Here is a 57,671-nt window from a genome sequence, read left to right as displayed (position 1 = left end):
GCAGCAGGGAACCGGTCCGGAAACCTTAGTCGGCATTTGCCTGGATCGTTCGCCGCAGATGTTAATTGCCATGCTGGCGGTGCTTAAGGCCGGCGGTGCTTATGTGCCGTTGGATCCGAGTTATCCCCAGGCCCGCCTGCAGTATATGATTCAGGACAGCGGCGTGAAATGTGTACTGACCAGAGCCGAGTTGATCCGGGAGCTGGATTTTGAGGCAAGCACAAACTTGATTGACTTGGATGATCAAGCACTTATCAGCAGTTATCCCGCCAGCAATCCTGGCAGGAGCGAACAACTTACGCCGGAAAACCTTGCCTATACCATTTATACCTCCGGCTCAACCGGCAAGCCTAAAGGGGTGATTGTCGAACATCATGCCTTTGTCAGCCGTTTATTTGCTTTTGACCGGGCATTTGAGCTGGGCAGCGGAGATGTGGTGCCGAGCATCGCCTCTTTTGCTTTTGATATTTCCCTGCTTGAGTTGATATACCCCTTAAGCTGCGGCGCCGAGGTCAAACTCTTACCGCGGGAGAAAATCATTAATGTCGCCGAGCTCAAGCAAGAGCTGAAAACGTGTACTTTTGTGCATATGGTGCCCAGCCTGGCTCAGCTCTGGCTGGATGAGGTTGTCCGGGACAATGCCACCGGCGATTATCCCGATCTGAAATATATCGCCACCGGCGGCGACGCCGTTCCTGAAAACTTGTTGACCTCATTAAAACAGGCATTGCCCGAGGTGACCCTGTTGCAGTTTTACGGTCCGACCGAAGCCGTGCTTTTCTGTGTCTGTCACCCACAGGCGGCAGAGGCGCCTTCGTCCTTAGGAAGGGGAATCGATAATGTCAGCCTTTATGTACTCGACGATGACTTAAAGCTGCAACCGCAAGGGGCCGTGGGCGAGTTATATGTCGGCGGCAGTGCCCTGGCGAGAGGTTATTTGCACCGCCGAGAGCTGACCCAAGAGCGCTTTATCCCCCATCCGTTTAAAACCGATAGCAAGGAGCGCTTGTATCAAACCGGGGACCTGGTGCGTTACCTGCCTAACGGCGAGCTTGAATTTAAAGGGCGCAAAGACGACCAGGTGAAAATTCGCGGTTTCAGGGTTGAACTGGGGGAAATCGAGCAGCAATTGGCCGCTTGTCCCGAGGTTAGCAGCAACCTGGTATTAGTTCGTGAAGATCAGCCGGGACAAAAACGCCTGGTGGCTTATATCCAGTTAAGGCCTGCTCCTTCTCTGGCCAAAGAGCAAAAACAAGCGCTAGAGCAACAAAGCCTGGATAAGATCAAACAAAGGCTAAAAGGGAACCTGACGGATTATATGGTGCCGTCGGCCTTTGTGGTGATTGAGCAATGGCCGCTTACCGCCAACGATAAAATCGATAAAAAAGCCCTGCCGCTGCCCGGTACGGCCTTATTGTCGGGAGCATATCAGGCACCGGAAACAGAACTGGAACAGGCCCTGACGCAGATCTGGGGGCAACTGCTAAACCTGGAAGCGGGTAAAATCAGCACCCAGGCCGACTTTTTTGCCCTGGGCGGGCATTCGTTGCTCACGGTACGTTTAGTGGCGGAAATCAGAAAGCAGTTGCAGGTAGAAGTTTCGGTAAAATCGGTTTTTGATGCCGCCACCATTCAAGCCTTAGCGGCTATTATCGAGTCAGGCCCGCAAGGCGAACTAAGACGTGAAGTGCAAGCTATGCCGCGGGAAACTGATGTCATGCCGCTCTCTTTTGCCCAGCAAAGGTTATGGTTTATCGACCAGCTGCAGGGAGGCAGTGCGGAATACAATATGCCGGCCGCCTTTGAAGTTAAGGGGAATTTTGACAGCCAGGCTGCCGAGCTGGCGCTGACCTGCATTATCGAACGGCATGAGGTGTTGCGCAGCGTTTATTTCGAAGATGATGAACAGACTTTGCAAAAAATTCTGCCCGGCGCGCCTTTCACGCTTGCCCGACATGACTTATCTGGATTGGCACCGGAACAGCAAAAGCAGCAGCTGATGGCATTAATCGATGCTGATATGCAGCAGTCTTTTGACTTAACAAAAGATTTAATGGTACGGGCCAGTTATGTCACTTTGGATAAAGAAGCTGGCACAGGAGCATTACTCTTTAATATGCACCATATTGCCTCCGACGGCTGGTCGATGGAAGTGCTGATCCGGGAATTTGTCAGCTTGTACCGAGCATTTACCTTGGGTCTGCCAAGTCCTTTGTCTGGGCTTGCTATCCAATATGCCGACTATGCCCACTGGCAGCGGGAATGGCTGCAAGGGGAGGTGCTCGAAGCGCAACTGGGCTATTGGGAAAAGCAATTAGCCGAAGTGCCGCCGGTACATGGTTTACTGCTGGATAAACCCAGACCTGAGGTGAAACAGCATAGGGGCGATATAGTGATCGGCCAGTTACCGGGAGATGTTGCCAAGCAGCTACAGGCCCTGGCTTCACATTATCAATTAACTCCTTTTATGTTGCTGCACAGTGCCCTGGCCCTGGTCTTATCGCGTCACAGCAACAGCTGCGATATTGTGGTCGGCACGCCGATTGCCAACCGGATGCAGGCGGAGCTTGAGCCCCTGATCGGCTTCTTTGTCAATACCTTAGTGCTCAGGCTCGACACCGGGCATGATAAACTTGATGATTATTTAGCCCATGTGCGCCGGGTGCACCTTGATGCCCAGAACAATCAGGATGTACCCTTTGAACAACTGGTAGACAGGTTGAATATTCCCCGCAGCAGCGGCCATACGCCACTATTCCAGATCATGTTATCCACCAATAATGATTTTGGTGTCGGCGGGAGCGGGGATAATAAGCTGGACTTAGCCGACGTCACCCTGTCGCCGCTGTCGAGTGACTATATCAGCTGCAAGTTTGATCTTAATATCGGCATGAATATCAGCGAGCAGGGACTGGATTTAAGCTGGACTTTTGATACCAGTATTTTCACCCGCGAGCATATTGCTCAGTTTAATGAACACCTGAAAACTTTACTGACGGCGATGGCGCAACTTGAGCCGAAGGCAAATACCGCGCTGAATAACCTGGCTATGTTATCGGAAAAGGAAAGTGATTATCTGCTCCATCAGTTTAATGATACTAAGCTGGATTACCCGAAGGATAAACGTGTTCATGAATTGTTTGCCGAACAGGTATTGCAGACCCCGGATGATATCGCCCTGGCCTTTGCTGATAACACCCTGAGTTATCGTGAACTTAACGAAAAGGCTAACCGCTTGGCCCATCATTTGATGGCGCAGGGAGTAGGCACGCAAACTTTGGTCGGCCTTTATTTATCCCGCTCTATCGATACTGTGGTAGCCATTTTAGCTATATTGAAAGCTGGCGGTGCCTATGTACCGATCGATGCCAAATATCCGCAGGCCCGGGTGTCTTATATGCTTGATGATACCGGGGTAGAGTATGTGATCACCGAACAAAATCTTGCCGAGCGCTTTGACTTTAAAGAGAGCACCCAGCTGGTGGTGATCAATGATGCCCGGCTGCAGGCAAGTCTTGCTACTTTGTCGACAGACAATCCTTTACAAGTCGTGGCCGAATCTCAGCTTGCTTATGTGATCTATACCTCAGGTTCAACCGGGCAACCTAAAGGGGTGATGGTGGAGCATAAGAATATGCTGGCTTTTTACCAGGTATTTCGTCAGCAAATGGCGGCGATGGCACAAGCGCAAAACCTTAACTGGCTTTGCGGCGCATCATTTGCCTTTGATGCTTCCATTAAAGGGCTGTTAGTGCTGTTAAGCGGCGGTAAGATGGTGATCCTTTCGGAGGATGAAACCACAGATCCTAGCCTTATCAGCCAGGTTATCGCTAAGCATCAGGTGGATGTTTATAACGCCACCCCGCAAATGGTTGATGAAATCGTTAAACTGGAGTTACCAAACTCACCGGCGCTGATTTCCAGCGGTGATTTGTTAACACCTTCGGTATTTGCCGCTTTAAAAGATTATGGCTTAAAACATGGACGCTCGGTAGCAAATGCCTACGGACCGACGGAAACCACCATCAACAGCAGTTTTACCCTGTTGATGGAAACATCCAACATCGGACGGCCGGTGGCCAATACCCGTTTTTATATTCTTGATCAGCATAAACAGCTTGCGCCTTTTGGCGTCGCAGGTGAGTTATATATCGGCGGTGAAGGTGTTGCCCGGGGTTACTTGAACCAGGCACAGCTGACGCAAGAGTGCTTTATAAGCAATCCCTTTAGCGACAATGCGGATGATCGCCTGTATAAAAGCGGTGATTTGGTGCGTTATCTCGATGACGGTAATCTGGAGTTTATCGGCCGGGTGGATGACCAGGTGAAAATCCGCGGCTTTAGGATCGAATTGGGGGAAATTGAAGAGCAGCTATCCCGCTGTGGTAATGTCGATGCCTGTCTGGTGCTTGCCCGTGAAGGTGCGGATAAAAACAAACAGCTGGTGGCCTATGTTAATCCGCAAGTATTTGCAACGGCCAACTCAGACTTGGGCGGGTTTATTGAATCGTTAAAACAGCAGCTGCAACAGGCGCTGCCGGAGTATATGGTGCCGTCGGCTTTTGTGGTGATCGAACAATGGCCGTTGACCGCCAACGGAAAAATCGACAAAAAAGCCCTGCCGTCACCGGATAGCCAGGCCTTGCAAGGAGAATATGTTGCCCCGCAAACACCAATAGAGCAAACCCTGACCCAAATCTGGGGCCGGTTGTTAAAAATGGATGCTGAAGACATCAGTACCCAAGCCAACTTTTTCACCCTGGGGGGGCATTCCTTGCTTACCGTGCGTTTAGTGGCGGAAATTAGAAAACAGCTGCAGGTGGAAGTCTCGGTGAAAGCGGTTTTTGAAGCTGCACATATCCAGGCATTAGCCGAGATGATTGTTTCGGGTTCACAGGCGGCATTAAGGCCTGATATTGCTCCCGTGGCAAGAGAAAATGGCGCTATGGCATTATCCTTTGCCCAGCAAAGGTTAAGTTTTATCGATCAGCTCCAGGGGGGCAGTCCCGAATACAATATGCCGACCGCCTTTGAAGTGAAGGGGAATTTTGATGCCGATGCCGCAGAACAGGCACTGGCCCGTATTATCGAGCGCCATGAAATCCTGCGCACGGTATACCGCGAGCAGACGATGGCACAAGGTGGTGAGACCTTGCAGCATATTCTGCCCAAGGCCGACTTTACCCTGGCTAGATTTGATTTAAGCGCTCTGGATGAAGCGGCGCGTAGGTCTGAGTTAATGACGTTAGTTGATGCGGATATGCAGCAGCCGTTTGATTTAACCAAAGATCTGATGGTGCGGGCCAGCTATGTCGCTTTGGATAAAGCACAGGGCACGGGAGCGCTGTTATTTAACATGCATCATATTGCCTCCGACGGCTGGTCAATGCAGGTGTTGATCCGGGAATTTGTCAGCCAATATAAGGCGATCACTTCGGATCAGGCTGCTGCGTTGGCACCGCTGGAAATTCAATATGCGGATTATGCCCACTGGCAGCGGCAATGGCTGCAAGGGGAAGTGCTGGAAACACAGCTGAGTTACTGGGATAAGCAGTTGAGTGATGTGCCGCCGGTACATTCACTAGTACTGGATAAACCCAGACCGGAGGAAAAACAGCATATCGGCGACATAGTCTCCGGCAGTTTACCGGCGCAGGTGGCACAGCAGCTACAGGCGCTGGCCAAGCAATATCAGCTGACACCGTTTATGTTGCTGCACGCCGCGCTGGCGCTGGTGCTGTCCCGTCACAGCAACAGCTCGGATATCGTCATAGGTACGCCGATCGCGAACCGGATGCAGGCGGAGCTTGAGCCGTTAATCGGCTTCTTCGTCAATACCTTAGTACTGCGCCTGGACACCGGGCATGGCAAACTTGAGGATTATTTCAATCATGTGCGTCAAGTACATCTTGATGCCCAAAACAACCAGGATGTGCCGTTTGAGCAGCTGGTGGAGCGGTTGAATATCAGCCGCAGCACCGCCCATACGCCGTTGTTCCAGATCATGTTAACTACCAACAGCGATTATGGCCTGGCCGGTGACGATGACAATGCGCTGGATCTCGACGGGGTAACGCTGTCGCCGCTGGCAAGTGAGCATATTACGGCAAAATTTGACCTGGATATCGGCATTTCGATAAATCAGCACGGGGTGGATTTACACTGGACCTTTGATACCAGCATCTTTAGCCGGGAGCATGTCGGTCAGTTTAATGACCACCTGCAAACCTTGCTGACGGCGATGGCCCAGCTGACACCGACGGCAAGTACCGAGATAAATGCTTTAGCCATGCTTACGCCTCAGGAAAGTCAGTACCTGCTTGAGGCGATTAACAACAGTGCGGTTGATTATCCAAGCGATAAGGGCATTCATGAATTATTTGCCGAGCAAGTGTTAAAGACCCCGGATAATATTGCCCTGGTGTCGGAGAACGGTCAGCTGAGCTACCGCGAACTGGATGAAAGCGCCAACCGCCTGGCCCGTTATTTATCGGCGCAAGGTGTTAAAAAAGAAAGCTTTGTCGGTGTGTGTTTAAACCGCTCCCCTGAAATGGTGGTGGCGATCTTAGCCATACTCAAAGCCGGTGGTGCCTATGTGCCGTTAGATCCGGGTTATCCCGAGGCCCGCTTGCAGCATATCTTAACCGATACCGGGGTCGGGCATGTGCTGACCGCCAGTCATCTGACGGATGTGCTTGATTTTGCTAAAACCAAAGGCAAAGACGATGCCGGTGTTGAGCTGCTTTGTCTTGATGATGCCGAGTTGGCGGCCAAGGTGCTGGCACAGGAGAGCAGTGAGCCGGCAAAAATCAGTGCAGGCAACGAACTGGCTTATGTGATTTACACTTCTGGATCTACCGGCTTGCCCAAAGGGGTGATGGTGGAGCACCACAACGTGACCCGTTTGGTGACTAAGTGCAATTTTGTGCCCCTGGATGAAGATACCCGCTTCTTGCAGTCGGCGCCGATCGCCTTTGATGCCGCCACACTTGAGCTTTGGGGACCGTTACTCAACGGCGGCCAGTGTATTATTTATGGCGAGCAAAAAATCGATTTACAGCAGCTGACAAACTTTATTGTCGAGCATGAGGTCAACACCTTATGGTTGACGGCTGGCTTGTTTGAGCAGTGGAGCGAAATGTCGGCTCAGGCAAGCGGTATCAAGTATCTGCTGGCAGGGGGCGACGTCCTCAATGTCGATGCGGTAAAACGGGTGCAGGATAATATTCCTGGCATAACCGTGATTAACGGTTACGGCCCGACAGAGAATACCACCTTTACCACTTGTTATCAGGTTAACAATAGTGATAGCCATGGCTTGAATATACCAATAGGTAAAGCGATCCAAAACACCAGTACTTATGTGTTAAATAGCTCCCTCGCCCTGACGCCGTTAGGTGCGATAGGGGAATTATATACAGGTGGTGCAGGGGTTGCCCGCGGTTACCTCAACCGGGAGCAGGCAACACAGGAGAGTTTTATTGCCAATCCATTCAGTGATAAGGCCGGAGACCGCTTGTATAAAACCGGCGATCTGGTGCGTTATCTTGGCGATGGTAATTTAGAGTTTATCGGCCGGGCGGATAACCAGGTAAAAGTACGCGGTTTCCGGATTGAGCTGGCAGAAATAGAACATCAGCTTAATTTATGTCAGGGAGTGCATTCGTCCGTGGTCCTGGCCAAGGGAGAGGGCAGCAGTGATAAACAGCTGGTTGCTTATATCAAAGGGGAGGAGACCTATGAAGATGTTGACAGTAAATCATTGTTTATCAATGGTTTGAGAGATTCTCTAACAAGCGCCTTGCCTGAATACATGGTGCCGGATGTTTTTGTTGTTGTTGATGAATGGTCGTTAACGGCCAATGGCAAGATAGATAAAAAAGCGTTATTGTCGCTTGATGGTTTATTGCTGCAAAGCGAATATGTAGCACCACAGAGCGAACATGAACAAGCCCTGGTGCAGATCTGGTCTTCGTTATTGAAGCTGGACGCGGATAAAATCAGTGTGACGGCCAACTTTTTTGAACTTGGCGGACATTCACTGTTGATTAATCGCCTGGTGCAATGGATGCGTGCTCATTATAGCAACAGCAAGCAGATATCGATTAAAGATTTATTCTTGCTGCAAACTATCAGGGAGCAGGCGGACTGGTTAACGGCGCCTGAGGCTAAGTTGGCGGCATTGCCGAAATGTGAAGTGTTAGGACAATATAACGCCACTTTACCGGATGTTTATTTTGTCCCCGGGGTGGCCGGGCTGGCGAAGATGTTTATGGATATTGCCAGAGGTGCGGCGGGCAGGTTTAATGTCAAAGCCTTTAATCATCAGGGATTGTTGGATAACAACATGCCTTTTGCAACGATTGAAAGCAATGCTGAAGACTTTGCCGGTTATATTTTGTCAGAGCAGGCACAGGGACCTTATCTGATTGCCGGACATTCTTATGGCGGTGTGCTGGCACTGGAAATTGTCAGAAGGTTACGTGCCAAAGGCCATGAGGCAGAACTGGTGCTGATTGACAGCTACTTTGAACAGCCAACCCTGATGCTCAAGGACAGTGAACAGCAAGCGGCAGAGCAACCCCTTGCCGGGGAGATGATGCCTGAGCTTGATAATGAGCTGGATGTCGAAGAGAAAGAAAAAGTGGCGCTGTTATACCAGACCCAGGTTGATTTATTTGCCTCTTACCGGCCACAGGCCCTGGAGGGATTAACCCCGCTGGTGTTACTGGCAAGGAAGTCAAAATTTAACATGGGCTTCTATCAGCACAAACTGGGCAGTGTCTTTGGCCAGGGGCTGGTTTGTCATTCGGTTGAGGGAGGACATTTCTCAATGCTTTCAGGAAAAGGGGGGCAGGAGGTCTGTCACTATATCCATAGGCTGATCTCTTGAGCAGGCGTTAACTTTGTCGGAAGCGACAACCTCCCGGCTTAGCCGGAAGGTTGTCCGCAGAGGCGCATTGCCGGACATCGTTATCGGCTTGTTTGTTTTTTAGGCGTGCTTTATCAAAAGAAAGCATGCCGGTGGCCGGCATTTTCAAATCTCTGCTGGCGGTTGGCTACGCGTTCAATACAGCTGAAATCAAGCTGGCGCTAAAGAAAACCGCCGGGATTTATATAGTTAACGGTCATGGTTCGAAAAAATACTACTTGTTACTATGTTAATTATGATGTTACACTCAGGCCGAATATACCAATAGGTAAAATGATCCAAAACACCAGCACATCTGTGTGAGACAAATCTCTGGTCCTATATCTTAGGCAATAGGGAGCTTTCACCCGTGGTGCAGGGTTGTCTGCGGCTGTTTTCATCAGGAGCAGGCAATACAGGCAAGTTTTATTGCCTGTATTTTTAGTGATAACGACAATGACCGCCGGTATTAAACTTGTGATCAGGTTTGTTATTTCAGCGATGGTAATCTAGCGTCTGCCGGCCGGATAGCCAGGTCAAAGTGCGCCGTTTTAGCATTAAGCGACAGAAATCCAATATCCGTTTGTTTTCTGTCAAATGGTGTATTTTGCCGTGGCTCTTGCCAGGGGAGAAGGCTGCGATGATAAAATTTATCGTTGATGTTAAAGGGGATCTCACGCATGAGAACAAAAATGAAAGCAAACGCGTTTGCCGTGTGGTTAACCGTTTCTTTTGCGTGAGTCTTGTTTGAACACTTAGTATCGGGTGTTTTTGGATTGTCGATGAATGGTCGTTAACGGCAAATGGCAAGATGGAGCAAATGGCATTATCCGGTCTTTAAGCAGTATTACTGAAACCGGGTATGCCGTACCAGGGACAGATATGGATAAACCCCTGGCAGCTCTGAGCTTCGCTATTAAAGCCGGATGCGGATAAAAATAAGCATAACCGCCAATTTCTTTGAATTTGGGGGGCATTCACTTTTAGTTACCAGATTGAAAGCGTTAATTTAAACCCGGTTCGGGGTGGAAGTTAATGTTAAAAAACGGTTTGAATTTTCAGATATAAAGCGCGGCATCAATCAATAGCAAAAGTTTGCTTAAGCGCGCTCTGGATTCAGTTAAAAGTGAACTTCTTGATGAGGTTGAGTTTTAAATGAATGAAACAAAGATCCTGGTTCAGCAATTGGCTGAACAAGGCATTGAAGTCTATTTGCAGAAAGGAAAGTTAAAGGCAAGAGCATTAAAGGGAGGTTTAACGCCCGAATATACTCAGTTGATTAAAAATAATCTCGATAAGATTATTGAATATCTGCACCAAACCCAGGAAAAAGATGTTTTAAAATCTGCAAAAACTAAAATCGTTCCCGCCGGAAATGATAAAAAAGCCCTCTCCTTTGCCCAGCAGAGGTTATGGTTTATCGACCAACTCCAGGGAAGCAGCGAAGAATATAATATGCCGCTGGCATTTGAAGTGAAGGGGGAGTTTGACCCTAAAACTGCCGAGCAGGCGCTGTCGGCGATCATTGAACGACATGAAGTTTTACGTACGGTTTATATTGAAGATGATGACCAGCCCGGTTTGCACTTGATAACAGATCATAACTTTACCCTTACTCTGCATGATCTGTCGGCGCTTGAACCTGTCGCGCAACAGCAAAAGTTAACGGCACTCATCGATGCTGATACGCAGCAATCATTTGTTTTAAAAGAAGATTTAATGATTCGTGCCAGTTTTGTTGTTTTGGATAAAGGCGATAAGAAACAGCAGCGCCAGCCCAGGGGGGCGTTATTATTTAATATGCATCATATCGCTTCCGACGGTTGGTCGATGGAAGTATTAATTCGTGAATTTTTGACCTTATATCAGTCGATTAGTCAAGGCAAGACAGCATCGCTGCCACCTCTGGAAATTCAGTATGCCGATTATGCCCACTGGCAAAGAGCATGGTTGCAGGGAGAGGTGCTGGAAAAGCAACTGGGTTATTGGGATAAGCAGCTGGCGGATGCGCCGCCGGCGCATTCCCTGCTTCTGGATAAGCCCAGACCCGAAATCAAGCAATACAGCGGCGGCAGTGTCTCCGGACAGTTGTCTGCCGGGGTGGCAAGGCAGCTTAAGATGCTGGCTTCCCACTATCAGTTAACCCCCTTTATGTTGCTGCACGGCGCCCTGGCGCTGGTGTTGTCACGTCACAGCAACAGCAAGGACATTATTATCGGCACCCCGGTGGCGAACCGGATGCAGGCGGAGCTTGAGCCGTTAATCGGCTTCTTCGTTAATACCCTGGTGCTGCGGCTGGATACCGGGCATCAGCGCCTTAAAGATTATCTTGCCCATGTACGCCAGGTACATTTAGACGGACAAGATAATCAGGATGTGCCCTTTGAACAGTTAATCGAACGCTTAAAAATTCCCCGTAACAACAGCCACTCCCCGCTGTTCCAGATCATGTTGTCCACCAATAATGATTTTGGCCTGGGGGATAAATCCGGCGGTAACAGCCTGGATTTAGCCGGGGTGTCGCTTGCGCCATTAGCCAGTGATAAAATTGCTGCTAAGTTTGATTTGGAGATCGGCATTAATATCAGCGATCAGGGCGTGGGGCTAGACTGGACTTACGATAACAGTATTTTCACCGGCGAGCATATCGGCCAGCTTAATGAGCACCTGTTGATGGTGTTAACGTCACTGGCAGGCATACCCACATCTGCCGATCCCGAACTCAGGGAGTTAAGCGGCGTATTGCCGCAACAAGAACTTGATACCCTACAGACCTTTGCCCGGGGCCCTAAAGTCATCCGGACTCAGGAAGCGCTGGCACATGAATTATTTGAACGCCAGGTTGAGCAGACCCCGGATAAAGCCGCTTTATTTTTTAAAGAGCAACAACTGAGCTACCGGGAAGTGAATACCCGCGCCAACCGGTTAGCCCGTTACCTGCAGGCGCAAGGGGTGAATACGGAAACCCTGGTGGGAGTCAGTGTTGACCGCTCGGCGGAGATGGTGATCAGCATACTGGCTATTCTCAAAGCCGGGGCGGCTTATGTACCGCTTGATCCCAGCTATCCCAAGGCCCGGTTGCAATATATTCTCCGGGATACCGGCATTAAACACTTGGTCACACAATCACATTTAGCCATAGAAAGCATTACTGAAGAAATAAGCACTGAAGAAGCCATCCAGACCATTAAACTTGATCATATCCAGGCGCTGTGCAGCGAGTTTTCAGGTGAAAACCTCTTAAATTCCCCGGGAGAACGTCGCCTGGCTTATGTGATTTATACCTCTGGCTCTACCGGCAACCCTAAAGGGGTATTGGTGGAGCATGCCAATCTGGTCAACTTCCTGTTTGCCATGAAGGAAAAGCCGGGATTAAGTGCGGATGACAGCTTACTGGCGATCACCTCGACTTCATTTGATATTCACTGTCTGGAGCTGTTCTTGCCTTTAGTATGCGGCGCCCGCTTAGTGGTGGCTTCTAAAGACGCCACTTCGGATGCGGACCAGCTGATGGCGTTAATCAAAAAGCACAACATCAATATTATTCAGGGGACACCGGCCACCTGGCGTATGCTGGTTGACAGCAACTGGCAGCCGGATTCGCACATCAAGATATTATGTGGCGGTGAAGCCCTGAGCCTGAGCCTGGCCAAACAATTACTCAGTAATGCCAATATCGAACTCTGGAATATGTACGGCCCGACCGAAACCACCGTCTGGTCCAGTGTCCATAAAGTAGAAGCCGATGAAAACAGTATTTTAGTCGGAAAACCCATTGATAATACTAAGTTTTATGTAGTCTCTAAAGAAGGCGACCTGGCGCCTCTCGGTGCAACCGGCGAGTTGTTGATCACCGGCGCCGGTGTCACCCTGGGTTATTTAAATCGCCCGGACCTCACCAGCAGGCAGTTTATTGCCAACACCTTTGAGCTTGGCGAGCGCAGCAGTGAATACGCCTACCGCACCGGCGATCTGGTGCGTTGGTTACCCGACGGCAACCTGGTGTGCCTGGGCCGTATCGATGATCAGATCAAGATCCGCGGCTTCCGGGTCGAGCTGGGGGAAATTGAAAACCAGTTAGCCCTTGATCAGCAAGTCGACAGCTGCCAGGTGGTTGCCCGGGAAGGGGCAACGGGTCAAAAACAGTTAGTGGCCTATGTCAAAGCACAAAACAGCGAGCTCAGCGCAGATGAACAACTTGCACTGAGCGAAACATTAAAGCAGGGCTTAAAAAGCGCTTTGCCCGATTATATGGTGCCGTCGGCCTTTGTCTTTATGGCAGAGTGGCCGCTGACCGCCAATGGCAAAATCGATAAAAAAGCCCTGCCTTCTCCCGATGCCAGTGTCTTGCAGGGAGAATATATTGCCCCGCAAACGGAAACCGAAACCGTCCTGAGCCGGATTTGGGGCCAGTTATTAAAACTGGAAGCGGAAGAAATCAGCACCAATGCCGACTTCTTTACCCTCGGGGGACACTCACTGCTGACGGTACGTTTAGTGGCGGAGATCCGCAAACAGCTGCAGGTGGAAATACCGGTGAAAGCCGTGTTTGATAGCGCCACCATTAAAGGCCTGGCAAAGATCATCGAACAGGGCTCACAAGGCGTGCTGCGCCGTGAGGTACAGGCGGTGCCGCGGGAAAGCGATGTGATGCCGTTATCTTTTGCCCAGCAAAGGTTATGGTTTATCGATCAGCTTCAAGGTGGCAGCGCCGAGTATAATATGCCACTGGCCTTTGAGGTCAGCGGCGATTTTGACAGTCATGCCGCCGAACAGGCGATGACCACTATTATCGAACGTCATGAGGTACTGCGCACTGTCTATCTGGAAGATGATGAACAAACGCTGCAAAAAATCCTGCCCGGGACGGCTTTTGCCCTCACCCGACATGATTTATCCGCTTTTGATGATGAGGAGCGCCGATCGCAGTTAATGGCATTAATTGATGCCGATATGCAGCAGCCTTTTGATTTAACACAAGATTTAATGGTACGGGCCAGTTTTGTCACCTTAGACAAAGATCTTGGCACCGGCGCCTTGCTCTTTAATATGCACCATATCGCCTCCGACGGCTGGTCGATGGAAGTCCTGATCCGGGAATTTGTTACCCTGTATCGGGCATTCACATCCAACCAGGCCAGTCCTTTGGCTCCTTTGAGTATCCAATACGCGGATTATGCCCATTGGCAGCAGGAATGGTTGCAGGATGAAGTGCTCGAAGCGCAACTCAACTATTGGGACAAGCAATTGGCGGATGTGCCGCCGGTACATGCCTTAACGCTGGATAAACCCAGACCCGAGGTCAAACAATACCGGGGAGATATTATCAGCGGCCGGTTATCTCCGGAAATTGCCGGGCAGTTGCAGGCCCTGGCTTCGCAGTATCAGTTAACCCCCTTTATGCTGCTGCACAGTGCGCTGGCCTTAGTGCTATCGCGCCACAGCAACAGCTCGGATATTGTGATCGGTACGCCGGTTGCCAACCGGATGCAGGCAGAACTTGAGGGGCTTATCGGCTTCTTCGTCAACAGCCTGGTGTTACGTGTCGATACCGGCCATGACACCCTTGAGGATTATTTACATCATGTGCGCCAGGTACACCTTGATGCCCAAAACAACCAGGATGTACCGTTCGAGCAATTGGTAGACAGGTTAAATATCCCACGCAGCACCGCCCATACGCCACTGTTCCAGATCATGTTATCCACCAATGACGATTTCGGTTTAGGAGATGCGGACAATTCACTGGATTTAGCCGGAGTAACGCTCACGCCGCTTTCCAGTGATGCCATCACTGCCAAGTTTGATCTTAATATCGGCATGAATATCACGGAACAAGGGCTGGATTTAAACTGGACCTTTGATACCGGCATCTTTAGTGCCGAGCATATCAATCAGTTTAACGAACACCTGCAAACCTTGTTAACGGCCATGGCGCAGCTGGCAGGGAAAAAGTCACCGGCAGCAAACACAGCGCTTACCAGCCTGGTCATGTTATCACCGCAGGAGAGCGAGCACCTGCTTTATGGCCTCAATAACACTGAATTAGCATATCCGCAAGATAAGCGCATTCATGAATTGTTTGCCGCACAGGCCGCCAAAATCCCGGATAATACTGCGCTGGTTTTTGGTGATGACAAACTTAGCTACCGTGAACTGAATGAAAAAGCCAACCGTTTGGCCCACCATTTGATGGCGCAGGGGGTAGGCGCGGAAACTTTAGTGGGTCTATATCTTAACCGCTCTATGGAGATGGTGGTGGCTATCCTGGCGATACTCAAAGCCGGCGGCGCTTATGTGCCGCTTGACAGCAATTACCCAGAGGGGCGGATCCGCTACATGCTGGACGATACCCAAGTGCAGGTGTTGATCACAGAGCAAAGCCTTGCTGATCGTTTCAGTGATGAAGATAATACGGCGTTAATGGTCATTGATGATGCCAATACCCGGGATTCTCTTGCCACAGCACCGGCAGAAAACCCTCAACAAACAGTGAGTGCGTCACAACTGGCTTATGTGATCTATACCTCGGGCTCGACCGGCCAGCCTAAAGGGGTGATGGTGGAGCACAGTAACATCCTGGCCTTTCATCAGGTCTTATTTGAGCAAATGGAAGCCATGGCACAGGCACAAGATCTTACCTGGCTTTCCGGCGCTTCTTTTGCGTTTGATGCTTCGATAAAAGGCCTGCTGGTACTGCTTAACGGCGGCAAGATGGTGATTTTGTCGGAGGAGGAAACCACAGATCCACAGCTTATCAGCCAGGTTATCGCTAAGCATCAGGTGGATGTCTATAATGCGACCCCGCAAATGGTCGATGAAATCGTCAAACTGGAATTGCCAAACCCGCCGGCGCTGATTTCCAGCGGTGATTTGTTAACGCCTTCGGTGTTTGCCGCTTTAAAAGATTATGGCTTAAAACATGGGCGCGCCGTGGCAAATGCCTACGGACCGACGGAAACCACCATCAACAGCAGTTTTACCCTGTTGAAGGAGACGTCAAACATCGGGCGTCCGGTGGCCAATACCCGTTTTTATATTCTTGATAACAATAAGCAGCTTGCACCTTTTGGCGTTGCAGGCGAACTTTATATCGGCGGCGAAGGCGTTGCCCGGGGATATTTAAACCAGCAGCAGCTGACACAGGACTGCTTTATCACCAACCCCTTTAGCGATGACGCTAATGACCGCCTGTACAAAAGTGGCGACCTGGTACGCTACCTTGTAGACGGGAATATAGAGTTTATCGGCCGGGTGGATGATCAGGTGAAAATCCGGGGCTTCAGGATCGAGCTCGGAGAAATTGAAAGTCAGTTGTCCAGGTGTGGGCAGGTGGTCAGCAGCCTGGTAGTGGCCCGCGAAGATGACGGCAGACACAAACAGCTGGTGGCTTATGTTAATCCGGCAGAAGATAGTACCGCCCTGTCCGAGCCGGGACCCTTTATCGAGGGCTTAAAACAAGCACTGCAACAGGCATTACCTGAATACATGGTGCCATCGGCTTTTGTGATGATTGAACAATGGCCGCTGACCGCCAACGGTAAAATTGATAAAAAAGCGCTGCCATCACCGGATAATACCGCCCTGCAGGGGGAATATGTTGCGCCGCAAACACAAGTTGAGCAAACCCTGACCCAAATCTGGGGCCGGTTGTTAAAAATGGATGCTGGCGATATCAGCACCCGGGCCAACTTTTTCACCCTTGGAGGGCATTCGCTGCTGACCGTACGTTTAGTGGCGGAAATTAGAAAACAGCTGCAGGTGGAAGTGTCGGTGAAAGCGGTTTTTGAAGCGGCCCATATCCAGGCATTAGCGGAAACGATTGCTTCGGCCTCACAGGCGGCGTTAAGGCCTGCCATTGTTCCCGTGGCGCGTGAAAACGAGACCATGGCGTTATCTTTTGCCCAGCAAAGGTTAAGTTTTATCGACCAGCTCCAGGGGGGCAGTCCCGAATATAATATGCCGGTAGCCTTTGAAGTGAGCGGGAACTTCGATGCCGATGCCGCCGAGCAGGCGCTGGCACGTATCGTTAGGCGCCATGAAATCTTGCGCAGTGTCTATCACAGTGCTGAGCAAGGCGGTGAAACCTTACAATACATTCTGGCCGAAGCGAACTTTACCCTGAGCCGTTTCGATTTAACCGCTTTGGATGAAGCGGCGCGCCGCCGCCAGTTAATGGCCTTGGTCGATGCGGATACGCAGCAGCCGTTTGATTTAACCAAAGATCTGATGGTACGGGCCAGCTATATCGCCCTGGATAACAACCAGGGCACGGGCGCTTTGTTGTTTAATATGCACCATATCGCCTCCGACGGCTGGTCGATGCAGGTATTGATACGGGAATTTGTCAGCCAATATAAGGCAATCACTGCCGAAGAAGCAGATCCTTTTGCGCCGTTGGAAATTCAATACGCGGATTATGCCCATTGGCAGCGCCAGTGGTTGCAGGGAGAAATACTGGAAACACAGCTTAGTTACTGGGATAAACAACTCGATGATGTGCCGCCGGTGCATTCACTGATGTTGGATAAGCCCAGACCTAAGGAAAAACAACATGTCGGCGATACCGTTTTTGGCCGCTTGCCGGACGAGGTAGCACAGCAGTTACAGGCATTAGCCAAGCATTATCAGCTAACGCCGTTTATGCTGCTGCACAGTGCCCTGGCCCTGGTGTTGTCCCGCCACAGTAACAGCTCGGATATTGTCATCGGTACCCCGATCGCCAACCGGATGCAGGCAGAGCTTGAACCCTTAATCGGTTTCTTCGTCAATACTTTAGTGCTGCGTCTGGACACAGGTCATGGCAAGCTGGAAGATTATTTCAATCATGTACGGCAAGTGCACCTTGATGCCCAAAACAACCAGGATGTGCCGTTTGAGCAACTGGTGGAGCGGCTGAATATAAGCCGCAATACCGCCCATACGCCGCTGTTCCAGATCATGTTATCGACCAACAGTGACTATGGCCTGGCCGGCAGCAACGGTGGTGAGAATACCCTGGATCTGGACGGGGTGAGTTTATCGCCGCTGGCAAGTGACAGGATCACCGCCAAATTTGATCTCGATATCAGTATCGATATCACCAGGGACGGCGTGGACTTACACTGGACCTTTGATACCAGCATCTTCAGCCATGAACATGTCAGCCAATTTAATGCTCATCTGGAAACCTTACTCACGGCGATGACGCAGCTCACTTTGGCAGATAGCGCTAATACCGAGATCAATACCTTAGCCATGTTAACGCCTCAGGAAAGCGAATATCTGCTGGAGGTCATTAACAGCAGTAGCGTCGATTATCCAAGCGATAGGGGCATTCATGAATTGTTTGCCGAGCAGGTACGCAAAACCCCGGATAATATTGCCCTGGTCTCTCAAAACAGCCAGCTCAGCTACCGTGAACTGGACGAAAGCGCCAACCGCCTGGCCCGCTATTTATTGGCACAGGGGGTTGAACAGGAAAGCTTTATTGGCGTGTGTTTAAACCGCTCCACTGAAATGGTGGTGGCGATCTTAGCCATACTGAAAGCCGGCGGCGCCTATGTGCCGTTAGATCCCGCTTATCCCGAAGCCAGATTACAGCATATTTTAACCGATACCAGGGTAGGGTATGTACTGACTGCCAGTCACCTGGCGGATGTGCTGGCGTTTGCCAAAGATGAGGCCGGTGCTGAGCTGCTTTGTCTTGACGATTCTGCGCTGGCGGCCAAGGTGTCGGCACAAGAAAGTTGTGAACCGCAAAATAATAAAACACACCGGCAAATAAATGCCGGTGACAGCCTGGCTTATGTTGTTTATACCTCAGGCTCTACCGGCCTGCCTAAAGGGGTGATGGTAGAGCATCACAGCGTAACCCGATTGGTGACGCACAGTAACTTTGTGCCTTTGGATGAAAACAGCCGTTTTTTACAGGTTGCGCCGATTGCCTTTGACGCCGCGACACTTGAGCTTTGGGGGCCGTTACTCAACGGCGGCCAGTGCCTTATTTTTGGCGATCAACATATAGATTTACACTTGCTGACCGACTTTATCGTTAAATATGAGGTCAACACCTTATTTTTAACCACAGGTTTATTTGACCAGTGGAGTGAAATAGCGTCACAGGCGCCGAGTGTTAAATATCTGCTGTCGGGGGGAGATATCCTCAATGCCGATTCGGTCAGGCGGGTACATGAAAACTTACCTGATGTTCAGGTGATCAACTGTTACGGCCCGACCGAGAACACCACGTTCACCACCTGTCACTGGATCGACAGAGATGATGACCTTGATGCGGGAACGCCGATAGGTAAGGCGATTCAAAATACCAGCACTTATGTGTTAAACAGCGCGCGGGCCCTGGTGCCTTTGGGTGTCGTCGGGGAATTATATACCGGCGGTGAAGGGGTCGCCCGCGGTTATCTCAACCGGGAGCAGGCAACACAGGAGAGTTTTATTACCAATCCGTTTAGCGATAAAGCCGGCGAGCGGCTGTATAAAACCGGCGATCTGGTCCGTTACCTCAGTGACGGCAACATTGAGTTTATCGGCCGGGTCGATAACCAGGTGAAAGTACGCGGTTTCAGAATTGAACTGGCGGAAATCGAGCATGAGCTCCATTTGTGCCAAGGAGTGCATTCTGCCGTGGTACTGGCCAGGGGAGAGGGCAGCAGCAAGCAGCTGGCGGCTTATGTTAAAGGCAATCGGGCGTATGAAAGCCAGGAAGATAAAACCGGCTTTATCACTGAGCTGAAAGCTGCGCTTGGTGTTGCTTTGCCTGAGTATATGGTGCCGGATATTTTTGTGATAGTGGATGAATGGTCGTTAACACCAAACGGCAAGGTCGATAAGAAGGTTTTACTGTCGCTTGAAGGAGTGTTGCTGCAAAGTGAATATGTCGCACCGCAGACAGAAGTGGAACAGGCCCTGACACAGATTTGGTCTTCGCTGCTTAAGCTGGAGGCGGACAAAATCAGCGCCAGCGCCAACTTCTTTGAGTTGGGGGGGCATTCGCTGCTCACGGTAAGATTAGTGGCGGAGATCCGCAAACAGCTGCAGGTGGAAATACCGGTAAAAGCCGTATTTGATGCCGCCACCATTCAAGGCCTGGCAGAGGTTATCGAACTGGGCTCGCAATCCGTGCTGCGCCGTGAGGTACACCCTGTGCCGCGGCAAAGCGATGTCATGCCGCTCTCTTTTGCCCAGCAAAGATTATGGTTTATCGACCAGCTGCAGGGGGCAAGTCCCGAGTACAATATGCCGACCGCTTTTGAAGTCAGCGGCGATTTTGACAGTCATGCCGCCGAGCAGGCGCTGAGCGCTATTGTCGAGCGCCATGAGGTGCTGCGCACCGTTTATCTGGAACAGGACGAACAGACGCTGCAGAAAATCTTGTCTGCGGCGGACTTTACCCTGACCCGACATGATTTGTCGGCGCTTGATGAGGACACGCGCCAGTCGCAGTTAATGGCACTGATCGATGCCGATATGCAAAAACCTTTTGATCTGACAAAAGATTTAATGGTACGGGCCAGTTATGTCACTTTAGATCAAAACCTTGGCAGCGGCGCATTACTCTTTAATATGCACCATATCGCTTCCGACGGCTGGTCGATGGAAGTCTTGATCCGGGAATTTGTTACCTTGTACAGGGCATTTACCTCGGGCCAGGCCAGTCCTTTGGCTCCGCTGAGCATTCAATATGCCGATTATGCCCACTGGCAACGGGAATGGTTACAGGGAGAAGTGCTGGAGGCACAACTGAGCTACTGGGACCAGCAGTTGGCGGATGTACCGCCGGTGCATGCTTTAACGCTGGATAGACCCAGACCTGAGGTCAAACAGCATAAGGGTGATAGCATCACCGGCCAGTTAGCGCCGGCGATTGCCGGGCAATTACAGGCCCTGGCATCACAGTACCAGTTGACCCCTTTTATGTTGCTGCACAGTGCCCTGGCCCTGGTATTGTCGCGCCATAGCAATAGCCCGGATATCGTTGTCGGCACGCCGATTGCCAACCGGATGCAGGCGGAGCTTGAGCCCTTGATCGGCTTCTTCGTCAATACCTTAGTGCTGCGGGTGAATACCGGCCATACGAGTCTTGAAGATTATTTACGCCATGTGCGCCAGGTGCATCTTGATGCCCAAAGCAACCAGGATGTGCCGTTTGAACAATTGGTTGACCGGCTAAATATTCCGCGCAGCACCGCCCATACGCCGCTGTTCCAGATCATGTTATCCACCAATACCGATTTTGGTTTGGATGCAAGTGACGGCGATAATCATGCGCTGGAACTGGACGGAGTCAGCTTAACGCCGCTCTCAAGCGAACATATCAATGCCAAATTTGATTTGAATATCGGCATGAATATCAGCGAGCGAGGCGTGGATTTAAACTGGACCTTTGATACCAGCATCTTTACTGCCGAGCATATCGGGGTGTTTAACCAGCATCTGAAAACCTTGCTAACGGCCATGGCGCAATTGACGCCGGAAGACGGTGCGACAGCAAAAACTAAGCTTACCAGCCTGGCCATGCTGTCGCCGCAGGAAAGCGAACACTTACTTTACGGTCTCAATAAAACCGAACTGGCGTACCCGCAGGATAAGCGTATTCATGAACTGTTTGCCGAACAGGCGGGCAGAACGCCGGATGATATTGCCCTGGTCTTTGCCGATGACGCCCTGAGCTACCGTGAACTTAATGAAAAGGCTAACCGTCTGGCCCATCACTTGATGGCGCAAGGCATAGGTGAGGAAACCTTAGTTGGCCTTTATCTTAAGCGCTCTATGGATATAGTGGTGGCCATTCTGGCAATACTGAAAGCCGGTGGCGCTTATGTGCCGCTCGATAGCAATTATCCAGAGGGACGGATCCGCTACATGCTTGCAGATACCAAAGTTAAAGTGGTGATCACAGAGCAAAGCCTTGTTGATAATCTCGACGGTGAAGAGAAAACTCGGCTGTTGTTGCTCAATGATCCCCAGCTGCAGGAGAGCCTGGCAAAACAGCCTGTGGAAAACCCTCAGCAAGTGGTAACGGCATCACAACTGGCTTATGTGATCTATACCTCGGGCTCCACCGGCCAACCTAAAGGGGTGATGGTAGAGCACAGTAACATCCTGGCCTTTCATCAGGTTTTATCTGAGCAGATGGCGACCATGTCACAGGCGCAAGACCTTACCTGGTTATCCGGTGCGTCCTTTGCCTTTGATGCCTCGATAAAAGGCCTGCTGGTACTGCTTAATGGCGGCAAGATGGTGATTTTGTCAGAGGATGAAACCACAGATCCTAACCTTATCAGCCAGGTTATCGCTAAGCATCAGGTGGATGTTTATAACGCCACTCCGCAAATGGTCGATGAAATTGTTAAACTGGAGTTACCAAACCCACCGGCGCTGATTTCCAGCGGTGATTTGTTAACGCCTTCGGTATTTGCCGCTTTAAAAGATTATGGCTTAAAACATGGACGGGCGGTAGCAAATGCCTACGGACCGACGGAAACCACCATCAACAGTAGCTTTACCCTGTTGAAGGAAACGTCCAGCATCGGACGGCCGGTGGCTAATACCCGTTTTTATATTCTTGATCAGCATAAACAGCTTGCGCCATTTGGCGTCGCAGGTGAGCTTTATATCGGCGGTGAAGGTGTCGCCCGGGGATATTTAAACCAGCAGCAACTGACCCAGGACTGTTTTATAAGTAATCCGTTTAGCGACAATGCGGATGACCGCCTGTATAAAAGTGGTGATTTGGTACGTTACTTAGCCGACGGTAATCTGGAATTTATCGGCCGGGTGGATGACCAGGTAAAAATCCGCGGCTTTAGGATCGAGCTCGGGGAAATTGAAAGCCAGTTAGCCAAGTGTGAACAGCTTGACAGCACTCTGGTACTTGCCCGGGAAAATGAAGCCAAAGAAAAACAGCTGGTGGCTTATATTAACCCGAAAGAATATCAAGCTGTCGCCTCCGACGCGGGAACCTTTATCGGGGTATTAAAACAAGCACTACATCAGACGCTACCTGAATATATGGTGCCATCGGCCTTTGTGATGATCGAACAATGGCCGCTGACCGCCAATGGTAAAATTGACAAAAAAGCCCTGCCGTCGCCGGATAATACCGCCTTACAGGGGGAATATGTCGCGCCGCAGACAGCAATAGAGCAAACCCTGACCCAAATCTGGGGCCGGTTGTTAAAAATGGATGCTGGTGATATCAGCACCCGGGCCAACTTTTTCACCCTGGGGGGGCATTCGCTGCTGACCGTACGTTTAGTGGCGGAAATTAGAAAACAGCTGCAGGTGGAAGTGTCGGTGAAAGCGGTTTTTGAAGCGGCCCATATCCAGGCATTAGCGGAAACGATTGCTTCAGCCTCACAGGCGGCGTTAAGGCCTGCTATTGCCCCAGTGGCACGGGAAAATGGCGCTATGGCATTATCCTTTGCCCAGCAAAGGTTAAGTTTTATCGACCAGCTCCAGGGGGGTAGTCCCGAATACAATATGCCAACCGCCTTTGAAGTGAGCGGTGATTTCGATGCCGATGCCGCAGAACAGGCACTGGCCCGTATTATCGAGCGCCATGAAATCCTGCGCACTGTATACCGTGAGCAGGCGATGGCACAAGGCGGCGAGACCTTGCAGCATATTCTGCCCAAGGCCGACTTTACCCTGAGCCGGTTGGATTTAACCACCCTGGATGAAGCGGCGCGCCGCTCCCGGTTAATGGCCCTGGTTGACGCAGATATGCAGCAGCCATTTGATTTAACAAAAGATCTGATGGTACGGGCCAGCTATGTCGTGTTGGATAAAAACCAGGGCACGGGGGCACTGTTATTTAATATGCACCATATTGCTTCCGACGGCTGGTCAATGCAGGTGTTGATCCGGGAGTTTGTCAGTCAATATAAGGCGATCACCACGGAGCAGGCGGCTCCTCTGGCGTCGTTGGAAATCCAATACGCGGATTATGCCCATTGGCAGCGCCAATGGCTGCAAGGGGAAGTGCTGGAAACACAACTGAGTTACTGGGACAAACAGCTAGCCGATGTGCCGCCGGTGCATGCTTTACTGCTGGATAAGCCCAGACCGGAGGAAAAACAACATGTTGGCGATGTAGTTTCCGGAGAGTTATCAGGTGAGGTTGCACAGCAGTTACAGGCGCTGGCCAAACATTATCAGCTAACGCCGTTTATGTTGCTGCATGCTGCCCTGGCGCTGGTGCTGTCCCGTCACAGCAACAGCTCGGATATCGTCATAGGTACGCCGATCGCGAACCGGATGCAGGCGGAGCTTGAACCGTTAATCGGCTTCTTCGTCAATACTTTAGTGCTGCGCCTGAATACAGACCATGGCAAACTTGAGGATTATTTCAATCATGTACGCCAAGTGCACCTTGATGCCCAAAATAACCAGGATGTGCCGTTTGAGCAACTGGTGGAGCGGTTAAATATTGCCCGCAGCACTGCCCATACGCCGCTGTTCCAGATCATGTTAACCACTAACAGTGATTATGGCCTGGCCGGCAGTAACGGTGAAAGCAATACACTGGACCTGGATGGAGTGACCTTGTCTCCGCTGGCCAGTGACAGGATCACTGCTAAATTTGATCTGGATATCGGTATCAATATCACCCGTGACGGCGTAGACCTGCACTGGACATTTGATACCAGCATCTTTAGCCGGGAGCATGTCGGTCAGTTTAATGAGCATCTGCAAACCTTGCTGACGGCGATGGCGCAAGTCACACCGACCGCCAGTACCGAGATAAATGCTTTAGCCATGCTTACGGCTCAGGAAAGTCAGTACCTGCTTGAGACGATTAATAACAGTGCCGTTGATTATCCAGGCGATAAGGGTATTCATGAATTATTTGCCGAACAAGTGTTAAAGACCCCGGATAATATTGCCCTGGTGTCGGAGAACGGTCAGCTGAGTTACCGTGAACTGGACGAAAGCGCCAACCGCCTGGCCCGTTATTTATCGGCACAAGGTGTTGAAAAAGAAAGCTTTATCGGGGTATGTTTAAACCGCTCGTCAGAGATGGTAGTGGCGATCTTAGCCATACTTAAAGCTGGCGGTGCTTATGTGCCGTTAGACCCGGGTTATCCTGAGAGCAGGCTACAGCATATTTTAACCGATACCGGGGTAGAACATGTGCTGACCGCCAGTAACCTGGTGGATGTGCTTGATTTTGCTAAAGATAATTCCGGTGTTGAGTTGCTTTGTCTTGATGATGCCACTCTGGCTGCCGAGGTTTTAGCACAAGAAAGTAGCGAGCCGGCAAAAATCAGTGCAGGCAACGAACTGGCTTATGTGATTTACACTTCTGGATCTACCGGCTTGCCCAAAGGGGTGATGGTGGAACACCATAATGTGACCCGCTTGGTGACCCACTGTAATTTTGTGCCCCTGGATGAAGATACCCGCTTCTTGCAATCGGCGCCGATCGCCTTTGATGCCGCGACACTTGAACTTTGGGGGCCGTTACTCAACGGCGGCCAGTGTATTATTTATGGTGAGCAACAAATCGATTTACAACAGCTGACAGAATTTATTGTCGAGCATGAGGTGAATACCTTATGGCTGACGGCGGGCTTGTTCGAGCAGTGGAGTGAAATGTCGGCTCAGGCCAGTAATATCAAGTACTTGCTGGCAGGAGGTGATGTCCTCAGTGTCGATGCCGTCAGGCGGGTTCGGAACAATATTCCGGGCATAACCGTCATTAACGGTTACGGTCCGACAGAAAATACTACGTTTACCACTTGTTACCAGGTTAACAATGATGATACACTTGGTTTGAATATACCAATAGGTAAAGCGATCCAAAACACCAGCACTTATGTGCTAACCGGCTCCCGGGCCCTGACGCCGTTAGGCGCAATAGGGGAATTATACTCAGGTGGCGCAGGTGTTGCCCGCGGTTATCTCAACCAGGAGCAGGCAACACAGGCAAGTTTTATTGCCAACCCGTTTAGTGACAGGGTTGGAGACCGCTTGTATAAAACCGGTGATCTGGTGCGTTATCTTGGCGACGGTAATTTAGAATTTATCGGCCGGGCGGATAACCAGGTAAAAGTACGCGGTTTTAGGATTGAGCTGGCAGAAATTGAACATCAGCTTAATTTGTGTCAGGGAGTACACTCGTCCGTGGTCTTGGCCAAGGGAGAGGGCAGTAGTGACAAGCAGTTGGTTGCTTATGTCAAAGGAGATCTCACGTATGAGACGTCTGTTGATAAAACGAGTTTTATCAATGAGTTAAAATCTTCTTTGACCAGTGCCTTGCCTGATTACATGGTGCCGGATGTTTTTGTCGTTGTTGATGAATGGTCGTTAACCGCCAATGGCAAGATAGATAAAAAAGCGTTACTGGCACTTGATGGCCTGTTACTGCAGGCCGAATATGTAGCGCCACAGAGCGAAGATGAACAAGCCCTGGTGCAGATCTGGTCTTCGTTATTGAAGCTGGATGCGGAGAAAATTAGTGTGACGGCCAATTTCTTTGAACTTGGCGGACATTCACTGTTGATTAACCGCCTGGTGCAATGGATGCGTGCTCATTATAGCAACAGCAAGCAGATATCGATTAAAGATTTATTCTTGCTGCAAACTATTAGGGAGCAGGCTGATTGGTTAACGGCGCCGGAGGCTAAGTTGGCGGCATTGCCGAAATGTGAAGTACTAGGGCAATATAATGCCGGTTTACCGGATGTTTATTTTGTCCCCGGGGTGGCCGGACTGGCGAAGATGTTTATGGATATTGCCAGAGGTGCGGCAGGCAGGTTTAATGTCAAAGCCTTTAATCATCAGGGATTGTTGGATAACAACATGCCTTTTGCAACGATTGAAAGCAATGCCGAAGACTTTGCCGGTTATATTTTGTCAGAGCAGGCACAGGGACCTTATCTGATTGCCGGGCATTCTTATGGCGGTGTGCTGGCACTGGAAATTGTCAGAAGGTTACGCGCCAAAGGCCATGAGGCAGAACTGGTGCTGATTGACAGCTACTTTGAGCAGCAAACCCTGATGCTCAAGGACAGTAAACAGCAAATTTCAGAGCAGATCCTTGCCGGGGATAAACTCCCTGAGCTTGATAATGAGCTGGATGTAGAAGAAAAAGAAAAAGTGGCACTGTTATATCAGACCCAGGTTGATTTATTTGCCTCTTACCGGCCACAGGCCCTGGAGGGGTTAACCCCGCTGGTGTTACTGGCAAGGGAGTCAAAATTTAACATGGGCTTCTATCAGCAGAAGCTGGGCAGTGTATTTGGTCAGGGAGTTATTTGTCATTCGGTTGACGGAGGGCATTTCTCAATGCTTTCAGGAGAAGGGGGACAGGAGGTATGTCATTATATCCATAGGCTGATCTCTTGAGGAGCCGTTAATTTTGTGGGGAACGGCAACCTCAATTTAGGTTAAGCTCCCGGCTTTGCCGGGAGCATACTCACACAGGTAAATCGCCCGATATCGTTATCGAGCCCGTTTTTCCGCTTGCGAGTTGCAAGGCAAACAAGCGGAATTAGATACAGGCCGGTAGCTAAAACAACAATGAAACGGCGATAGTTTATTTAAATAGGATTTAATAAAAATGATACTAAAAAATAATATTAAGCGTCCTTTCGCGTTTAATCGATTATTATGCAAGGCCATGATCCCTGCGGTTCTTTTGACCGGCGCCGGTTATAGCCATGCCAGTGATGTTGCTGCTAAAGCGACAAGTCATAATAAAGTGATGAAAGGCGAAAAAGCCGGCAATGCCGGTGATGTGAAAAACGAATCGTCTTATGTCTTATTTGAATCGGGGCAGGTCAGACCGCTGGCATTATCTGCCGATGGTTCGCGTTTATTCGCCGTTAATACCCCGGATAACCACTTAGAAATATATGATGTTACCGATAAGGGACTCAGCCATGTTTCCTCTGTGCCTGTGGGCATGGAACCGGTCGCGGTTGCGGTCAAATCTGACAGCGAAGTTTGGGTAGTTAACCATTTATCCGACAGTGTCAGTATTGTTGATCTGACTTTACCGGTTCCGGCAGTGAAAAAAACCTTACTGGTGGGGGATGAACCCCGGGATATCGTTTTCGCCGGACCAAATAAAGACAAAGCCTTTATCACCGCCGCTCACCGTGGTCAAAATGCTCCTTTTGATCCCCAGCTGCAAACGCCGGGCATAGGCCGGGCCGACGTCTGGGTGTTTGACTCAACTAAGCTGGGAGATGATCTTGGCGGTACACCACAAACCATTATTAATTTATTCAGCGATACCCCAAGGGCGCTGGCAGTCAGCCCAGACGGCAGCAAGGTTTATGCTGCGGCTTTCCAGTCGGGTAACCAAACCACGACCCTGAAAGCGGAAATGTTAAAAGGTGGCCTGGATAAAGCGGCACCCCATGTTGATATCAAGGGTAATGAGCAGCCTAAAACCGGTTTGATCGTTAAATATGTTGACGGTAACTGGGTTGATAACGGTGATCCCCTGACTAAGGCAGCGCCTAAAACCTGGAATGACAGGGTGCGTTTTTCCCTGCCGGATAAAGACGTTTTTGTTATCGATGCCATGGCCAAGACCCCTAAAGAAATAGAGTCGATCAGCCATGTGGGCACCACCTTGTTTAATATGGTGGTTAACCCTAAAAGCGGTAATGTTTACGTCTCCAACACTGATGCCCGTAACCATGTGCGTTTTGCCAGCTCAGGCGATCGCAGCGATACCCTGAGGGGTCACTTTGTTGAAAACCAGATCACCCTGATCTCCGGTGACAAGGTGAAGCCGCTGAACCTGAATAAACATATCACTTCCTATAATGAAAAACTCGGCACCCAAGCAGAGAATTACAGCAGTTTGTCTCAGCCGATGGAAATGGTCATTTCAAAAGACGGCGCCAAGCTTTACGTTGCCGCCTATGGTTCCAGCAAAATCGGTGTTTTTAATACCAAACAGTTAGAAGATGACTCCTTTGTGCCTAACGGCGACGATTACATTAAGCTTACCGGCGGTGGTCCAAGCGGTATTATTCTTGATGAAGGCAGAAACAAACTTTATACCTTGACCCGTTTTGATAATGCCATTGCCGAGGTTAATCTTGCTACCGGTAAGGAAACAGCCAAGGTGTTTATGCCTAACCCTGAGCCGGAAAGTGTTACCAAAGGACGTCCTTTCCTTTATGATGCGGCGTTAACTTCCAGCCGCGGGGATTCCGCCTGTGGTTCTTGTCATGTCTTTGGCGATATGGATCATCTGGCCTGGGATTTAGGTGATCCGGATGCTGCCGTTGCCGAGAGCCCCAACACTTACCTGGGTGTAGGACCTAAGTCGGAAATTAAAGACTTCTTCCACCCGATGAAGGGGCCTATGGTAACCCAGAGTTTACGTGGTTTACCGGGGCAGGGGCCGATGCACTGGCGCGGCGACCGTACCGGGGCTTCCAGAGATGAAGATGAAACCATCGAAGAGCAGGCGTTTGAAGACTTTAATATTGCCTTCGTCGACCTGCAGGGACGTGCTGAAGAATTAACCGAAGAAGAAATGCAACGACTGACCGACTTTGCCATGCAGCTGGAATATCCGCCTAACCCTATCCGGGCGCTGGATAACAGCCTGACGGAAAAACAGCATGCCGGTTTTAAAGAATATAATATCGGCGCCCAGATAGACCAGGGCATAGTTGACTGTAATACCTGTCACCAGATTGATCCTGCGGCCAAGCGATACGGCACCGTAGGTTTGATGAACATGTCTGTGGCGGATACCGGCCGTGCAGAAGACTTTAAGATCCCGCATTTACGGGCCTTATACCAAAAAGTAGGTATGTTCGGCAGCACCGGCGATGCCGAGAATGGCGAAGAGCACAAGGGAGATCAAATCCGCGGCTTCGGCTTTAACCATGACGGCGCCAGCCAGACGGTTTATGAAGTATTGTCGGAAGATATTTTTGAGTTTAATTCTGAAGAAGAAAAGCGTAATGTTGAGATCTTCAGTTATATGATCAACTCGAAATTAAACCCGATTGTCGGCCAGCAAATGACCTTAAACAAAGGCAACTATGGTGACAAAGTGGTACAGGAGCGCATCGACTTACTGGTGTCCCGCGCCAAGATTGAAAAACCTGTGCCTGAGTGTGACCTGATTGTTAAAGGTGTCATTGGCGGCGAAGCCCGCGGCGGTTTGATGCAGAGCAACGGCCTGTTTAAGTTGGACAGTATGTCTGACAGCTTAATATCCGATAAGAAGCTGAGAAAATTAGCTAAACAGGACGGAAACCACCTTACCTATACCTGTGTGCCCCCGGGATCAGGTCTGCGTATGGGCTTAGACAGAAATGAAGACGGTCACTTCGACCGGGATGAAGTTGCCCGCGTGGCCAAGGCCGGTGGTGCAAAGTAATCGCTGTCCGCTAAAGTGCAGGTAAACTAATCCGTGTGATTTTGTCAGTAACAGGTACTTTTCTCCCTGTTGCTTTCAATCACAGATATTTTTCCTTCGCCTTGTCCCGGGTCCGATAACGAATCGAAACATTCCGAAATCGGACCCGGGAACAGGGATTTGAATAAAAAGCGCAAAGGAATGCGGCTTTGCAGAGCGTTTTAATCTGGTATGACTTTTGCTCCGTTAGTGATGACTAAGACAATAACAGATAAAAAGGCCGGAACAGGCCATGGACAAGCGAAAGAGGAAGGCAGGGATGATAGCAACAGCAGATAAATTTTCGGGCAAGGGTAAATTCATATTTTGTTCCTTGTCTGCGCCGGAGTAAATGTTTGTCCGGTGCCAACATCGACGCTTGATCGCCTTGTTGGTCAAGCCAGTAAATTAAATAATGTGTTACACACAAGAATTAAAAATAACCAAAGGAAGTTAGAGATGGATTCCATTATTAAACTTAGCCAGCTCAGTAAAGTGTTTGAAACCGAAGAGTTGCAAACGCATGCATTAAAAGACATCAACCTGACCATCAATAAAGGTGATTATGTTTCTATCTCGGGTCCATCCGGTTGTGGTAAATCTACCTTACTCTCTATCCTGGGATTATTGGATATGCCGACGTCAGGACAATATTTTGTTGAAGGACGAGATGTTTCCCAACTGAGCCTGGATGAGGCGGCCGAGGTCAGAAATGAGAAAATTGGCTTTATATTTCAATCATTTAACTTGATAGATGAATTATCCGTATTTGATAATGTTGCCCTGCCGCTGCGCTACCACAGGGAAAAGCAAAGCGATGAGGCGATGAAAGAACGCGTGACCTGGTGTTTAGAGCAAGTGGGTATGACCCACCGTGCCAGCCACAAACCAAACCAACTTTCCGGTGGTCAGCAACAAAGGGTCGCCATTGCCCGTGCCCTGGTAGCTGATCCTGCTTTACTACTGGTGGATGAGCCTACCGGTAACCTGGACTCCAAAAGCGGCGACATGGTCATGGATGTGCTGGAGCGTTTGAATAAAAACGGCACCACCTTATGTATGGTTACCCATGATCCCCGCTATGCGGACATGGCTCGCACCCAGTTAAAACTGTCCGACGGTGTTATTTTTAATCCGGCTAACATGACACAGCAAAAGGTAGCGGTATGAGCACAGTACTTTATCAATACAAGCAGGCCTGGGCCGGCTTAAAAAAGACCCCGGGGTTTATTTTAAGTGTTGTTATCAGTATGGGGCTAACCTTAGGCGCACTGTTGTGTGTGTTGACGTTGGCGAATGTGTTGTTAAATGATCCGCTGCCGTATCCGGAGCAGGAAAGCTTATATAAAATTGACCAGTCGCTGATCAATGACAGCGGCGAGGAATGGGCGAAAGCCTATAATTACCCGGGCATGATGCACCTGTATAAAAAACAGGAAGCGTTCAGCGAGATAGGCTTGCTCTATTATGACTATAATATTGTCAGCTCGCTGGCGACCCAGCCAAATGTGAATACCACCTTTGTCACCCCGGGATGGGCGGACTTGTTCCAGGGCGAACTGGTGATGGGACGGCACTTTAGCGACAGTGAAGAAGTGAACACCCATAATCCTGTGGCAATATTGAGCTATCAAATGTGGCAGCAGGAATTTCAGGGGGCCGAAGATGTGCTCAGCAAAAGCCTGATCATCAATGATGTCAGTTTCCGTATCGTTGGCGTATTGGCACAATCCTTTGTTGAACCTGAAATTTATAATGTCGGTTATAAAACCCAGGTTTGGCTGCCATGGGACTTTAACCCCACCCCGGAGCGCGCGTTCCAGGCCTGGAATCGGGTACAGGAACCTATGCTGGTGGTCGGCAAGTTAAAACCCGGCCTGGTTGCTTCCCAGGTTGAGCAATCATTAACGACTATGATGGATGATACCTGGCAGCAGGCGGTTGTCGGCGATGAGTACTTTAACGGCTGGCGCATTGATATGTCGGTGCAGTCTTTAAAAAGTACGATCTTAGGGGATACCGAACGTACCATCTTATTATTAATTGCCGGTGTTGTCGGGCTGTTATTGATCGCTATTGCCAACATCAGTAACCTGTTTATGGCACGTACGGTGCAAAAACAGCGGGACCTGGCCATTTGTGCCTCTGTCGGGGCGAAAAAGCGCCATTTGTTTAACATGTTGTTTGCCGAAAGCAGCCTGCTGTTGTCGATGGCGTTATTGCTGGCGCTGCTGGTGGCACATACCGGTTTTGATATTATGCAAAGCCATTTAAGCGATGTTTTGCCGCGGGTGAACGAACTGAGCATCAACGGTTTTACCTTAGTGTCTGCGGTGATCTTAACCTTGCTTTGTGCCCTGGGCTTTACCGCCTTAAGTAACAATATGCTTAACTACAGAGCCCTTAATCTAGTGCTGCGCAGCAGCGGTAAAGGCACCAGCTTCCAGGTGGCCAAGTCAATCCGTCAGCTGCTTATTGTCAGTCAGGTGGCGATTGCCAGCTGTCTGGTTTTTGCCAACTTTAACCTGATTGAGCAGGCTTACTCTGTGATCAGCGCCCCTTATGGCTTTACCATGGAAAACCGCGTTTATGTCAGTGTGATGACCACCGGCACTAAAGCCGATAGCGAAGAAAAGTCTGTGGTGATGAGCCAGTTTGCCCAGCAGCTTGAACAATTGCCGCAGGTGCGCGGAGTCAGCCGCTCTGTCAGCCCGTTAAGAAATATGGGGAGCCGGGCGATCACTATGGAGGCTTCGAAACAGAAGATCACGCCTGAGCTGAAATATATTGATGATAAATATTTAAGCATGGTTGAGCAGCCGCTCTTGTACGGTAATACCTTTAGCCGGGAAGATATCCTGGATAATACCCCCGTGGTGCTGGTCAATGCCTCGTTTGCGAAAAGAGTATCAACAGATCTCCAGCAAGTGGTCGGTCAAACCCTGAGTTTTGGCGACGGCACTATCTATACCGTGATCGGTGTAGTGGCGGACACTATTATGCCGGGTACGACTGAGCCTAAGGTGCAACTGTTCAAGCATACCTCGATCAGAGGCGGCAGCTTTTTAATCGAGTTAGCCCCAGATTATGAGCTTAGCCGTGAACAGGCGGCGCAAATACTGCGCGGTATCAGCAGCCAGTACTCTTTATTTGAAATGAAGCCGTTAATGCAAACCCGTATGCGCATGCTCTTTAGCCAGTTCACTATGGCGATCACCAGTGCGTCACTGGCGTTAGTGACCTTCCTGCTGGCGAGCATCGGCCTTTATGGTATTTTAAGCTACACCACGCAATTACGCCGCTTTGAGTTGGGCACACGTATGGCGTTGGGGGCGAAACGCTTTGCCATTGTTGGCCTGGTGATCGGTGAAAATACTATGACAGTGGTGCTGGGCTTTATCGCTTCGGTGATCATACTCTTTAGCTTGTATATAGGTTTCTCGGCTGATCTAAATGCTTATATCGGCGATCAACTGATCCTTATCAGCGTGATAACCTTGTCTTTAATCACCTGGATCTGTCTGTTTGCCTGTTATTGGCCGGTCAGGGCCTATATCAATCGCCCGGTGATCAATACCCTGAGGGAGTGATCTCCGGCATAAGCCCAAGTGAGAGCCAGCAGGCTTTCACTTGCGCCCAGGCACGATAATAAAGCGCACGATAAAAAGATTGTAATAAAAAAGTGTAATAAAAAGAGTGCCATACCTAAGGGCGCACATCAGCAACCGGGCCGGATGCTTGTCATCCGGCCCGGCTCTGATACCCCATTGATTTATTAAGGCACAAAGCCGCAGCATGGCGCTGCTGTTGAACAAGCAAAGCAGTCAGGTTTTGTTTGCGCCCTTAATTTGATGTAAAAAGTAACAAGAACATGGATACAGATAATGAAAAAGTTTTATGAAACCCCGGTATTTGAGCCAGGCCAGGATGCAGAAAGCGAGCAATATTTACAAGTTTTTGAAGCCGGCAATTTTGACCTTGGCAAAATCAAAGCGGCGATAGAACAAAATCAGCTGGTTTTGGTCCGCGGCATGCCTTTTGAGCACGCCGGTGATTTATTCGGACAGCTGGTGGATCATTATGATTTAAGAGACTCCTACGATATTCAAATGCAGCTGGTGGCGCATATGATGGAAGACAGGGAGGCGGTTGATGATGTTGCCGTGACCGTTAACGAGCGGGGGCCGTTTCAGATGATCCAGTCTCATGCCGAAGGGGACAGCAGCTCGCCACTGGACTTATTTGGCCTGCATTGCCGGAAAAATGCCGTTGCAGGTGGCGAGAATATCCTTAGCCTGGTGGATCAAAATGCCGACCATTCGTTACTTAAGGCAAAAGAAAAAGCTATTGTCGGACGAAACCTTACCCCCGACAATATCAATGATTTGCGCGCCGAACATCTCGATGCCAAAGATGTTTTGGAAACATGCGATGGTGCGGTTCGGGTATTAAAAGAAACCGGCGCCGGTAAAGTGGTGGTCAGGACAGTGCCCCTGAGGCAGGAGAAATCTGCGATATCCGGGCAAGATCTGTATAGCCACTGGGATAATGTGACGGTTCACGATCATGCGTTTCACCAGCATCAGCATGAGCTGCTGCGCCACCTGGGTATACTCAATGAGGCCAAAGGTGAGCATTATGAAGGTTATATGCATGTGGAGGGGGATTCTGACTGGGCTCCGGCAGATACCCGAAGCGGTACGCCCGAGCAGATTGCTAACTTATATAGCTGCCATATTCTTTATAAAATGCAGGCGGATGACTTTTTGCTCTTTAATAACAAGGCCTGGTCGCATGCGGTGAATAACTGGGCGCCGGAAGAAGTCAGAAAGTTAACCGCCATGTACGCATAATAGCGCCCTCCGGCTTTTTGGCTCTTAGTTGACGGGAGTTTGGCCGGGTTTGTGCGCAGCTGAGCCTGTGTATTCAGGCTCGTTTATCAGGTTTGGTTTATTAGAAATGACAGCGGATAACATCTTCGTTATGCTCTGTTTATTCCGGGGCAAGTTGCCCCTATGTAAGGAGTCCGGAACTTGGACAAAGTTGATACCATTATCATAGGTGCCGGGGCTGTCGGTTTGGCAACGGCGGCGCAATTAAGCAAATATCAGGAAAATGTTTTAATCATTGATAAAAATGCTACTTTTGGCGAAGAAACCAGCAGCCGCAACAGTGAAGTGATCCATGCCGGCATTTATTATCCGCAAAACAGCTATAAGGCTAAATTGTGTGTTGCCGGTAAAGAAGCCTTATATGACTATTGCCGGCAACGCCATATTCCGTTTTATCCTTTGGGTAAACTGATTGTGGCGCAAAATGCCGATGAGGAAGCCTATTTACAGCAACTGTCAGATAATGCCAGTGCCAATGGCGTAAATGATCTTAGCTGGCAAAGCCGTAAAGCGCTGGCACAGCATTCCCCGGAATTATCGGCATCGGCGGCTTTATTGTCGCCGTCGACCGGCATTTTGGATGTACACGCCTATATGCAAAGTTTATTGGCTGAAGCGGAGCAAAATGGTGCTTTCTTTGTTGCCAGAACCCGGATGTTGTCGGCACAGCCAAACGAAAACGGCTTTGTCGTGACCCTGGACAGCCTGGGGGAAATTACCCGCTTGCAGTGCCGTTATTTAATTAACAGTGCCGGCTTACATAGTGAACAGGTGGCCCGAAAAATTGATGGTTTGTCCGGGCATCATATTCCGCCATTGCATTGGTGCCGGGGACATTATTTTTCTTATAGCGGCAAAAGTCCGTTTCAGCAGCTGATTTATCCGGTGCCGGAAGTCAATACCGTAGGCTTGGGGATCCATGCCACTTTGGATATGGGCGGGCAGTTAAAATTTGGTCCGGACAGCCAGTATATCGATGATCTTGATTACCAGGTGGATCCGCAGTTAAAAGAAAAATTTTGCCGGGCGATCAAACGTTATTTTCCCAAGCTGGATCCGGACAGGCTGCAACCGGCTTATAGCGGTATCCGCCCCAAATTACAGGGGCCGGGAGAGTCTTTTAAAGATTTTGTACTGCAGGATGAAAGCACGCATGATTTGCCGGGTTTGATCCAGTTATTCGGTATTGAATCCCCGGGTATTACTGCCAGTCTGGCTATCGCCTCACAGATCAGGGAGAAACTGGCCTTAGGCTGATATTATCTGGGAGGAGAAAGCAAAACGGCTCACCAAAGGTGAGCCGTTTGTCAAGTACGCTGCTATCGGCAGGTTAATACATGTTTATGCCGTGATAGCGCTTGAATCCAGTTGGTTTTCTTCGCTTTTATACTCAGCCAATTCATTCAAAAAATGTTTTTGGATCTCGGTAAAGTTGATATGGATACCGTCCTGTATGTCCGTATGACCCAGGTTGTAGCCTTTCTCAAACGCCCACTTTATGATCTCAACATCGTAAATTTTTTCCATAAGTCCATACACCTATTTTTTATTTGTTTTATCTTAAAGACCGTATGTGCATTTTGTCATAGTCAGCTTTTTGCGAAACTGTGAAAAATGACAGGTTTGGGCTTAAGGATCGTTTTTAGGATCGTTTTGATCCGGTTTTTTTCTTCAAATACTTGAGGTAATCACGATTAGATGCATTTTATGATATTTTTCTTACACTCATATCTGTTATAATTTTCGGCAAATTGCCCGGGTTGAAAAAAGTTGCGAAGGTTAAATAAAGAATGAATGTGTCTAAATCTGATCAGTTGATCCTCAGTAGTTTAAATAACCAAGAGAAATTACATGTAGAGTCATTCGATTATCAAACGGTATTTTTAAGTTCGGTCAAACCGGATCCCACCAACGCACGGTTTTTCCCCTGTATCTTTATTGATGACGGTCATGCCGAGTTGTTTACCAACCGTAAATTGTCGAAAAAAGAACTGGTTAATATCTATGAGGCTGAAGGGCATGTTTTAATCGGAAAATCTTGTCTGATCAACTGTTTAAAGCACGGTAGCAGCGACTGGACCAAAGCGAACCACACCATAGAATCTATTATGGAGCTGGGCAACAATATTTCGGTTTCCGAAATTATCCAGGTGCCGACCATTTATCCGCTGGAAAACGGGCAATATCAAATACTAACCGGGCACAGGCGCTTTTTTGCTTTGGTTTATTCCAAAGGTTATGGTTCAAATTCGCAATTTAAAATTTATGAAAGCAAACCACTGCTGACTAAAGTGAAGCAATTTCAAGAAAATGCCAGCAGGGAAGATTTGCCGCAATATGGTAAATTGTTGGCTTTTTTAAGTGCGCTTACTGAAATCGATATGGTCAATACCGCCCGGTTAAAAACCGGACAGAAAAAACTTACTATTAAAGAGACGGCGGCAAACCTTGGCATCTCTATGGGGGCTTTTGATAATTATAATGTCTTAACCCGCTATCCTTGTGTTGTTGATGCTTATGAGTCCGGGTTGAGCGCGTCTTTTGTCAAGGCGAAAAAAGTGGTGTTGACGGCAGAAGCCGAATATAAAGCCAAACACAATAAAACTGTGCTTAACGTCACCGATAAAAGAGAGATCAGCGAAGAAATCGAGTCGCGTTTGCTGGGCAAGAAGTCACAAAAAACAGGTGGTAAAAAATTAAGGTTTAAACCGATCGCCTCGCCGGCAACCGTAAAAACCTTGCTGACTTCAAATATCACCGAATTAGCAACCGGCATTGACTGGCAAAATGTTGACTGGCATGACCATAAGGCGGTCACGAATGTGATGGCTACCGTGATAGAGTTTCTCGAAAGCAGCGAAGGATAAATATCTGCTATTCCAGTTCGGGGCTGAGCCTGAAACTGACTCCGGATACGGCAAAAGCAATTAAAAAGGTGGCTGATATGGCATCAGCCGCTTGCTGTTTTTCCGGGGCCAGGGCCAGAGGAGAGAAGAACAAGTCTTAACTTTGGTTATTAAAGAAACAAACGGTGCGATTAATCGGACTATTTAGCAGAAGCTGTTGAAAGCCCGGCATAAAAAGAGGTATAGTGAATAAAATCAAATATTGGCTTCTTGCTGATAAGAAGCAGATCTCTACTTTATCTTTCGTTAAGTGTTTCTCTCCATTGAGCGGAAATATCATCTTAAGCTGATAAAAGCTATGGACTGGCAGGCTAACCGGTTTCTCCGGTTATTAGGCAAACTTGGAGCAGGAGATTATCAGGGAAGATGTGAATTTAGATTATCAAATTAACACCATAAGGGGTTAACAAATTGTCATACCAAGGGGTATACCAACTTAATGAAGCTACAGGACAGTTGGCTCTGTTAAGTTTTGCGGCAGTTGAGCTGCCGTCTTTGAACATGTTAAGGAAAGAAATGCTAAGGATTTGCTATAAAAAGTTCCTCGCTTCATGCAAAGAAAATTTGTATGGATTACTGATTAACGGTGATGAGGCGAGAATTGAGTTTTTTGCATTAATGAAACTCTGTCATGATAAAATCAGTTGTGCGAAAACCGGTAACCAGTTGTTTACGGCGATTATGTTGCCGAACCTGTTATTGCAAAAGCCCGGTTATAAGCTGCATATATTAGATAAATTTAATGCGGTGCATTTCGCTTTTTCTGAGTTTATTCAAGTGACCATAGGACAGAAAACCTTTTGGCACGCTGATAAAGTTGAAAAAAGGCATGAATTGCTGGAGCAAAATAGTTTGCGAAGAACAAAAATATTGGATGCTGTCACTGACGTTATTGAACTTATGCCGTGGGAAAGCCGCCTGGCGGTAGAGCAAAAGTACCGGGATTATTTAGAAATTGATCAACTGGACTCTCTGGAGCGAAAGTTATCCTTGATTTTACGCCCCTGATCCGGGCTTAAGCAAACTTGGTGTGATACCGCTTAGCGTTGCCGTAAGAGCGAATATCTCATGCATGAGACTGACTGAAATTTATAGGGGAGCCTGGTTGTTAAACCCTAATGCTCCTCCCTGATATTGGGCAATAGCCCGGCTCCAAAGAGCCGGGGTTTTCCTGTTGCTATCAAGATGAGTTATGGCAACAGTTCAATTCTCAGCGGATCCATGCTGGGGTTGCAATCCCACTTGCCGTTGCGTTCGCCGCCAAGCAGGTCATTGTCCCATTCCAGGCCACAGACACTATTGCCTACTTCGGCGGTAATGGTGCTGTTGTTGACATCGCCGTTAAGGTTTAAGATCAGGAGATCGCCTGCCGTATTTTGATCAAATTTGGCATTGCGCTCGCCGCCGATAAGGTCGGCGTCCCACTCCAATGCACCTTTGCCGTTTTGGGCCACCAAGGTTGCGAAAACTTGTTTATTGCCGTTGGTTAATTGCCGGACATTGGTTACTTTCAAAATCATCGGATCTGCCCGGCCGGCGCAGTCCCATTTGGCATTGCGCTCGTTGAAAATTAAATCCGCATCCCATTCCAAACCGCAGACAGTGCCCTTGGCATTGGCGGTGATCAACACATTATATTCCTGGTTGGCGACCAGCTCTGAAGCCGAGCTTAAATAAACCGGCAGGTCGTTGTTGATAATACGCTTGATTTCCAGGCCGGTTCCCTGATTATAGATAGTGCGGATTTCATCCAGGGTTAATGCCCGGCGCCATATCGCCATATCATCGAGATCCGCTTTTAAGTTATAGCGGTAGCTGCCGGTGCCGTCCTGGCCGATATTCCAGTTAAGTGACGAGGTTAAATCGCCGACATCCTGGATACCGCCGGCAATGATATGCAATCTGCCCTGCGGACTCCCCGCGTATAAGGTGGCGACCCCGTCCCGGTCAAAGCTTGCCGCCAGCAACCACCAGCCGTTAAAGGTATAATCGATGGGATCTATGTCTTTACGATCGCCGGAGTCGGAGGCTAGGTTGATGCCGACATCGTCGCCATTGCCTTCATTGGCGAGCAAGAGGGTGCCGCGGTTGGCGCCGCTGTTCCAGTTTTTATTGCCGATGATCACGGGATCGCCGAATTGATCGCCGCTGACCCGGTACCAGGTTAACAGGGTAAAGTCGGTGTCATAGTCAAAATCCAGCGCCCGGGGTTTGCCCAGGGTTAAATATTCATCACTGCCGTTAATGGCGAGGTGTTGGCCGAACTTGCCGTCGCCGCTTACTGCCGGGCTGCCGCCGCCGACTGTAGCGTGTAACTCTTGTCCCGAATGATCCCGGTAATCCCCTTCAAAAGGCAGGTAGGTAATCAGGTCTTGTTGTAATAACGTGGGCGCCTGGGCCAAGGTTTGGCTGCCCCTGACTTTACCGTCGATATGCCCAGGAACGGCAACACCCATATGAGACAGGGCGGTGGGGGCGGCGTCATAGTTATGGGGAATGTCGGCTAAATAGCCCTGACCGACGGCTTTGGATGCCACTAAAAAAGGAATGGTATAGTTATCTGCCGCATGAATACCATGGGAGGAGCCGCGTCCGCCGTGATCTGAGGTGATGACGATTTGCCAGTGCTCGTCGGTAAAACCTGGCCTGTTTTTTATGGCCGATAGCAGCTGGCCGATTTGTCCGTCAACCGAGGTGATTTCATCGGTATAACCCTGATCATCTGCAGTAAAGCAGCAACTGTGACCGGCATGGTCGACATCATCGAGAAATAAAAAAATGGCATCCGGGCTGCTGCCCAAAGGCCAGTTTGTGTCGGAATAGCTGCCGTTAAGCATGTTGACGGCATTTTTGATATTGCCGGCATCGTCCGAGTCGATTTTAACATCGGCGCTGTTGGTGATTTGCATATCCGTGCCCCAGGTCACCAGGTAGGCGGTATTAAGGGACGGGTCGTGGTTTTCAATCAGAGTTTGATAATGGGGATAATCACCGTAACGGCCACTACCGACATCAGAGTTACCGGTGACGCCGCTTTTTGTTGAGGTGACGCCGGTCATGATGCCAACATGGTTGGGGCCGCTATTGGGGGCGGCATCTGACATGGTTTGGGCATAATGGGCGAAAGCTCCCCGGTAGCCGCTTGCCCAGGTACCCTTGATTAATTTATCGATATTCGGGGTGGCGGCATTCTCAATACCATCGCCGCGTAAGCCGTCAATGGCGATGACTAAAGAATGTTGACCGGCTAAAGCCGATGCCGAGGTTAGCAGCATATAGGCCCCTAAGCCAAGGCCGGTATTAGCCGTGCTTTTGAGCCGCTTTTTCATCTTTTGGCTGAAGGTTCCATCTGCTCGCGTTTGTTTGGTTTTCGTTTTCACTTTATTGCCTCATGCTGGATTAAGTAAATGTTTTATTTGGTCTAGACCAATATGAATTTACGTGAACTTAATGACGACCATATGATGATTTAATGAACAATGGCATCTGTGCCTTAAAGATTGTCTTTAAGTTATTGCTTTGTCTTTATTTCTACGGACAAGCAAAGTGCTTGCTGGGAACAGGTGATGCCGTAAAAGGAAGCGGACCAGCCAGCAACAGGCGAATATGACAATTTGATGAAGACTGCGGTGCGGGTATTTAAAGATAGCATCACTTTGAACATAATTGGTCTATACCAATTTTAAGGAAAGATCATGCAACATTATTTATTATTAACCCCGGGACCGTTAACGACATCTGATACCGTCAAGCAGGCCATGCTTAAAGACTGGTGTACCTGGGATGACGACTATAACCTTGAGGTGGTACAAAAAATCCGCCAAAACTTGCTAACCCTTGCCGTTTCAGCAAATACGCCGGATGAAAGCAATCGCTACACTAGCGTATTGATGCAGGGCAGCGGCACCGCCAGTGTCGAAGCCGTGATCGGCAGTGCAATAGGCAAGCAGGATAAGCTGTTGGTGATCAACAATGGCGCTTATGGCGAGCGTATCGCCGAAATTGCCCGATACCTGGAGATTAAACACCAGGTGATCACTTTCGGTGAAACGCAATTGCCGGATATGGCGGTGATTGAAGATGTCCTGGCAACAGATCCGGCGATAACGCATGTTGCCATGGTGCATTGTGAAACCACCACCGGCATGCTGAACCCGCTTGAGACGACGGCGAAGTTATGCCAAAAATATCACAAGGTGTTTATTCTCGATGCCATGTCGAGTTTTGGCGGTATTGAATTTGATCTTGCTGCCCTTGATATCGGTTTTATGATCAGCTCCGCCAATAAATGTATTCAGGGGGTGCCGGGCTTTGGTTTTGTGATCGCCAAAACCGAGCTGCTTCAGCAGTGCCGGGGCCAGGCGCGCTCATTAAGTTTAGACTTATACGCCCAATGGCATACCATGGAAAGCGCCAACGGTAAATGGCGCTTTACTTCACCGACCCATGTGGTCAGGGCATTCGCTCAGGCATTAACCGAACTTGAGCTTGAAGGGGGGATAAGCGCGCGGGCGGGGCGCTACCGGAAAAATCAGCAGTTATTGGTGGCCGGGATGCGTGAGTTAGGATTTACGCCTTTATTAAATGATAAGTTGCACTCGCCGATTATTACCTCGTTTTATTCGCCGGACAGTAATAATTATCAGTTTTCGGAGTTTTACCGGCGGTTAAAAACCAAGGGTTTTGTCATTTATCCGGGTAAAGTTTCAGATGCCGATTGTTTCCGTATCGGTAATATCGGCGAAATATATCCCGGTGATATTGAACGTTTACTTGCTGCCATTGCCCAGGCTAAGTATTGGTAGCATGAGTCTAAAAAGTTAATAAATGTCTGCTTAACCTGAGTAAAAGAGCCTGATAAGGGAAAACTTAGCAGGCCTGCTGATATTTAAGTTTTTGTTAGTTTTTAAGTTTTCTTCTTGCCAGGCGCATAAGGGCCAAAGCAGAAATAAACAGCAATAATACCGGCGGTTCAGGCACCAGGGCACCGCCGCCATTTATCGAAATACGTTCGACAACAAAGCCGGATTGCTCCCCCTGGTTGTGATTAAATGAAAATGCGCTGAATAAACCGGAATAATTAAAAATACCTGCGCCGTTATTGATGGTGGAGATAATGGTGTTGTTTTCGAACCTGGTGCCGTTGACATTGGTATGATTGATATTCACCGGGTTGCTGTCTGCGGTAAAGTTGAACATGGTTTCAACCGGAAGCGGCCCGGTACTGCTAAAGGCAGTAAAGGCAATTTCAATAGATTGGATCACTTCTGAAAAGGAGAAAGTATAGCTGGCAGAGCTGTGATCTTCTCCGAGCCAAAGTCCTTGATACTGCCCTGCATTAATAAAGTCGATGTCTCCCCCGACAGTTGTGGTGGTAAGGGTGATGCCACCGACGGTAACCGGATTGCCGGAAATTAAATCAGCACCGGTAAAGGTGATAACACTTGCCCTTGCGTTTAAAGAGAGCAGTACCAGGGTTGTAAGTAAAATACTTTTATAAAATTTTATCAATACATCTTTCATTGTTTTATTCTTCCTTGTTATTTTTTATTAAAAATTTCGAAAGCACCTGAATGTCAGGCAGGTTCGGGAGGCAGAATAGGAAAAGTGACTTCGAAAGTCGATATAAAAATAACGGCAAAAGATGTTTTTTAAACACTAAAACGAATAGGTCAAAAATCGGCTGCTAGTGGTTGTCTACTTAATACGCTATTGATAGAGTTTCAGACAAACCCCTTATTTTTCAGCTTGTTTAATATCTGCTGACAGTTATCTGTTACCAGATCTCTTAATAGTCTGACCTTAGGGGTGATGGATTGTTTACTCGGACAAATCAGCCACAGCTCTGTTGGTGTTGGCCGGTATTGCGGCATCAGTGAGACCACCTTTTGTGTCAGCAAATCTTCGGACATATCGATGGCCGACTTGAGTGCGAGTCCTTTACCGGCCACACACCATCGCCTGACCAGATCGCCGTCATTGGCCACCCGGTTTCCTGTTATTTTGGCGCTATAAATATGCTTGTCGCGGGTAAACTTCCAGGTATCGTGGACAATGCCGCTCAATTGATAAAACAGTCCGTTGTGGGCTGGTAATTCCCTGGGGTGTTCGGGAGCTGAGTGGGCGCTTACATATGACGGCGATGCACATAACACCCGGGGCACTTCACAAATTTTAAAACCGTACAGGTTTGAGTCGGTAGGGGAGCCGTATCTGAGGGCGACATCGACGCTGTCCCGGTAAAAGTCCAGGGTATGGTCATTTAAAATCAACTTAAGGGTTAACTGCGGATGTTGTTCGGCTAATTTATCAAGCCAGGGCATGATGAAATTTCGTCCCAGATCTGATGAAGTGGTTAAGCGTAATTCACCATTTATTTCATCCTGATCGGACAGTAAATTTTGTTGTGCGTTGTTAAGTATTTCCAGGGCATGAATGCATTGGGGCAGGTATCTTTCTCCCATCACCGACAGCCGCAATTGCCGGGTGGAGCGTATAAACAGTTCAAAGCCCAGTTGTTTTTCAACCCTTTTTATTGCCGCACTTGCCCTGGCAACCTGCATGTCTAAATTTGTTGCCGCGGCGGTAATACTGCCTAGCTCTGCGGTTTTAATAATAATTTCCAGGTCTGAGAGCAGCATTATTGTCAAATCTTCTTTGAGAGTGTGATGTTCATTATCATGTTATTTAATTAAAGAAGAAAGCCCGAACTTCTGTTTTATGAGCAGCCGCCAGCCTTAATCAACGGCTGGCGATAAGGTTAGCCGGTTAATGCCTTTGCTTTATTGTCAAAAAATATTTGAAAGTAATTCAAGGATTGACCTGTTTATAACAGGGTTAACTATCACTATGATATGCACAGTCAAGATAAACAACTGATTTAAGGAATCCCCCATGACGACATTAACGATAGTGGCAAACATCATAGCCAAAGCGGACAAAATCGAGCTGGTAAAGACGGAGCTGTTAAAACTTATCGATATTACCCGAACTGAAGCGGGTTGCATTAACTACGATTTGCATCAGGATAACGAAAATCCTGCACATTTTATGTTTTATGAGAACTGGCAGACACGTGAACTTTGGCAGCAACATATGAATAACCAACACCTGGCTGATTATATGGCGGCCACCGAAGGCGCCGTTGAAAGCTTTACTTTAAATGAAATGACAAAAATTGCCTGAGTACCTGCTAAATAAAGAGATTAACCGGTATTTACCGGTGAGATGCATCCGCTTTTGCAAATAAGCTGAGCGCTGTCCTTGATTATCGGCTTTACCGTAACCATTTACAGCCTAATAAGATAATGTTGCAAAGCACTAATGGCAGTCAAATGCATAGCTAAAAATGACTGCCCTGGCTGTATATATGGCTTATAGCGCCATACCAAGTAAATGAATGGAGAATAAAATGACACACCCGATTATTGCCGATCTGGAAAAACGTTATACGACGAAAAAGTATGATCCGTCAAAACGCGTATCCCAGGAAGATTTAGAGGTAATTTATGAAGCGATCAGGCTTTCTGCATCCTCCATTAACTCTCAGCCGTGGAAATTCATCGTCATTGAAAGCGATGAAGCCAAGCAGCGGATGCATGATACTTTTGCCAATAAATTCCAGTTTAACCAGCCCCATATTAAAGCCGGTTCTCATGTGATTTTGTTTGCCCATAACCCAAAATATACCCGCGAAGATTATGCCAAGGTGGTTGATAAAGGCATTGCGGATAAGCGCATTAAAGCCGAAGATCGCGAGCAGGCGTTTGGCGGTTTTGCCTTTGCCGACTTAAATACCGATGAAGCCGGTAGTAATGCAGCCTGGACCAAGTCTCAGACTTATCTGGCGCTGGGTAATACCCTGCATGTGCTGGCGCGCCTTGGTATCGACTCAACGACCATGGAAGGGGTTGACAGTGAAATGATCGGCGAGATTTTTGCGAAAGAACTCGACGGTTATCAATGTGAGGTGGCGTTAGTTATCGGTTATCACCACACTGAAGAAGATTATAACGCGCCGCTGCCTAAGTCCCGTTTAGCCCGGGAGCAGGTGCTTCAGGTTTTATAATTTGCCCTCGTTGCTATGATGAAAGATGAGCTTAGATCTGATAAAACATGGATTAGATCTAAGCGCATTCATATCAAGGTTGCCATATAGGCGCAGGTGACTTGTGCCTGCGCTTGCCTCTACCAGGAATAGACTCACTTCAATAAATGATAGTCTTTCAAACGAAACCATTTACGTGAAAAAATAAAATTGACCACAGACTCAGGCGACAGACTGGTGACCTCACCCGTCATATTTTTTCTATAAAATGCGCTGCAGTTACTCCTTTGCCAAACCGTTAATTTCATGGTGTTTTTCATTTTTGTCACGTATTCACTTTGAATATGGCTTCTGACATCAATGGCCTTGATGTTGTTATCCCGTTTTACCGCACAAATCGCTTTAATGGTGTAGTTCACCATTGCCTCCATATAACACAGCTGTGAACTGTGGCCCGTGCCCGTGTTGGGGCCGTTTACTTTAAAATAGTTGGGGTAGCCAGAAACTGTGATGCCCTTATACGAGACCGCCTCATTTTCCCACTCACTGTTCAGGTGACGGCCACCACTGCCGTATACATCAAAGGTGAGCGCCTTTTTCATATCTGAGTAGGCAAAAAAACCGGTCGCATAAACGATAATGTCCAAGGGGATATCCTGACCGTCTTTTGTTCGGATCCCCGTAGGCGTGATGCTTTCTATGCCGCTGATATCCACATCAACGTTATCCCGGGAAAGTGCCGGCAGGTAGCGGTTTGACGGGATGACTCGTCTGCCGCCCAATTCATAGTCGGGCATCATGTGCTGGCGCAGTTTTTCATCATCGATATATTTTTCGAGATTTTTTCTTAGTGTTCGCGCATAAAGGTACTTAATGAAGCCGGTAATTTTTGAGGTGAACGGATAGCGGCGAAATGCAGCAAAGCGTATCTCGTGATAACTAAATATCATTAAACGTTTGAGGTGGCGTATGCCCGGCAAGTTGCTAATAAAACGCTCTGCTGAGCTGTAAGTTCGGTCTGAGCGCGGAATGATCCACTGCGCCTTGCCCATAAACACGGTGAGCTTATCTACCTGGTCTGCAATGGCCGGCACTACCTGGGCCGCCGAGCAGCCGGAGCCAATAATACCAACACGCTTTCCTTGATAGGGAACACTGTGATCCCACTGCGCGGTATGGAATTTTTTCCCTTGAAATGACTCAGCCCCGTTGATGTCTGGTGTTTTCGGATTTGCCAGTACGCCGCTGGTATCTATGATGAAACGGGCGTTATAGTGCTCGCCTGACTTTGTTTCCACATGCCATAAACACTCGCTGTCGTTATAGGTGAGCTTAGTGACGGATTGATTGGTTTTTGTGTGTTTTCTGATATTAAATTTATCAATAATGTAGTTGGTATATTCGAGCAATTCGCTTTGCGGGGAATATCTTTTTTTAAATTTATAGGGAATAAAGGAAATAGAATACAAACCGGTTGGAATGTCTACCTCGGCTCCCGGGTACGAGTTGTCCCGCCAGGTGCCGCCTATATCAGCACCTCGCTCTAACAGGACAAAATCATGATTGTTTTTTTTCTGCAAACCTATCGCTGCGAGCAAACCTGAAAAGCCTGTGCCGATAATGACGGTTTCAAAATACTGCGCATCTTTTTTCATAAATTACTTCCTCTCGCTTTCCCGGGATTTATATCTTCTATCCAATCAACAGCCTGTAGCCGTTATGCCTAAAGCAGGCGAAAACCAATTAAAAATGAGGTTGTCTCTTGGAAAGATAGAAACAGTTTAAATTCACTTCATTGGTTTGTAGTTTAGGAGGGGAAACTTAAGAGAAGCTTAAGTTTGCCTGATGATAGTTTAAGGTGCAGTAATGTTGTTGGTATCAGCTGTATAAGGCTTGTGGCTGATACCTGGATCGGGAGTGCTTGCATGAGCTAAGGCAAGTCATTAGGCGTGGACTTCCAATTATTCAGCCATTTTTTACCTTCTGAAAAATACAGGTAACTTATCTTGATATGGTGGATACCGAAGAGTGGTGGGTACAATAGTACTCATTTTTATCGTGACAGGTACTATAGTACTCATTATAATAAAATCCGAAATAATGATTTGCTCCGGCCTTTAACCAATAAACAGTTACTAGTGAGCTTACTAAGAGCCAGTGAAAAGCCAATACCAAATTTAAGTAAAGCTTTTTATAACCGTTGTATTGACCGGTTCTGGATTTATGTCTGTATTTGTCGGATTTAATTGAGAAAATAATTATAGAGGGAATTTATATGTTTGATATTATGGGTGAGGATTTGCGTTGTATACGCCTGAGTGTAGATAAAACTACCAGGGAAATGGCAAAAAAAGCAGGAGTCAGCCGTGTTACCTATGAAAACTGGGAAACCGGTGTTGGCGAGCCAAGGATGAATCAATTTCTCGATATCAGTCATGCTTGTTCGTTGAATATGGCTCCCTTGTTTGAGCAAATCTCGACACTTAGAGATCAATTTAATGAAAGGGACGAAAATGAAACACTTCGAAAAGTTCGTAAACGCGCCTCAAGCAGGCTCAAAACTTGATAGCTCAATTAACTTCACTGCAAACATGCTGGCGGGTATTTCCGGCGGCGTAGGCAGTAGCGGTGATACAGGACCTAGACCACAGGCCGCCACCTCGTTGGCGGATGACAACAACGAAACTTTATTATCGGCCACCAGCAACTAAAGCTGATTCAACCGTAAGCAGGATCACTACCTGCTTAAACAAGCTTTGCCAGAGTAATTTTACTTGCTGCATGCTTGTCCGGAGAAAAATAGCTGCTAGCGCCGCTGGTCCGATAGTCGAATAAATCCAAATTCAAAATAAGGATAATTATGAAGACTCAAGCTGTTTTTTTCCGGGGACTATTTTACCCGCAACAAGATCCACAACAATACCAGTCTGCGCACTTATACCAGCAACTTTGCCCGCCGGGGAAACAAGTTGTAAGTCCCGCTCAGGGAGGGAGTTTGCTATGAGTGCTGTAAAAACGGAAGGTATATTCAAACTGGCATTGATCATTGCCATCGTCACTTTTGCTATTGTCAGTAGAAACACTTTGTTGATCACCACTGTGTTCAGTGTAAGCATATTCGCGATAATGTTTATTAACCGTGACGATATCAATATCGTGCATTTATGTGCCGGTTTCATCATTATAAAGGTCATCGAAAGAGCCATTTTTATCTTTGCTATTGAACCCGGTTTCAGTGAGGTTTATACCGATGAAACTAGAAGTGCCCTCTGGCTAAATGCAACGATATTTACCACTCATTTTATCATCGACTTGGCTCTATTTTATATGGTATTGCTTAGAGCTCCTTTTACCCGTGCCAGGCTGAACGCTAAAAATAAACCCATCGATAAGGTGCGTCTATACAAGGCCGAAGTTGCCTTTGCCAGCCTGTTTTCAGTATTTATGTTTGTTGATTTATTGGCACTGGTTGAGAACTTTATCCGTCACCTGGATGAAATCGGTTTCAGTATGGAAGTCGCTCAAATTTTTTCTGGCTGGAACTGGGTTTATTACGGCTATCTGGATATGAAAAGTATGCTTACCGGCTGTGCCTTTATGTTGCTATGGTCTATGTCTACGGAACTTTCCCGTGAGCAATACCATCGTCAATTTGAGTTAAACGCTTAACGAGCTTTATTGCGTGATATCATCGCTGCTGTTGTCGCAGTTGCTCTTGCAAATATGAATAAAAAGCTAGCCGGATTTCAGCATCACGAAATCCGGCAAACAATGCCAAGATTTCTTATAAATCAATACTTTATGATTCAATAATAATGAACTTAAACCTGGGGTGGAAATAAGCCGCAGTCAGGTAAAAAATCGTGCTTATTTTTCATAATAAACCAACGGTAACTGTCGATTTATCCAGCATTTTGTACTATAGATAAAGGACGAAATAACAACCAGAGGAGATACGCCAAAAGCGCTTGATGACCTAACAAATAAACGAAATGAGCGCTGCCCCTGAGTGCGACCACACCCAGAAGCAGCTAACCACAACCGATAACAAGGGTATCCATTATGGCTAAAGTTAATGATAAGCCAGAGTTTTTCTCGGTTAAAGTTTTTTTAACAACTAAAGCTGACAGCATAGCCTGCCGCCAGTGGTTAAAAGTTCGCAGCAATAACCACCACCCCATACACTCCCGCCGTTATACCCGGCAAGTAAAGGCAGCAAATAACTCACTTGCCATGGTAAAAAGAGGGCAGTGTTATGTCTGACTCAACAGCCAAACCCGAAACAAAAGCCACTAAAAAAGGCACGCCGGCCGAAAATGTGGACGCAGAAGCTGCCGAAGAAAGGGACACTGCAAAACAGCTCAAAACCGACATGTTACTGCTGTGCGATCAATTCTCCCAATTCAGCGAAGAATGCGCCTTTATTTGCGACGCCTTCGCCGCAATAGTCAGGGAGCCGGAAGCTCTGGACGAAGCCACCATTGCTGGTTTCAGCCATTACAGCATTTGGCTCAAAGATCAGGTAGCAGGCTTTAAACACAAAATACACAAGGTTCATCAGGGCTTGAACCAATAACCATGACTGCTCCCGGAGATGGATTACCTGGGGCAGTGCTATCTTGAAAACTGAGCATTTGTTAACCCCGGGCACTTGCCAGTTATTTATAGACATAGTTCTCTCTGTACAGCTTTATGCTTTGCTATTCTAAGGAGCCCTTTATAAGTCATGCCCTGGCAGCTTTCATTTACTTTGCTTAGTTTTAGCATAGGAGGGTTTCAAGATTATCTGCTAGTTCGGTGAATTCATTTATTCGATCTTTGAAAAATAACTCTCCATTTTCAATTTTCATTTCAAAAACCTAAATTCCGCGAAAATATAAATATAGAGGAATAAAATGTGTATTAAAACTTCAAGATTATTTATAACTCTTTACAGGTAAGTTCAGGTGAATTCCGTACTGATGCTTGCGCTTTTTCAGGCTGCGGAAGATCAGTGAAGTGTCCTCAATCAGTACCCGAAGATAAACCAGGTCCAACGCCTCCCGGGGCAGCAGCCGGTATAATGCACACCATACGCTTGACCGGCGACTCGTCATTTGCCGCTTTTAAGAACCTGTCCCGCTCTGGAGCAGTCAGATATAGGCGCACGCCGGTCGGGCTGAATAGCCGCATTTCCGGGCTGTTTTCTTCAGAACTCATAATTGAAACACTTCTCTAGGGAAGTGTTTCAATTTTAGTCAGGGATCGGGTTATTTGGTAAGATTGGCGCCGGTAACCGGTTGATCTTCTGCGCCGAGGTGAAATACTCGGGGGGATTCTGTACCATCAATTTTCAGATCTAATTTTTAATGTAAAAATATCAACTTGATACATCTTGATTAATATTCTCCTACTCTGTCAAAATACTTAATTCTATTGATACCTTGACAGGGCTGGTGATGACAGGACAACTTCAACAGGACGTAATTAATTTAGATACATTATTGAATGCAAACGAACAGAAACTAACAACTCTATTAGCTTCAAAACAGCATTTATCAATTTGCCATCACGATGATATATATTCATACGTCATTATTAACAAGCCAGAGGACTTCTCTTTACATATTAAAGCCATGACCTTACATGAGTCTAAACAACGCCAATCAAAGGCACTTGTTATCGAACCATATAATATTCGTGCCATCGTCAATATAGAGATCAATGTTAATATAGAAATTGAAAACTGGTTAAATAATTGTAGCGGTACCATCTTTTTAAGAAAGGTTCATTTAAATAGATATGAGAACAATCAATATCTCTATTTTACAAACTGCCACTTTAGGGAATGGGTTTCTTTTGGCAATTCACAGGTCAAACAACCACAACGTCTGCACTTAGAGTCCTGCACATTCCAAAACCTTCTTAACATAGTTTCTACATTTGAGTTTATCGATATTTCCAGAACTGTAATTAAGGGGCAAGGACTAATGCTTCAAAATATTACTGGAGGCCAATTAGCAATTCGAGATTCAGATATAACCATCAATATTCAAAACAGTGAACTTAAAAAATTCATTATTAGTAAATGTAAGATTGAAAACTTGTTTGTTTTTCGCACATTTATCGATAGAGCATTTGATATTTCGCACGCTACTCTTAAAAAGAATGGATACTTAAAAATAGACGAATTACTACATAGTGGTTCTGGACGCATTGACTTTGAGGATATTAAAGGGCGGGTTCAACTATCTGAAGTAAACTTATCCAACACAACAGTAAATATCGCCACGATGACCGAAAGAAATTATGAGCCATTTTATGTCAAACAGGGGAATTCTGTAGATTATAGCAGCACATTAATGAATTTTAATATTCTTCATACCTGGGCAAAAAATTGCGAAGAAAAGAAATACTCTCTGGACATTGAGTTTATTATTGGCAAGCTTTCAAGACAAAGAGCGCAGAATGAAAATGATAAAAAGTCAGGCGTCGCAAAGTGGTTCAACAAATTAATTCGCTATCCTCTCCACTGGGTTATTTATGAGAAAGCTTTAGGATACTTTTGTAAATGGCAGAATATTTTATTCACTATCTTGTCTACTATTACTATTTTTGCGGTTATTTATCTGTTTAGCTTTAAAGATACGACACCTGTTAAAAGCCTTTATTTTAGTTTAATAACATTTACTACTGTAGGATATGGAGATATATCTCCAGAAAAAGATAATTCCCTACTAATGTTAACAGCAGGTATAGAAGGGTTATTAGGCGTTATACTCATTTCATTTCTGACAGTTACAATTGTTAGGCGATATGTAAAGTAGTTCGGGAGCATAAACCGAATCTATGCTTGCCAAGTTTATCATGGTAGCTGTACTTTCATCAGTATGAGGCTGATATTCATTATTGTACTCCGGTGTGTCTATATAACGGCTTATGGCATGAAGTAATTGTTAGTGAATATTGTTACTAACGTCCATTGTGCATACTTTCGAATATCACAGTTCTTAGTGGATTTATCTCTTAGACCAACAGCCTGAACACTCTGCGGGAAAGTGTTTCAAGGGCCGCGGCCCGGTTAACTGAGCTGGCCGCTCCCAGGCTTACCTGCCAGGTGTGCCCGGCTTTCAACTATTCTTTGTTGTGCCTTGGCGTTACGAAACTGCTGCATATGATGTAGGCTACCAGATTCATCCTCTAAGTCGCCCAGCTGGGCTTTATATTCCGCAATACAGACATCTATCTCTGCCACGCTTCGGCATGTCTGGCAGCGCCGAAAAATGATCTGTAACTCGTCTGATATAGCCATAAAGGCTTTGCTATAAAGCTTCATTTCCCTTCCATTGGTTCAGCTTGCGCCTGTATTTTTATATTTTTCAGCGATAATGGTTTATTGTTGTCGACAATACTGATCCGCTCGTTTTTCTTAAATCCCTTCTTTGAGGTAAGCATTTCATAGCCTGCCGCTGCTAGAGCTTCAGTGAACTGCCCCAGAGTAAACTTAGGCTCAAGCCCTTGGTTCTTCCAATATCTCATTTTTTGATCCGCATTTTTTCTGAGTTTTTCAAAATAGACAGATCGGCCGCCAACCTGTATGGATAAATTATCTAGTGTTACCGGGGCGTTGTTATCTTTGAGGGAAAAATGCTTTTTCTTGTCGGGCGGGGTGTTCTTGATTAGTTCATAGATATCATCGGCTGTGATAAGTATCTGGTTATATCTTCGGCTCAATGTTTCATGATGATATTTAGCCTGGGTTTTTAGCTTACCCTCAAGCTTATAGGCTTGGTATTCTTCAAATGAAAAGCTCCTGAGGTTATCCAAAGTAATAGGCTTGGTTCGGTCCAATACAAGCACTTTACCTGGTGGGTTTTCGAAATAAACAGAAAACAGGGGAGCAAGTACATCAGTGCTCAAGTCGCACTTAAAGCCGGTCCTGTTCCAACGTGATCGGATTTCTGATGCCCTTTTCTTAGCTTTATCCATCCACCTATTCCTTTTAGCTTCCATATTAAAGAAAGATAACCGGCGATCTCGAGTTTTTAAAGTTAATCCTGGGGTAAAAAGTTGCCTTAACATTCAATTTTGGGGATATCCTGCCAACTGTTGGGCTTGCCTAGGGGCCATTTCCTGGTGGCCGGGGGCTTGCTCTGCTTAGATGAAAGCTTCCCAACGGAATGGCCGGCACTTGGTCTATCGACAAAATTACGGCGCGCGGCGATCAAAAAGCCGGCTACCGGTGTTCTGTGGTTGCTACACAGCCAGCTAACCAATCAAATAGGGGGTGAAGTGGGTAGGGCGCCTACTTTGCTAATCTGGAAAGTAGCCTATACTTCATTTGCCTTAAAGTATCTTTAATTTCTTGTTTCAGATAATGAGAAGAGATTACTAACATGACAGATAAAGAGTTTTACTGGGATTGGCATAAGCATGAAGATACGCTCTTCACTGCTCGTGGGAACTTCTTTTTAATAACTGAGTCGGTGTTTCTTATAGGAATGATTAGGCTTGTTGCAGCAGACATATCTTTCTTATCTTTCATATTATTTTTATTGTTGGATTCTGTCGGTATAACCATATCCATTATTTGGATTTGTTCTAGCTATAAGCAAATATTCATTACTGAACGACTTATTAAGAATAAACTTAAATTGCTTGAGCCTAAATGGAGCAAGATATCAGCATTAGGAGCCAAACAAGTAAAAGTGCATAATCTAATAGGGATTGTATTACCAATAGTCTTTTCAGGGATCTTTATAGCTTTGCTGGGTATTGAGGTTTATCTGTTCTTTAGCGATTAAGGTCTTAAGTCTGTTCGCTTCGTAGTATTGCACCCTTTTTCTTTCTGATAGTTTTTTAATTTGATTCTAAATTGGCTCTCGGAAAAGCAGAGGTCCTTCAATGAAAAATCAGGTCACCGTTGATACCGTAAATAAAAGGGCCCAGCGAAGATAAAGTGCTTATAACACCGAGCCCTTGGTTTACTCTGAAATAATACATAGCTTCACTCAAAAACTTAAGTATTCAATAGAGTCCCTGCAAAATTGGCTGGTTAATTCAGTTAACTACATGATTTAGAGACAAAGGGATTTTCGTTGCCCTGGATTTTGGCTTTTTCATGGTGGATTTTGCATTCATCAGCATCAACAGGATCGGTTTTGTCCCAGGCGGTGAAAAGTTGGCGCTGCTTTCTGCTGATCTTTAGCCCGTATTGCTTTTCGAAATAGAAATACGTCCGTGCTATATTGCCCTGAATGTTGGGCGCCGGTTCAAATTCTTTGCCTTTGAAATTTACTTCGGCATCACACTGACCATAAACCCGGGCTTCACCTGGGATCATGCTGTATTTAAAATTGGATCTATCCCCGTTGACTTCACCGATGGCCGGCACAAGGTTATGCAGATCACCTTCCATTTGCTTGAATTTCGGCGAATTATCAGAGCAATATTTGCGCTTGCCGGTTTGCCAACACTGCAGCTGGTGGCCAAACTCCCACGCGGGAACAACATGCTCCCATTCGATCCGTTTAGCTCTTTTATTTATCTTGCCTTTCTTTGTCTTGGCGTTCCGCGGTTTATATCCGCAATCATCTGTCACCGGCACCAACTTTTTTTTAGCTTGCCATTTTATGGCGCAGCCGCAATAGAAAGTTTCCGGATTTGCTTTATAGATGTTTTTGAGCTGCTTCTTTGCCTGGCTAAAAGTTAAAGCTTGGGAGAATACCGGCAACAATAGGACAAAAATTAATGGTAATTGCTTCATATTATTGTCTGAATATTAGTGGTGAAAGTGTCAAGTTAGCTACTAACTTTAATAAAGGGATAACACTAAAAAAACAAGGAATAATTATGAAAAATATGATCGTAACCCTTTGTCTGCTACTTATTGCACTTCCATATTTTACAATGGCTTCAGGCAAACCTACTTTAATGAGTACAAATAAAAAATGTCATGATGAAAGAAGCCCTGACTATGACAAAGTTAAAGATACGGGAAGTAATAATTTTGTCACTATGGAAGAATGTATAGATAAAGGGGGAAGTGTCCCTTACCGTTCGAGCGTTTTATATGCAAAAGAAAAAAGATATGAACAGGAAAAAAGAAAAGAAAAAGCAATTGAGGATGGTGACAAGCTAGAGGTTGCAGCTGCTGATAATGAAATAAAAAAAGCTGAAGAAAATTTACAGTTTGGTGGTTGGGACTTTAACTTGGCTATCGCATTATTGAATTATGGTAGTGATGAGTTTATTGATGGTGTAACTATCGAAAATAAAGAAATAAGAGTTGATCATGTAACCTCAAACCAAGGTGCGTTAATGCTAGAAGCTCATCATTATTGGGTAGAGCAAACAAGTGATTTTGTCTGGGGGTGGGGGCCTTTTTTCTCAATTGGCCTTGCTAAGGAAGAAGGGGGAGATCCTCTTTCAACTTATGGAGCAGGGTTAATGGCAGGCATTAAGAATGGTGATAGTACATTTAATGTTGGAGTAGGATATTACATTGATACTGATTTTGTTAAATTTCGGAAAGGAATCAAAGAGGGAGATCAAACAGAAGAGACAGATCCTCAAAAACTGTTACAAAGAACTGATGAAGATGGTCTGATGATTGTTTTTACTGCAACCTTTTAAAAAGCGGCGATAACAATTTTTTGGATCGATTTTGGATCGATCCAAAGTGCCAATCAGAATAATCTAGTGCAGCGTGCTCTTGCAGGGGCCGCATTATATGGTACTGAGGCATACTGAAAACCATAGCGCGAGGGTTCGAATCCCTCCCTCAAAGGTTCTTCGCATGTAGATTTAGAGCATTTTACCAAAGTTTGTCTCATGTTATAGTTTTGTAACATTTAAACCTAAGGTAAGAATCTAACAAAATGGAAAGGATTATAAATTTTGTTTTTATATTTCTTTTAGCTTTCTCTGCGATTGAAGCAAGTGCCAATGATGCTGATCACAGGCGCAATGTTGAAGCTTGTAACAACGGTTGGGCTGGCTGCGACAAACGTAAGTTAAATCAAGAAGAGTTGAAAGCTGCGAATGCAGCTGATTACAGGCGTAACGTTGAGGCTTGTATCAATGGCTGGGCTGGGTGCAACAAGCGCAAGTTAAACCAGCAAGAATTGAAAGCTGCGAATGCTGCCGATTACAGGCGTAATGTTGAGGCTTGCACAAACGGTTGGGCCGGATGCAACATGCAAGAGCTTAACCAACAAGAACTGAAAATTGCGAATGCAGCTGATTACAGGCGTAACGTTGAAGCTTGTATCAATGGCTGGGCCGGGTGCAACAAGCACAAGTTAAACCAGCAAGAATTGAAAGCTGCGAATGCTGCCGATTACAGACGCAATGTTGAGGCCTGCACAAACGGTTGGGCCGGGTGTAACAAGCATAATTTAAATCCGCAAGAGCTAAAGGCTGCAAATGACGCCGATTATAGGCGCAACCTAGAAGCTTGTAATGGTGGCTGGTCATCATGCAACGAGTATGCTTTAAATAAGGCTGATCTAGAAGCTCTTCATAATAAAATAACCGCGACAAAGCCCAAAGA

General features: G+C 47.4%; 29 protein-coding genes (2 of these 29 cut by a window edge). 20 read left to right on the top strand and 9 right to left on the bottom strand.

The features are described from left to right. The 7 genes from QL234_RS12760 to QL234_RS12730 all read left to right on the top strand — a co-directional run. Positions 1-8,893 carry the 3' portion of a non-ribosomal peptide synthetase gene (locus QL234_RS12760; protein ID WP_281558222.1) on the top strand. It extends 1,790 nt beyond the left edge of the window, so 8,893 of the gene's 10,683 nt are visible here — the last part of the coding sequence; its start codon lies beyond the left edge, outside the window; it ends in the stop codon at positions 8,891-8,893. A 1,173-nt stretch (positions 8,894-10,066) separates the two neighbouring features. After that, positions 10,067-27,262, top strand: a complete 17,196-nt coding sequence (locus tag QL234_RS12755; protein ID WP_281558221.1) for a non-ribosomal peptide synthase/polyketide synthase — start codon at positions 10,067-10,069, stop codon at positions 27,260-27,262. Positions 27,263-27,536: 274 nt separating this feature from the next. Further along, complete coding sequence (locus QL234_RS12750) at positions 27,537-30,275, top strand: hypothetical protein (RefSeq protein WP_281558220.1); 2,739 nt, start codon at positions 27,537-27,539, stop codon at positions 30,273-30,275. 477 nt (positions 30,276-30,752) lie between these two features. Then, positions 30,753-31,463 carry an ABC transporter ATP-binding protein gene (locus QL234_RS12745; protein ID WP_281558219.1) on the top strand — a complete coding sequence of 237 codons (711 nt, stop codon included), beginning with the start codon at positions 30,753-30,755 and terminating at the stop codon, positions 31,461-31,463. After that, positions 31,460-33,883, top strand: coding sequence for an ABC transporter permease (locus tag QL234_RS12740; RefSeq protein ID WP_281558218.1), 2,424 nt, complete (start codon positions 31,460-31,462; stop codon positions 33,881-33,883). The genes QL234_RS12745 and QL234_RS12740 overlap by 4 nt, the downstream gene beginning before the upstream one ends. Positions 33,884-34,177: 294 nt before the next feature. Beyond that, complete coding sequence (locus QL234_RS12735) at positions 34,178-35,146, top strand: TauD/TfdA family dioxygenase (protein ID WP_281558217.1); 969 nt, start codon at positions 34,178-34,180, stop codon at positions 35,144-35,146. Positions 35,147-35,326: 180 nt separating this feature from the next. Next, positions 35,327-36,442 (top strand): NAD(P)/FAD-dependent oxidoreductase, encoded by a 1,116-nt coding sequence (locus QL234_RS12730; protein ID WP_281558216.1) that lies wholly within the window; start codon positions 35,327-35,329, stop codon positions 36,440-36,442. An 84-nt stretch (positions 36,443-36,526) separates the two neighbouring features. Here the strand turns inward: QL234_RS12730 and QL234_RS12725 are convergent, their stop codons facing one another. After that, positions 36,527-36,712, bottom strand: a complete 186-nt coding sequence (locus tag QL234_RS12725) for a hypothetical protein (RefSeq protein WP_281558215.1) — start codon at positions 36,710-36,712, stop codon at positions 36,527-36,529. A gap of 263 nt (positions 36,713-36,975) precedes the next feature. Between QL234_RS12725 and QL234_RS12720 the strand changes: the two genes are divergently transcribed. Together QL234_RS12720 and QL234_RS12715 are read left to right on the top strand one after the other, a co-directional pair. Then, on the top strand, positions 36,976-38,052 hold the full coding sequence (locus QL234_RS12720; protein ID WP_281558214.1) for a hypothetical protein: 1,077 nt from the start codon (positions 36,976-36,978) through the stop codon (positions 38,050-38,052). A 657-nt stretch (positions 38,053-38,709) separates the two neighbouring features. Further along, on the top strand, positions 38,710-39,099 hold the full coding sequence (locus QL234_RS12715; RefSeq protein WP_281558213.1) for a hypothetical protein: 390 nt from the start codon (positions 38,710-38,712) through the stop codon (positions 39,097-39,099). 182 nt (positions 39,100-39,281) lie between these two features. Here the strand turns inward: QL234_RS12715 and QL234_RS12710 are convergent, their stop codons facing one another. Then, positions 39,282-41,420, bottom strand: a complete 2,139-nt coding sequence (locus QL234_RS12710; protein WP_281558212.1) for an alkaline phosphatase family protein — start codon at positions 41,418-41,420, stop codon at positions 39,282-39,284. Between the two features lie 363 nt (positions 41,421-41,783). On the opposite strand from QL234_RS12710, the gene phnW reads away from it, so the two are divergent. Beyond that, positions 41,784-42,896: a 2-aminoethylphosphonate--pyruvate transaminase gene (gene phnW / locus QL234_RS12705; RefSeq protein WP_281558243.1), complete on the top strand. Its 1,113-nt coding sequence runs from the start codon at positions 41,784-41,786 to the stop codon at positions 42,894-42,896. Between the two features lie 94 nt (positions 42,897-42,990). Here phnW and QL234_RS12700 read toward each other — a convergent pair whose 3' ends face one another. Together QL234_RS12700 and QL234_RS12695 are read right to left on the bottom strand one after the other, a co-directional pair. Further along, positions 42,991-43,614 (bottom strand): hypothetical protein, encoded by a 624-nt coding sequence (locus tag QL234_RS12700; protein ID WP_281558211.1) that lies wholly within the window; start codon positions 43,612-43,614, stop codon positions 42,991-42,993. Between the two features lie 200 nt (positions 43,615-43,814). Beyond that, positions 43,815-44,732, bottom strand: a complete 918-nt coding sequence (locus tag QL234_RS12695; RefSeq protein WP_281558210.1) for a LysR family transcriptional regulator — start codon at positions 44,730-44,732, stop codon at positions 43,815-43,817. Between the two features lie 253 nt (positions 44,733-44,985). Between QL234_RS12695 and QL234_RS12690 the strand changes: the two genes are divergently transcribed. Together QL234_RS12690 and QL234_RS12685 are read left to right on the top strand one after the other, a co-directional pair. After that, positions 44,986-45,276, top strand: a complete 291-nt coding sequence (locus QL234_RS12690; protein WP_281558209.1) for a putative quinol monooxygenase — start codon at positions 44,986-44,988, stop codon at positions 45,274-45,276. 226 nt (positions 45,277-45,502) lie between these two features. Next, positions 45,503-46,159, top strand: a complete 657-nt coding sequence (locus tag QL234_RS12685; RefSeq protein ID WP_281558208.1) for a nitroreductase family protein — start codon at positions 45,503-45,505, stop codon at positions 46,157-46,159. A 134-nt stretch (positions 46,160-46,293) separates the two neighbouring features. Here the strand turns inward: QL234_RS12685 and QL234_RS12680 are convergent, their stop codons facing one another. Then, complete coding sequence (locus tag QL234_RS12680; RefSeq protein WP_281558207.1) at positions 46,294-47,793, bottom strand: NAD(P)/FAD-dependent oxidoreductase; 1,500 nt, start codon at positions 47,791-47,793, stop codon at positions 46,294-46,296. 620 nt (positions 47,794-48,413) lie between these two features. Between QL234_RS12680 and QL234_RS12675 the strand changes: the two genes are divergently transcribed. The 4 genes from QL234_RS12675 (at position 48,414) to QL234_RS12660 (ending at position 50,714) form a co-directional block, all read left to right on the top strand. Beyond that, positions 48,414-48,704, top strand: a complete 291-nt coding sequence (locus tag QL234_RS12675; protein ID WP_281558206.1) for a helix-turn-helix transcriptional regulator — start codon at positions 48,414-48,416, stop codon at positions 48,702-48,704. A 434-nt stretch (positions 48,705-49,138) separates the two neighbouring features. After that, positions 49,139-49,807: a hypothetical protein gene (locus QL234_RS12670; protein WP_281558205.1), complete on the top strand. Its 669-nt coding sequence runs from the start codon at positions 49,139-49,141 to the stop codon at positions 49,805-49,807. Positions 49,808-50,200: 393 nt separating this feature from the next. Next, positions 50,201-50,401 carry a hypothetical protein gene (locus QL234_RS12665; protein WP_281558204.1) on the top strand — a complete coding sequence of 67 codons (201 nt, stop codon included), beginning with the start codon at positions 50,201-50,203 and terminating at the stop codon, positions 50,399-50,401. Continuing rightward, the gene (locus QL234_RS12660) at positions 50,394-50,714 is read left to right on the top strand and encodes a hypothetical protein (protein ID WP_281558203.1); all 321 of its coding nucleotides are present in this window, start codon (positions 50,394-50,396) and stop codon (positions 50,712-50,714) included. Before QL234_RS12665 ends, QL234_RS12660 begins: the two co-directional genes overlap by 8 nt. Positions 50,715-51,142: 428 nt before the next feature. Here QL234_RS12660 and QL234_RS12655 read toward each other — a convergent pair whose 3' ends face one another. Continuing rightward, positions 51,143-51,337: a hypothetical protein gene (locus tag QL234_RS12655; RefSeq protein WP_281558202.1), complete on the bottom strand. Its 195-nt coding sequence runs from the start codon at positions 51,335-51,337 to the stop codon at positions 51,143-51,145. Between the two features lie 239 nt (positions 51,338-51,576). Here QL234_RS12655 and QL234_RS12650 point away from each other — a divergent pair, with 239 nt between their 5' ends. Beyond that, positions 51,577-52,944, top strand: coding sequence for a potassium channel family protein (locus QL234_RS12650; RefSeq protein WP_281558201.1), 1,368 nt, complete (start codon positions 51,577-51,579; stop codon positions 52,942-52,944). Positions 52,945-53,198: 254 nt separating this feature from the next. Here QL234_RS12650 and QL234_RS12645 read toward each other — a convergent pair whose 3' ends face one another. Together QL234_RS12645 and QL234_RS12640 are read right to left on the bottom strand one after the other, a co-directional pair. After that, on the bottom strand, positions 53,199-53,453 hold the full coding sequence (locus tag QL234_RS12645) for a hypothetical protein (RefSeq protein ID WP_281558200.1): 255 nt from the start codon (positions 53,451-53,453) through the stop codon (positions 53,199-53,201). Next, entirely contained in the window at positions 53,450-54,106 is a 657-nt protein-coding gene (locus tag QL234_RS12640; protein WP_281558199.1) for a hypothetical protein, read from the bottom strand. The genes QL234_RS12645 and QL234_RS12640 overlap by 4 nt, the downstream gene beginning before the upstream one ends. A gap of 407 nt (positions 54,107-54,513) precedes the next feature. Between QL234_RS12640 and QL234_RS12635 the strand changes: the two genes are divergently transcribed. Further along, positions 54,514-54,921 carry a hypothetical protein gene (locus QL234_RS12635; RefSeq protein ID WP_281558198.1) on the top strand — a complete coding sequence of 136 codons (408 nt, stop codon included), beginning with the start codon at positions 54,514-54,516 and terminating at the stop codon, positions 54,919-54,921. A gap of 260 nt (positions 54,922-55,181) precedes the next feature. Here QL234_RS12635 and QL234_RS12630 read toward each other — a convergent pair whose 3' ends face one another. Continuing rightward, on the bottom strand, positions 55,182-55,853 hold the full coding sequence (locus tag QL234_RS12630; RefSeq protein WP_281558197.1) for an endonuclease: 672 nt from the start codon (positions 55,851-55,853) through the stop codon (positions 55,182-55,184). A gap of 116 nt (positions 55,854-55,969) precedes the next feature. Here QL234_RS12630 and QL234_RS12625 point away from each other — a divergent pair, with 116 nt between their 5' ends. After that, positions 55,970-56,752, top strand: a complete 783-nt coding sequence (locus QL234_RS12625) for a hypothetical protein (RefSeq protein WP_281558196.1) — start codon at positions 55,970-55,972, stop codon at positions 56,750-56,752. Between the two features lie 245 nt (positions 56,753-56,997). Then, on the top strand, positions 56,998-57,671 hold the 5' portion of the coding sequence (locus tag QL234_RS12620; RefSeq protein ID WP_281558195.1) for a hypothetical protein. Its footprint extends 181 nt past the window's final position; 674 of the gene's 855 nt are visible here — the first part of the coding sequence; it begins with the start codon at positions 56,998-57,000; its stop codon lies beyond the right edge, outside the window.

The sequence above is a fragment of the Thalassomonas sp. RHCl1 genome, from assembly GCF_947387555.1.
Lineage (GTDB): Bacteria > Pseudomonadota > Gammaproteobacteria > Enterobacterales > Alteromonadaceae > Thalassomonas.
Note: the sequence above shows the minus strand (reverse complement) of the source record. Positions and strands in the feature narration are given on the sequence as shown.

Excerpts from the sequence above, each read along its gene's own strand:
- QL234_RS12755 (WP_281558221.1), top strand. The coding sequence starts at position 10,067 with ATGAATGAAACAAAGATCCTGGTTCAGCAATTGGCTGAACAAGGCATT.
- QL234_RS12745 (WP_281558219.1), top strand. The coding sequence starts at position 30,753 with ATGGATTCCATTATTAAACTTAGCCAGCTCAGTAAAGTGTTTGAAACC.
- QL234_RS12625 (WP_281558196.1), top strand. The coding sequence starts at position 55,970 with ATGAAAAATATGATCGTAACCCTTTGTCTGCTACTTATTGCACTTCCA.
- QL234_RS12715 (WP_281558213.1), top strand. The coding sequence starts at position 38,710 with ATGAAACTCTGTCATGATAAAATCAGTTGTGCGAAAACCGGTAACCAG.
- QL234_RS12720 (WP_281558214.1), top strand. The coding sequence starts at position 36,976 with ATGAATGTGTCTAAATCTGATCAGTTGATCCTCAGTAGTTTAAATAAC.
- QL234_RS12675 (WP_281558206.1), top strand. The coding sequence starts at position 48,414 with ATGTTTGATATTATGGGTGAGGATTTGCGTTGTATACGCCTGAGTGTA.
- QL234_RS12670 (WP_281558205.1), top strand. The coding sequence starts at position 49,139 with ATGAGTGCTGTAAAAACGGAAGGTATATTCAAACTGGCATTGATCATT.
- QL234_RS12690 (WP_281558209.1), top strand. The coding sequence starts at position 44,986 with ATGACGACATTAACGATAGTGGCAAACATCATAGCCAAAGCGGACAAA.
- QL234_RS12655 (WP_281558202.1), bottom strand. The coding sequence starts at position 51,337 with ATGAGTTCTGAAGAAAACAGCCCGGAAATGCGGCTATTCAGCCCGACC.
- QL234_RS12710 (WP_281558212.1), bottom strand. The coding sequence starts at position 41,420 with ATGAAAAAGCGGCTCAAAAGCACGGCTAATACCGGCCTTGGCTTAGGG.
- QL234_RS12695 (WP_281558210.1), bottom strand. The coding sequence starts at position 44,732 with ATGCTGCTCTCAGACCTGGAAATTATTATTAAAACCGCAGAGCTAGGC.
- QL234_RS12700 (WP_281558211.1), bottom strand. The coding sequence starts at position 43,614 with ATGAAAGATGTATTGATAAAATTTTATAAAAGTATTTTACTTACAACC.
- QL234_RS12750 (WP_281558220.1), top strand. The coding sequence starts at position 27,537 with ATGATCCCTGCGGTTCTTTTGACCGGCGCCGGTTATAGCCATGCCAGT.
- QL234_RS12740 (WP_281558218.1), top strand. The coding sequence starts at position 31,460 with ATGAGCACAGTACTTTATCAATACAAGCAGGCCTGGGCCGGCTTAAAA.
- QL234_RS12635 (WP_281558198.1), top strand. The coding sequence starts at position 54,514 with ATGACAGATAAAGAGTTTTACTGGGATTGGCATAAGCATGAAGATACG.
- QL234_RS12685 (WP_281558208.1), top strand. The coding sequence starts at position 45,503 with ATGACACACCCGATTATTGCCGATCTGGAAAAACGTTATACGACGAAA.
- QL234_RS12735 (WP_281558217.1), top strand. The coding sequence starts at position 34,178 with ATGAAAAAGTTTTATGAAACCCCGGTATTTGAGCCAGGCCAGGATGCA.
- QL234_RS12650 (WP_281558201.1), top strand. The coding sequence starts at position 51,577 with ATGACAGGACAACTTCAACAGGACGTAATTAATTTAGATACATTATTG.
- QL234_RS12640 (WP_281558199.1), bottom strand. The coding sequence starts at position 54,106 with ATGGATAAAGCTAAGAAAAGGGCATCAGAAATCCGATCACGTTGGAAC.
- QL234_RS12665 (WP_281558204.1), top strand. The coding sequence starts at position 50,201 with ATGGCTAAAGTTAATGATAAGCCAGAGTTTTTCTCGGTTAAAGTTTTT.
- QL234_RS12725 (WP_281558215.1), bottom strand. The coding sequence starts at position 36,712 with ATGGAAAAAATTTACGATGTTGAGATCATAAAGTGGGCGTTTGAGAAA.
- QL234_RS12680 (WP_281558207.1), bottom strand. The coding sequence starts at position 47,793 with ATGAAAAAAGATGCGCAGTATTTTGAAACCGTCATTATCGGCACAGGC.
- QL234_RS12645 (WP_281558200.1), bottom strand. The coding sequence starts at position 53,453 with ATGAAGCTTTATAGCAAAGCCTTTATGGCTATATCAGACGAGTTACAG.
- QL234_RS12660 (WP_281558203.1), top strand. The coding sequence starts at position 50,394 with ATGTCTGACTCAACAGCCAAACCCGAAACAAAAGCCACTAAAAAAGGC.